49 protein-coding genes (2 of these 49 cut by a window edge) are annotated in these 57097 nt (G+C 59.5%); 27 read left to right on the top strand and 22 right to left on the bottom strand.

Going from position 1 to position 57097, the window contains the following annotated elements; all coding sequences use genetic code 11:
- A protein-coding gene (locus M8N44_RS09425) for a glycosyltransferase family 8 protein (RefSeq protein WP_102728589.1) crosses the window boundary here: on the bottom strand, positions 1-839 show its 5' portion. The gene continues 250 nt to the left of window position 1, outside the view; only the first 839 of its 1089 coding nucleotides appear in the window; the start codon lies at positions 837-839; its stop codon lies off the left edge, out of view.
- A 557-nt stretch (positions 840-1396) separates the two neighbouring features.
- On the opposite strand from M8N44_RS09425, the gene M8N44_RS09420 reads away from it, so the two are divergent.
- From M8N44_RS09420 to M8N44_RS09405, 4 genes are all read left to right on the top strand, one after another.
- Positions 1397-2497 carry a glycosyltransferase gene (locus M8N44_RS09420; RefSeq protein ID WP_102728590.1) on the top strand — a complete coding sequence of 367 codons (1101 nt, stop codon included), beginning with the start codon at positions 1397-1399 and terminating at the stop codon, positions 2495-2497.
- Positions 2498-2503: 6 nt separating this feature from the next.
- Positions 2504-3592: a glycosyltransferase family 2 protein gene (locus tag M8N44_RS09415; protein WP_102728591.1), complete on the top strand. Its 1089-nt coding sequence runs from the start codon at positions 2504-2506 to the stop codon at positions 3590-3592.
- A gap of 108 nt (positions 3593-3700) precedes the next feature.
- The gene (locus M8N44_RS09410; RefSeq protein ID WP_102728592.1) at positions 3701-4840 is read left to right on the top strand and encodes a glycosyltransferase; all 1140 of its coding nucleotides are present in this window, start codon (positions 3701-3703) and stop codon (positions 4838-4840) included.
- Positions 4837-5913 carry a glycosyltransferase gene (locus M8N44_RS09405; protein ID WP_046437702.1) on the top strand — a complete coding sequence of 359 codons (1077 nt, stop codon included), beginning with the start codon at positions 4837-4839 and terminating at the stop codon, positions 5911-5913. Before M8N44_RS09410 ends, M8N44_RS09405 begins: the two co-directional genes overlap by 4 nt.
- 75 nt (positions 5914-5988) lie before the next feature.
- Here the strand turns inward: M8N44_RS09405 and M8N44_RS09400 are convergent, their stop codons facing one another.
- The 7 genes from M8N44_RS09400 to M8N44_RS09370 all read right to left on the bottom strand — a co-directional run bounded on the left by M8N44_RS09400 (position 5989) and on the right by M8N44_RS09370 (position 12814).
- Entirely contained in the window at positions 5989-6552 is a 564-nt protein-coding gene (locus M8N44_RS09400) for a DJ-1 family glyoxalase III (protein WP_046437700.1), read from the bottom strand.
- Positions 6553-6615: 63 nt separating this feature from the next.
- Complete coding sequence (locus M8N44_RS09395; RefSeq protein ID WP_102728593.1) at positions 6616-7656, bottom strand: biotin/lipoyl-containing protein; 1041 nt, start codon at positions 7654-7656, stop codon at positions 6616-6618.
- A gap of 87 nt (positions 7657-7743) precedes the next feature.
- Positions 7744-8892, bottom strand: a complete 1149-nt coding sequence (gene nagA / locus M8N44_RS09390; protein WP_102728594.1) for an N-acetylglucosamine-6-phosphate deacetylase — start codon at positions 8890-8892, stop codon at positions 7744-7746.
- A 60-nt stretch (positions 8893-8952) separates the two neighbouring features.
- On the bottom strand, positions 8953-9201 hold the full coding sequence (locus M8N44_RS09385) for a hypothetical protein (RefSeq protein ID WP_046437698.1): 249 nt from the start codon (positions 9199-9201) through the stop codon (positions 8953-8955).
- 19 nt (positions 9202-9220) lie between these two features.
- Positions 9221-9814 (bottom strand): peptidylprolyl isomerase, encoded by a 594-nt coding sequence (locus M8N44_RS09380; RefSeq protein WP_180972172.1) that lies wholly within the window; start codon positions 9812-9814, stop codon positions 9221-9223.
- 158 nt (positions 9815-9972) lie between these two features.
- Entirely contained in the window at positions 9973-11316 is a 1344-nt protein-coding gene (locus M8N44_RS09375) for an MFS transporter (RefSeq protein ID WP_180975213.1), read from the bottom strand.
- A gap of 4 nt (positions 11317-11320) precedes the next feature.
- Positions 11321-12814, bottom strand: coding sequence for a carbon starvation CstA family protein (locus tag M8N44_RS09370; RefSeq protein ID WP_244060116.1), 1494 nt, complete (start codon positions 12812-12814; stop codon positions 11321-11323).
- Positions 12815-13123: 309 nt separating this feature from the next.
- Here M8N44_RS09370 and M8N44_RS09365 point away from each other — a divergent pair, with 309 nt between their 5' ends.
- Positions 13124-13885: a PEP-CTERM sorting domain-containing protein gene (locus M8N44_RS09365; protein ID WP_022396919.1), complete on the top strand. Its 762-nt coding sequence runs from the start codon at positions 13124-13126 to the stop codon at positions 13883-13885.
- A gap of 396 nt (positions 13886-14281) precedes the next feature.
- Positions 14282-18319 (top strand): sulfatase-like hydrolase/transferase, encoded by a 4038-nt coding sequence (locus M8N44_RS09360; protein WP_180975214.1) that lies wholly within the window; start codon positions 14282-14284, stop codon positions 18317-18319.
- Positions 18320-18552: 233 nt separating this feature from the next.
- Here the strand turns inward: M8N44_RS09360 and rbfA are convergent, their stop codons facing one another.
- The 3 genes from rbfA to nusA all read right to left on the bottom strand — a co-directional run bounded on the left by rbfA (position 18553) and on the right by nusA (position 22470).
- A complete protein-coding gene (rbfA, locus tag M8N44_RS09355) occupies positions 18553-18930 on the bottom strand; it encodes a 30S ribosome-binding factor RbfA (RefSeq protein ID WP_102721122.1) in 378 nt (125 codons plus the stop codon).
- 144 nt (positions 18931-19074) lie between these two features.
- Positions 19075-21132, bottom strand: coding sequence for a translation initiation factor IF-2 (gene infB / locus M8N44_RS09350; protein WP_102728597.1), 2058 nt, complete (start codon positions 21130-21132; stop codon positions 19075-19077).
- Positions 21133-21174: 42 nt separating this feature from the next.
- Positions 21175-22470 (bottom strand): transcription termination factor NusA, encoded by a 1296-nt coding sequence (gene nusA / locus M8N44_RS09345; RefSeq protein WP_022396916.1) that lies wholly within the window; start codon positions 22468-22470, stop codon positions 21175-21177.
- Between the two features lie 254 nt (positions 22471-22724).
- On the opposite strand from nusA, the gene M8N44_RS09340 reads away from it, so the two are divergent.
- Both M8N44_RS09340 and M8N44_RS09335 read left to right on the top strand, forming a co-directional pair.
- Positions 22725-23486 (top strand): exodeoxyribonuclease III, encoded by a 762-nt coding sequence (locus M8N44_RS09340; protein WP_022396915.1) that lies wholly within the window; start codon positions 22725-22727, stop codon positions 23484-23486.
- A gap of 37 nt (positions 23487-23523) precedes the next feature.
- Positions 23524-24144 (top strand): non-canonical purine NTP pyrophosphatase, encoded by a 621-nt coding sequence (locus M8N44_RS09335; protein ID WP_102728598.1) that lies wholly within the window; start codon positions 23524-23526, stop codon positions 24142-24144.
- A 59-nt stretch (positions 24145-24203) separates the two neighbouring features.
- On the opposite strand, the gene mnmM is transcribed toward M8N44_RS09335, so the two are convergent.
- Positions 24204-24779 carry a tRNA 5-(aminomethyl)-2-thiouridylate-methyltransferase MnmM gene (gene mnmM / locus M8N44_RS09330; RefSeq protein ID WP_102728599.1) on the bottom strand — a complete coding sequence of 192 codons (576 nt, stop codon included), beginning with the start codon at positions 24777-24779 and terminating at the stop codon, positions 24204-24206.
- A gap of 164 nt (positions 24780-24943) precedes the next feature.
- Here mnmM and M8N44_RS09325 point away from each other — a divergent pair, with 164 nt between their 5' ends.
- The 3 genes from M8N44_RS09325 to M8N44_RS09315 all read left to right on the top strand — a co-directional run bounded on the left by M8N44_RS09325 (position 24944) and on the right by M8N44_RS09315 (position 28139).
- The gene (locus tag M8N44_RS09325; protein ID WP_022396912.1) at positions 24944-25858 is read left to right on the top strand and encodes a DUF362 domain-containing protein; all 915 of its coding nucleotides are present in this window, start codon (positions 24944-24946) and stop codon (positions 25856-25858) included.
- Positions 25859-25927: 69 nt separating this feature from the next.
- Positions 25928-27685: a 4Fe-4S binding protein gene (locus M8N44_RS09320; protein WP_102728600.1), complete on the top strand. Its 1758-nt coding sequence runs from the start codon at positions 25928-25930 to the stop codon at positions 27683-27685.
- A gap of 217 nt (positions 27686-27902) precedes the next feature.
- Positions 27903-28139, top strand: coding sequence for a hypothetical protein (locus M8N44_RS09315; RefSeq protein WP_146021142.1), 237 nt, complete (start codon positions 27903-27905; stop codon positions 28137-28139).
- Between the two features lie 15 nt (positions 28140-28154).
- Here the strand turns inward: M8N44_RS09315 and M8N44_RS09310 are convergent, their stop codons facing one another.
- Both M8N44_RS09310 and M8N44_RS09305 read right to left on the bottom strand, forming a co-directional pair.
- Positions 28155-28607, bottom strand: coding sequence for a GNAT family N-acetyltransferase (locus tag M8N44_RS09310; RefSeq protein WP_180971116.1), 453 nt, complete (start codon positions 28605-28607; stop codon positions 28155-28157).
- A 52-nt stretch (positions 28608-28659) separates the two neighbouring features.
- On the bottom strand, positions 28660-30321 hold the full coding sequence (locus tag M8N44_RS09305; protein ID WP_102728602.1) for a hypothetical protein: 1662 nt from the start codon (positions 30319-30321) through the stop codon (positions 28660-28662).
- A gap of 132 nt (positions 30322-30453) precedes the next feature.
- On the opposite strand from M8N44_RS09305, the gene M8N44_RS09300 reads away from it, so the two are divergent.
- The 4 genes from M8N44_RS09300 (at position 30454) to M8N44_RS09285 (ending at position 35497) form a co-directional block, all read left to right on the top strand.
- Positions 30454-32283: an ABC transporter ATP-binding protein/permease gene (locus tag M8N44_RS09300; RefSeq protein WP_022396907.1), complete on the top strand. Its 1830-nt coding sequence runs from the start codon at positions 30454-30456 to the stop codon at positions 32281-32283.
- A 53-nt stretch (positions 32284-32336) separates the two neighbouring features.
- The gene (locus tag M8N44_RS09295) at positions 32337-32768 is read left to right on the top strand and encodes a hypothetical protein (protein WP_146018274.1); all 432 of its coding nucleotides are present in this window, start codon (positions 32337-32339) and stop codon (positions 32766-32768) included.
- Positions 32765-34681, top strand: a complete 1917-nt coding sequence (locus tag M8N44_RS09290; protein WP_022396905.1) for a hypothetical protein — start codon at positions 32765-32767, stop codon at positions 34679-34681. Before M8N44_RS09295 ends, M8N44_RS09290 begins: the two co-directional genes overlap by 4 nt.
- Before the next feature lie 81 nt (positions 34682-34762).
- Complete coding sequence (locus tag M8N44_RS09285; RefSeq protein ID WP_180973044.1) at positions 34763-35497, top strand: L,D-transpeptidase family protein; 735 nt, start codon at positions 34763-34765, stop codon at positions 35495-35497.
- A 258-nt stretch (positions 35498-35755) separates the two neighbouring features.
- Here the strand turns inward: M8N44_RS09285 and M8N44_RS09280 are convergent, their stop codons facing one another.
- Positions 35756-36421 (bottom strand): RNA-binding protein, encoded by a 666-nt coding sequence (locus M8N44_RS09280; RefSeq protein ID WP_022396903.1) that lies wholly within the window; start codon positions 36419-36421, stop codon positions 35756-35758.
- A gap of 400 nt (positions 36422-36821) precedes the next feature.
- Between M8N44_RS09280 and M8N44_RS09275 the strand changes: the two genes are divergently transcribed.
- The 4 genes from M8N44_RS09275 (at position 36822) to M8N44_RS09260 (ending at position 43077) form a co-directional block, all read left to right on the top strand.
- Positions 36822-38198, top strand: coding sequence for a sugar transferase (locus tag M8N44_RS09275; protein WP_102728603.1), 1377 nt, complete (start codon positions 36822-36824; stop codon positions 38196-38198).
- A 265-nt stretch (positions 38199-38463) separates the two neighbouring features.
- A complete protein-coding gene (gene galK / locus M8N44_RS09270; RefSeq protein WP_180975215.1) occupies positions 38464-39606 on the top strand; it encodes a galactokinase in 1143 nt (380 codons plus the stop codon).
- Positions 39607-39618: 12 nt separating this feature from the next.
- The gene (locus M8N44_RS09265) at positions 39619-41913 is read left to right on the top strand and encodes a sodium:solute symporter family transporter (RefSeq protein ID WP_218957691.1); all 2295 of its coding nucleotides are present in this window, start codon (positions 39619-39621) and stop codon (positions 41911-41913) included.
- Between the two features lie 444 nt (positions 41914-42357).
- Positions 42358-43077 (top strand): PEP-CTERM sorting domain-containing protein, encoded by a 720-nt coding sequence (locus M8N44_RS09260; protein ID WP_022396898.1) that lies wholly within the window; start codon positions 42358-42360, stop codon positions 43075-43077.
- A gap of 62 nt (positions 43078-43139) precedes the next feature.
- On the opposite strand, the gene M8N44_RS09255 is transcribed toward M8N44_RS09260, so the two are convergent.
- Entirely contained in the window at positions 43140-45146 is a 2007-nt protein-coding gene (locus tag M8N44_RS09255) for an ATP-dependent helicase (RefSeq protein ID WP_022396897.1), read from the bottom strand.
- Positions 45147-46166: a methionyl-tRNA formyltransferase gene (gene fmt, locus M8N44_RS09250; protein ID WP_240454377.1), complete on the bottom strand. Its 1020-nt coding sequence runs from the start codon at positions 46164-46166 to the stop codon at positions 45147-45149.
- A gap of 322 nt (positions 46167-46488) precedes the next feature.
- Between fmt and M8N44_RS09245 the strand changes: the two genes are divergently transcribed.
- From M8N44_RS09245 to dtd, 6 genes are all read left to right on the top strand, one after another.
- Positions 46489-47616 carry an MGDG synthase family glycosyltransferase gene (locus M8N44_RS09245; protein WP_102728606.1) on the top strand — a complete coding sequence of 376 codons (1128 nt, stop codon included), beginning with the start codon at positions 46489-46491 and terminating at the stop codon, positions 47614-47616.
- Positions 47617-47621: 5 nt separating this feature from the next.
- Positions 47622-48350 carry a type III pantothenate kinase gene (locus M8N44_RS09240; protein ID WP_022396894.1) on the top strand — a complete coding sequence of 243 codons (729 nt, stop codon included), beginning with the start codon at positions 47622-47624 and terminating at the stop codon, positions 48348-48350.
- 133 nt (positions 48351-48483) lie between these two features.
- Entirely contained in the window at positions 48484-48726 is a 243-nt protein-coding gene (locus tag M8N44_RS09235; RefSeq protein ID WP_022396893.1) for an acyl carrier protein, read from the top strand.
- A gap of 94 nt (positions 48727-48820) precedes the next feature.
- Positions 48821-49363, top strand: coding sequence for a hypothetical protein (locus M8N44_RS09230; RefSeq protein WP_022396892.1), 543 nt, complete (start codon positions 48821-48823; stop codon positions 49361-49363).
- On the top strand, positions 49335-50096 hold the full coding sequence (locus M8N44_RS09225) for a LysM peptidoglycan-binding domain-containing protein (RefSeq protein ID WP_102721137.1): 762 nt from the start codon (positions 49335-49337) through the stop codon (positions 50094-50096). Before M8N44_RS09230 ends, M8N44_RS09225 begins: the two co-directional genes overlap by 29 nt.
- The gene (gene dtd, locus M8N44_RS09220; protein WP_102728607.1) at positions 50093-50545 is read left to right on the top strand and encodes a D-aminoacyl-tRNA deacylase; all 453 of its coding nucleotides are present in this window, start codon (positions 50093-50095) and stop codon (positions 50543-50545) included. The genes M8N44_RS09225 and dtd overlap by 4 nt, the downstream gene beginning before the upstream one ends.
- Before the next feature lie 557 nt (positions 50546-51102).
- Here dtd and M8N44_RS09215 read toward each other — a convergent pair.
- Genes M8N44_RS09215 through M8N44_RS09205 form a run of 3 tightly spaced genes read right to left on the bottom strand, consistent with a single transcriptional unit; the run spans position 51103 to position 54592 of the window.
- Entirely contained in the window at positions 51103-51870 is a 768-nt protein-coding gene (locus tag M8N44_RS09215) for a succinate dehydrogenase/fumarate reductase iron-sulfur subunit (RefSeq protein ID WP_102721138.1), read from the bottom strand.
- 40 nt (positions 51871-51910) lie between these two features.
- Entirely contained in the window at positions 51911-53869 is a 1959-nt protein-coding gene (locus M8N44_RS09210; protein ID WP_102721139.1) for a fumarate reductase/succinate dehydrogenase flavoprotein subunit, read from the bottom strand.
- Between the two features lie 21 nt (positions 53870-53890).
- Complete coding sequence (locus M8N44_RS09205; RefSeq protein WP_102721140.1) at positions 53891-54592, bottom strand: succinate dehydrogenase cytochrome b subunit; 702 nt, start codon at positions 54590-54592, stop codon at positions 53891-53893.
- A 200-nt stretch (positions 54593-54792) separates the two neighbouring features.
- On the opposite strand from M8N44_RS09205, the gene M8N44_RS09200 reads away from it, so the two are divergent.
- Together M8N44_RS09200 and M8N44_RS09195 are read left to right on the top strand one after the other, a co-directional pair.
- Positions 54793-55065 (top strand): hypothetical protein, encoded by a 273-nt coding sequence (locus M8N44_RS09200; RefSeq protein WP_022395924.1) that lies wholly within the window; start codon positions 54793-54795, stop codon positions 55063-55065.
- A gap of 5 nt (positions 55066-55070) precedes the next feature.
- Positions 55071-55883: a TatD family hydrolase gene (locus M8N44_RS09195; RefSeq protein ID WP_180971107.1), complete on the top strand. Its 813-nt coding sequence runs from the start codon at positions 55071-55073 to the stop codon at positions 55881-55883.
- A 22-nt stretch (positions 55884-55905) separates the two neighbouring features.
- On the opposite strand, the gene M8N44_RS09190 is transcribed toward M8N44_RS09195, so the two are convergent.
- Both M8N44_RS09190 and M8N44_RS09185 read right to left on the bottom strand, forming a co-directional pair.
- Positions 55906-56139 carry a YkvA family protein gene (locus tag M8N44_RS09190; RefSeq protein ID WP_022395926.1) on the bottom strand — a complete coding sequence of 78 codons (234 nt, stop codon included), beginning with the start codon at positions 56137-56139 and terminating at the stop codon, positions 55906-55908.
- Positions 56140-56564: 425 nt separating this feature from the next.
- Positions 56565-57097, bottom strand: partial view of a PEP-CTERM sorting domain-containing protein gene (locus M8N44_RS09185; protein WP_180975216.1) — the 3' portion only. 181 nt of this gene lie beyond the right edge of the window; only the last 533 of its 714 coding nucleotides appear in the window; the start codon falls outside the window, past its right edge; it ends in the stop codon at positions 56565-56567.

The raw sequence follows: 57097 nt of genomic DNA, 5'->3' as shown, positions 1-57097 counted from the left end.
AGCCACGGCTTGTAATCACCCACCAGGTGGAAAAGCTTCCAGGAACGGCTTTCAAACAGGGCCGGAGCTTCTTCAAACTCGGTGCCGGAGATGAGGTCCGCCATTCCCGCATGGTGCAGCTCAAACTGGAAGTGGTAATTCCAGCGGAGGGGCAGCGGAGCAATGCGGCCGTGAAAGACAATGTTGATAATGTCCTGGTCCACGTACGGAAAGGAATCCGGATGGGCCTCAAGCAGCCTCAGCAGCCTGTCTTCCGTTTCCTGCTCCCTCATCTGGACCAGGTCCATGACCATGACCCCGGTATTGCAGTACAGGCGCGGATTCGTTACCCCCATGCCGCTGATGTATTCCAGATGGTCGGGAAGGCGGCCCGTACTGATGCTTTGCAGGACGGCGCAGTCCCGGACGGCGCCTATCGGCGCGCCGTGCAGGTCCGCATCGTAAAGTTCGGCCACGTCTCCATTCAGCAGCACGTCCACGTCCAGGTAAACCACCCTGTCGTGCCGGGGGAACAGGGCGGCGGCCAGCAGGCGTCCATATGTGAGGGGGGAGAACCGTCCGCAATCCCTGTGCTGCAGAATGCGAAGCAGCCTCTCCGGAAGCCTGCAAAACCCCAGCGAGACGCGGGGATAGCTGGAAACGGCTTTTCCCAGTTCCTTCATCTGCTCTTCCTCCAATCCATGATGAACGATATGGAGTTCATAATTCCGCCGCGGATCGGAATGCACGCAAAGGGAGCGTATCGCCACGGCCAGCGGGATGAGCCAGGAGGAAGTGACGGCGAACATGACGGAAACGGGAGGTTCCGCCATGCCGGATAAGGGAGAGATAGTCGGCATAAAAGGAATTCAACAGGTCATGAAGAAGAATGGGAAAAGCTGAAAGCGTTTCCGGTGCCTGCCGGGAATTCCGGTATAAAGGTAGTTGGGAGAAAGGTCTTGTTTTTCATGGCGGAGATGAATACCGGAAGAGCTGTTGAAACAGGGAAAACGGGCATCCCTGTTCCGGCGTTCCGTTATTCTCTGCATGGGACATTCCCGGCGGTGAAAACGCTCATATTTTGTTTGGGCATCATACGAATTTCAAATCCGTCATGGATTAATATGGAATGATTCCCGTACCGTTTGGAGCGCCGTAAACGCTTGCGGCTTCCGGAAGCCAAACCGGGAGGCAGCGAACTCTCTTTCCTGAAAGCCAGTGCGTCCTGACGGAATGCATGCATTTCAACGGCTGAGAGGCTTGCCGCGGTCCAGGTTTCCGTTGCGTAATTCCGGAAGGCTTTTTCCGGGGGAAAACGGTTTCCCCTCGAGGAAGGGCCACGCAACGTAAGCTCCTTGGTATGAAAATCGGCCCTTGACCCCGGATTTGAAATCCGTTTACATAGGGTTTTCTTGGTATGAGCGCGGCTGTTTCCATCATCGTCCCCTGTTATAATGTAGCTCCTTATCTGGATAAATGCATGGAAAGCCTAACTCTCCAGACGCTGGGGGACCTTGAGATCATTAGCGTGAATGACGGTTCCGGGGACGATACCCCAGCCATCCTGCGCGCATGGGCTGAAAGGGATGGCCGCATCCGGGTGGTGGACCGGGAAAACGGCGGCCTTTCTGCGGCGCGCAATACCGGCATGGCCCTGGCTGGCGGGGAATATATCGGCTTTGTGGACCCGGATGATTACGTGGAACACTCCATGTATGGCCGCCTGCTGGAAAAAGCCCGCAGGAGTGATGCGGATGTGACGGCCTGCGGCTATACCGGTTTTTCCGACCGTGACGGTTCCATACTGGAAAAATGGAGCCTGTCACCGGAAGAAGGAGTGGAAGAGAATGTACAGGCATGCGTTTTTCAGGAAAATGCCGTATGGAGAAGGATGGCCGCCGTGGCATGGAACAAGCTTTACAAGAGGGAATTCCTGGAAAGGAACGGCCTCCGCTTTGAGCCCCGCTTCCGGCAGGGGGAGGACGATGCCTTCTGGCTGATGGTGCTGGCCCACGCTACCCGGCTGGCTGTGATTCCGGATCAATTATACTGGTACCGCCGCCAGAGGAAGGGCGCCATCTCCCTGGCATGGGAGGAGAAGGGGTGCCCGTTGCCCCTCGTTGCGGACCGTCTTCTCCATGCCACCGCTTACTGGAAAAAATGCGGCTGGCTGGAATCCGGCCTGGAGCGCGGCTGGGTTCTGCATGCCCTCTGGTACTACCTGCTTGTCCATCTGGTGCCTGCGCACAAGCCGCTCCCACGTCTGACTGCGGGGGAATGGGCGCAGCTGCACGGCCAGTTCCGGGAATGGTTCTCCCTGGTAGAAGGCACGGAGCGGTTGCAGGGTCTTGACAAATGGGAAACAGCTTTTTGCCGCCTGCTGGAACGACCTGCGGAACGTCCCGGCTTGCTGTCCCGCATCTTGTGGAAACGCCTTTCCCTCCGCAAAGGGCGCCGCGGTCGCTATTACGCTCTCCGTCTGCTTCTGGCTTCCTGCGGAGGTAAAACCCATAGCTGATGCACCATGTCCGTTTCCATTATTGTTCCGTGTTACAATGTGGCCCCGTATGTGGAGGCCTGCCTGGACAGCCTGGTGAACCAGAGCTTGCGGAATATTGAAATCATCTGCGTGAATGACGGTTCTACGGACGTGACCCCGGCTCTTTTGGACGCATGGGCGGAAAAGGAGGACCGCATCCGCGTCATTCACCGTGAAAACGGAGGGCAGGCGTTGGCGCGGAACCTCGGAATGGATATGGCCGGAGGTGAATACGTGGGTTTTGTGGATCCGGACGACTATGTGGAACCTTCCATGTTTGCCCGCCTGGTGGAGGAAGCCCGCAGGCATGGCGCTGATGTGACAGCCTGCGGCTACACCAGCTTTTCCGACGGAGACGGCTCCGTGCTGGAGGAACTGAGCTGGTCTCCGGCTCCGGGCGTGGACAAGGGGGTGCAGTCAGACGTGATGCGAACGAACTCCGTCTGGGAGCGGATGGACGTGGTGACATGCAACAAGCTGTACCGGAGAGATTTTCTGGACCGGCACGGTCTCCGTTTTGAAACTTCTTTCAGATCCATGGAGGACGACGTCCTCTGGCTGATGGTGCTGGCCCATGCCACGTGCCTGGCTGTGATACCGGACCGCTTGTATTGGTACCGCCGCCAGAGGCACGGCTCCGTCTCCCAGATGCTGGAAGCGCAGGAACGTCCCCTCCTGCTGGTGGCGGAACGGCTGCTGCATGCTACGGAGTATTGGAAAAAATGCGGCTGGCTGGAATCCGGCCTGGAGCGCGGCTGGGTACTCCGGGCTCTGAGGCATTATCTTCTGGTCCGGCTGCTGAATCCGGGGCAGCCCCTGCCGCAGTTGAGTGAGGAGGAATGGGGGCGCCTGCGCGGCAAATGCCGGGAATGGTTTGCCCTGGCGGGGGAAGCGGAAGCGTTCCGGACTCTCGGCAAATGGGACTTTGAGCTATGCCGGATGCTGGCTTCTCCGCCGGAACATCCCGGCTTCCTGTCCCGTGCGTGGTGGAAGCTTCTCTCCCGCTGCCGCGGACGGCGGGGACGTTACTACAGGCTTAAAGGGAAGCTTTCCTCTTGCGGCGGTGGGAAATAGCTTCCCGGCGGACTGGTTCTTAACATTCTGCGCATCGTTGGGGCTTGCGGGAACGCCTGTGTTGAAGTAAGGTAGCCGTTGCGGGAAAAGGCGCGGGCATCATGAATCATGGTTTCCGCTGGTTTTTCCCATGAAAAACTGAATGATACTCCCGATTTCTCTATGGATGGTACTGTTTCCATTATTTTACCCTGCTACAACGTTGCTCCTTATCTGGATGAATGCCTGGAAAGCCTGGTCCGGCAGACCTGGGAAGACCTGGAAATCATCTGTGTCAACGACGGCTCCACGGACGATACGCCGGCCGTACTGCGCGGATGGGCTGAAAAGGACGCCCGCATCCGGGTGATTCACCAGGAAAACGGGGGCGCCTTTTCCGCGCGCAATGCGGGGCTGGATGCGGCGGCGGGTGAATACATCGGCTTTGTGGATCCGGATGATTACGTGGATACCTCCATGTATGCCCGGCTGGTGGAAACCGCGCAGCGGCATGGTGCGGAGGTGGCGGCTTGCGGATATACCTCCTTTTCCGAAGAAGACGGCACGGTGATGGAAGACGCCGGGCACGCGCCGGAACCCGGATTTGAACCTGATGCCAAAAAATCCTGTTTCAGCGGTGAGTCCGTATGGCTCCGGATGGACGTGGTGGTATGGAACAAGGTGTACAGGCGTTCCTTTTTTGAAGAAAACGGCCTGCGCATGAAACCAGGGTTCCGCGGCGGGGAAGATGACATTTTCTGGCTGACGGCGCTTCCCCACGCGTCACGGCTCGCAGTCATTCCGGATCAACTGTACTTTTACCGCAGGAAAAGGGCCGGATCCCTTTCCGACGTCTGGGACCGGGACGGATGGTTTTACTCCATGAACATGGACCGTCTGGAATATGTGACGGCCTACTGGGAAAAAATCGGCTGGCTGGAATCTGCCGTCAGGCAGGGCTGGCTGGCCCATATCATGAAGCGTTATCTGCTGGCTCACGTCACCTCCGCAGAGGAAATCTTCCGGCGGCTGGATGAAGAGGAACGCAGGGGACTGGCGGCGCGTTACCGCAAATGGTTGAAAGGCGTGGAAATCGGTCCCGGCTTTGCAGGACTGAACAAGTGGGACCGCGCGTTCTGCCGCCTGCTGGGTGCGGAACCGGTAAAGCTCGGTCCCTGCGCGCGTCTTCACAGTACCCTGATGTCGGCATGCAGCGGAAGAAAAGGGCGGTACCACCGTCTTAAGCTCCTGTTATCCGGATTATCATGAAGACCGCCGTTTCCGTCATTGTCCCCTGTTACAACGTAGCGCCCTACGTGGACGAATGCATGTCCGGCCTGGCGGAGCAGACGCTGGGTCCCATGGAAATCATCTGCGTGGATGACGGCTCCACGGACGGGACGCTGGAGCTTCTGTACAGGTGGCGGGAAAAAGACAATCGCCTCCGGGTTATCAGCCAGTCCAACGCCGGAGTGTCCGCGGCCCGGAATGCCGGGCTGGATGCCGCGGAGGGAAAATACGTGGGCTTTGTGGACCCGGATGACCGGGTGGACCGGAGGATGTTCTCGCGCCTGCTTGGCGCCGCTGAAAAGAATGATGCGGACGTCGTGGTGTGCGGTTGCCGGGAATTCGTGGAAAAAGACGGTGTGGTCGTCCATGAGGGCGGCTGGTCCCCGGATGATGAATTTTATCCGGAGGAACGGGTGGAGCAATTCCGCCGCGGTTCCGCCTGGTGCCGGTGCGTGGGTCCCGTATACAACAAACTGGTCCGCAGAAGCCTGGTGGAAGAACATTCCCTCCGTTTTGTGGTGGGCTTGAAGGAAGGGGAGGACCTGGCCTTCCTGCTGATGCTGCTGCCCTTCGCACCCCGGCTCCGGACCCTGTCGGACCGTTTTTACCATTACCGCAGGGAACGTCCCGGCTCCGCCACGTATGGACGGGACTTGCTGCTGGGCGACTTCCGCATGGACCTGCTGGGCATGGACCGGGTGGCCCGTTTCTGGCAGCGGCACGGCCTGCTGGATTCCCCCGCCGTCTTCGGGCTGGTGGACTACTACATGGAATTCATCCGCAGGCACTTCATCATGAAAGAAGGGGCCTTCTTCAAGGCGTCGCCGGAAGACCGGGAAACCCTCCTGTCCGGGTGGAAAAAATGGCTGGAACTGGTGGGCGGGGAGAAAGCCCTCTCCCGGCTGGACCGGTGGGACCAGGCGTTCTGCCGCCTTCTGCTGGACTATCCCCTCCAGGGCAATTTCTTTTCTTCCCTGCGTGCCCGCCTGATGTCATCCCGCAAAGGACGCCGGGGGGCTTATTATACCCTGAAAAGGCACTTGGCGAGGTGAGAGGGAAAACCCTTCTTCCCTCGGTTTTTTGGTGTGGTATGAGACCGTGAAGGAGCCGGAATGCTTTCCGGAATCCTACAGGCCCGTGTAGCACATCTGCTCCTTGAGCTGGGCTACCTGGAGGTCTTCTCCCAGGTATTCCCCGATGCAGTAGCCGAAGAGCGTGGCGGCTCCGGGACCGTTGGCGGTGAGCATATTGCCGTCCAGCACCACGTTTTCATCCTTCACGATGTGGGCTCCCGCCTCATTGAGTTCCCGGTAGACGTCCTGGGCCGGGTAGGCCGTAACGTTCTTGTCCTTGACCAGACCGGCTTTCGCCAGAACGATAGGGGCGGCGCAGATGGCGGCCACCAGCTTGCCCGCGGCATGCATCTTCTTGACCAGGTGGATGACTTCCGGCGTGTCGCGGAGCACCCAGGCGCCTGCGCCGCCGGGCAGGATCAGGGCGTCCAGCTTGTCCGCATGGAGCTTGTCCAGCATGGTGTCCGTGGTGACGGTCACGTCATGGGTGCTGACCACCTTGTCAGACTGCACGCCGGCCAGCTGCACGTCAAAGTTCAGGCGGCGCAGGATGTCCAGCGGAGCCATGAGTTCGATTTCTTCAAATCCGGGGGCGGCGAGGATGGCGGCTTTTTTCATGGTTAATGAGACAAGGGGAGGGAATGGAACGTTCAAGGAAAAGGGGGCAGGATGCCGGCAGCCCTACAGGAGAAGCAGGACCGGATTTTCCAGCAGCGTCTTGAATTCGGCGGCAATTTTGGACGCCTTGCATTCCGGCAGGATGTTGGCGTTCACGTACAGGGTGACGGGCAGGATGAGCTTGGACACGGGGCGTCCCGCTTCTATGCCCGTTTTCGGCGTGGTGCCGCCGATGCTGATGATGCTGTGGGGCATTTCCGGGAGCACGGTGCGCTGGGCTTCCACGTTCACGCCGCTGTCGCAGAGCAGGATGTTGGGCGTGATGCTGCCCGCGGGGGGCGGCCCTGCCGCGGGGGCGGCCAGCCGTTCCATGGCGATGTTGTAAATCGTCTTGCCGGAGGCGTTTTCAATAAAGACGTATTTTTCCCCCTTGTCCAGCACCATGAGCAGTTCTGCGGCGGAGTCTCCCGCCAGCCATTCCGGCTCGCTGATGCACGCTTTCACCGCGGCGCGCACCACGTAGTCAAAGAGGCTGTAGCGGCCGCCGATGAGTTTTTCGCACTGGACGGCGATGGGCGTGCTGATGGCGGCCAGGTAGGCCATGTTCGCCTCCAGGGAGTACAGGTAGAAATTATCCACGCGCGTGGCGTGGCGCGTGTCCCGGGGCGCCAGCGGGGTCTGCACCCGGCGGGCGGGGCCGTCTGCGGGGCGTATGGAGGCGCGCACGTCCGCGGCCATGATCTTGCCGCGTGGTCCGGTGCCGCGCAGGGTTCCGGCGTTCAGCCCGGCTTCCGCGGCCAGCCTGGCGGCCAGCGGGCTGCATTTGACGGGCGGGCACGGAGGGCAGTCGCAGGAGGCGGCGCCGAATTCCGACTGAAGCAGCGCAATGGGAGCGCCCACCGCGGCGGAACCGCCTTCCGGCACCAGGATTTCCATCAGGGTTCCGTCCTCGCATGCCTGGAGTTCCACGTGGGCCTTGTCCGTCTCGATGTCGGCCAGATGGTCGCCGACTTCTACGAAGTCTCCTATCTTTTTGACCCATCTCAGGACGATTCCTTCGTGCATGGAGTCGGACAGGCGGGGCATTTCAATGGTAATAGCCATGGAGGTGAATGTTGAACGTTGGAATACGGTAAGAGGGGGATGGCGCGCCGGAAGGGTTTCCGTCCCGTCCGGCGCGCGGGTGCGCGGTTACGCGCTGTATTTTTCCACGCCGTCGATGAACACCTTGCAGGTGTTGAAGTCATCGTCCAGCAGAACCATGTCTGCCGTGAAGCCGGGGGCGATTTTGCCCAGGCCTTCCAGGCCCAGGGACTGCGCCTGGTTCCAGGAGGTGGATTTCACCAGGTCGCTGAGGGGCTTGCCGGTCAGGCGGTGCACGTTTTTCAGGCCGTGGGCGTATTTGAGGGTGCTGCCGGCCAGCGCGCCGGATTCCTGCAGGCGCGCCACGCCGTCCTTCACGATGATGGGTAGGCCGCCCAGGTCTCCGGGGCCGTCCGGCATCCAGGAGCAGGCCAGGGAATCCGTAATCATCATCATCTGGTCCGTTTCCTTGTTCTTGAACACGGTCTTGAGCATGTCCGCGCAGAGGTGGATGGTGTCGCAGATGATTTCAATCTTGATTTCCCTGTCCAGCAGGCCGGAGCCCACCAGGCCGATTTCACGGTGGTGCAGGGGGGACATCTGGTTGCAGTAGTGGGTCAGGTGCACCAGGCCCGCGGATTTCGCCTTGTTGAAGTCCGCATGGGTGGCCGCGCTGTGCCCGGCGGAGCAACGGATGCCGCTGGCCGTGGCTTTTTCAATGAATTCCACGGCTCCGGGCATTTCCGGCGCCAGGGAGACCAGCAGAACCTTGGCGATGGAGTTCAGGTTGGCTACTTCATCATAGTCCGGCTGGCGGACAAAGGCGGGATTCTGCGCGCCGCAGCACTTGGGATTGATGAACGGCCCTTCCAGATGGATGCCGGGCGTCTTGGCGAATTCCTGGTTCTTCATGTATTCCGCCACAGAGGCGCACACGTCTTCCAGCACCTTGGGAGACAGGGTGAGGGTGGTCGGCAGCCAGGAGGTGACGCCTTCCTTCATCTTGCATTCCGCAATGGTGCGGAGGCTTTCCAGCTTGGCGTCGCAGGTGTCGCAGCCGCCGGCGCCGTGGCTGTGGATGTCAATGAAACCGGGAAGGAGCATGCGGCCTTCCGCATCCACCACCTTGTCTGCGGCGGGGAGTTCGCTCCCGGCGGGATAGACGGCGGTGATGGTCTTGCCTTCGATTTCCACGGCAGCCCCGGGCAGGTCAATGCCGGGGGAGATGATGCGTGCGTTTTTAATGAGTGTTTTCATAAAAATGAATGGTTGGTGGATGGATTTTTAGAGTCGCTTGATGATGAATACGGGGTTGTTTCATGCCGTTTTTCCGGAAATGACGAGCCACGACCATTTGCGGCAGCGGGGACAGCGGGCAAAGTTCCTTTTCCTGCCTGCCGATTTGTAAAGGATGCCGTATTTCCCGAAGGGTTCCTCCAGGCCGCAGCGGTTGCAGCGGATGGTCCATCCGGGCGCTTTTTTTTCCCATTTGGCGACGTTCTCCGGCGTGGCCTCCACTTTCTGCGGAGTGAAGACCTGGTTGATGAACCGCCTGAGAATATTCATGCCGTTGATTGCTCCCGGTTTATTTGGCGGCGTCCAGCGCCTTGTTCCACTGGGCCACGCGGGCGGCTTCCGCCTTCAGCACGGCGGCCGCGGCGTTCTTGTCCAGAATGCGGATGTCCTTGATCTTGTCTCCCCGGACGATGGAGTTGACGATGGCCTGGCCTTTCAGCACCTTCCCGAAAACCGTATGGCGGCCGTCCAGATGAGGCGTGGCAACGTGGGTGATGAAGAATTGGGAGCCGTTGGTGCCGGGTCCCGCGTTCGCCATGGAAAGCACGCCGGGGCCATCATGCTTGAGGTCCGGGGAAAACTCGTCTTCAAAGCTGTAGCCGGGGCCTCCCATGCCCGTGCCGGTGGGGTCGCCGCCCTGGATCATGAAGTCCGGAATCACGCGGTGGAAGGAGATTCCCTTGTAGTAGCCCCTGTTGATGAGGTTCAGGAAATTGGCTACGGTGACGGGCGCCTTGGAGGGGTAAAGGGCCAGTTCAATGTCCCCCTTGGTGGTGGAGATGACGATATTGACGTCCTTGAGGCCAGCAGTGGATGCCGCAGAGGCGGTGAAGCCCGCCAGGGCGCACAGGGAACACAACAGAAGGGTAAGATACTTTTTCATAGCTTCTTGTTTTCCCCCCTATGTTGCCTGAATAAAAGCGGGTTTGCAAGTAAATCGCGCGCCCTGACGGGAGAATGGCGCAGGGTGCGCGGAAGGAGGGAAAGGTTTTTCTTTAAAAGGAGGATTTTTAAAGATTACTGCCTGATTGCCAGTACATTTTATCTTGCGCCCGGCGCCACGCGGGAAAAACGGAAGATCACCCACGCCATGCCGAGGCTCAGGATTCCCATGACGACGAATTGCCAGGAGGGGGGAATCACCAGCATCATGGCGTATTGGAATCCGACGGCCATCAGTCCCAGCACGCAGTCCACCAGGTTGCCGGCGGCAATCATGTCCCCGCGCTTGTCGTTGTCCGCCCGGTCCTGGAAGAAGGCGTTCAGCGGCACCAGGAACAGTGCGGCGGAGATGCCCGCCGCCATCAGCAGAGCATAAAAGACCGTGGAAGTCATGGAGACCGTAGAGAGGGCCACGCAGCTCAGCGCCATCAGCGCGCCTCCCGCCACGGAGACGTTCATCCGGATGTGGCGGCGGCAGATCAGGGAGGCCAGGATGCCCCCCAGCACGGTTCCTCCGCTCATCCAGGCCATCAGCACGGCTCCCACGGAGCTGAAATCGTCGCTGCCGCCGGAGATTTCCTTGGCCATCTGGATGGTCATCAGCATGATCGTGCCGCCGAAGAACCAGAAGTAGCCGATGCCCATCTCGCTGACGCGCAGGTTGCGGTTTTTCCACAGCTTGCCCAGTTGGTGGAAGTGTTCGTAAAACAGGGACCAGGAGAAGGGCCGGAAACCCTCCGGAGCGTACCGGGGCAGGTAGAAGCTGGAAATCGCCACGGGAACGGCCATCAGCAGGAACACCAGGCAGGGGAAGGAGGCGGCATACCAGCCGTCGTTGAGGCCGGAGGGTTTCAGCCAGGCGTCAAACCACTGGAAGAAGCCTTCCCCCAGCCAGTGGTGCCAGACGGTATCCGTGGAAGGCTCCAGCAGGTAGCGGAACCAGACGAAAACGCCGATCTGGCCGATGAGCAGGCTGAGGATGGAAGCCATTTCCACAATGCCGCTGGCGAACCCCATGCGGGAGGTGCCCACGATGTCCTTGACGATGCCCTTCTTGGACGGGCTGAAGATGGTGGCCTGCACGGCAAAGACGCAGAACCACAGGATGGCCCCGTCCAGGTTATGGGTACGCAGGCTCCAGTACATGCCCGCCAGCACGCAGATCTGGAGCAGCGCCATGGACTGGATGATGCGCGCCTTGCAGAAACGGTCCGAGAGCCAGCCGACGAACGGGGAAAACAGGATGAAGGGCAGCACGATGATGGCCCCAAGCGGGTATTCCAGGTCTCCCTGCGTGCCGTACAGCCAGACGCCCAGGGGAATGAGCAGGAATTGCGCCCCCTTTTCATTAAAGGAATTCTGCGCCTGGATCAGCACGAGTCGCCAGAAGGCTCCCCATGGAACCTTGCCGGCGTTTCCGGGCGTATGGGGGCTGGGGTTCATGAAATTACAGGTTGGGCTCCTCCGCTTTTTCCAGTCCGGAGCCGCGGAACAGGCACAGCACGCCGATGACGGCCACGAGCAGGACGCTGCAGACCAGGGAAGCTTCATAACTGAACCCGCACATTTCCGGGCTGGAGAACAGGTACTGGAGCACCACCAGGCTCAGGAAGGCGGCGGGAACGGCGGCCGTCCAGCAGCAGCGGTTTTTGCTGCGCAGGTAAATGGAGACGGCCCAGAGGGTGGCGGCGGCCAGGAGCTGGTTGGCCCAGCCGAAGTACTGCCAGATGATGGCGTAGTCCATGCTGCTTACGGCAATGGCTGCGGCAAAGAGGGGGATGGCGATCATCAGGCGGCGGCTCAGTTGCTCCTGGTTCAGCTTGAAGCAATCCGCAATCATCAGGCGCGTGACCCGCAGGGCGCCGTCCCCCGTGCTGATGGGGAGGATGACCACGCCGACCATGACCAGGATGGAGCCGACGTGGCCCATCCAGGATTCGGAAATCATCTGGATGGCCAGCGCCGGGGCCTTTCCGTTGGCGGTAGCCGCTCCCAGGGCTTCCGGGGTGCCGTAGAAGGTCAGCGCGGCGGCCGCCCATATGAAGGCGATGATTCCTTCCGTAATCATGGCTCCGCCGAAGACGGGCAGTCCTTCCTGCTCCGTTTTCAGGCAGCGCGCCATCAGCGGGGACTGCGTGGCGTGGAAGCCGCTCACCGCTCCGCAGGCGATGGTGATGAACATCACGGGGAAGAGCGGGAAATCCGCCGGGTGGCGGTTATGGAAGAAGTCCAGGTCCGGGAGCACTTCCATAGAAGGAATGTGCATCCAGTACGGCATGAATTCCGCAAAGGGAGCCAGGAGCATCACGCCCAGAATGCCCACGACCATGATGATCAGGGCGACGGAGAAAAGGGGATACACCTTTCCCATGATGGCTTGGATGGGAAGGATGGTCGCCAGAAAGTAGTAGCCGAAGATGATCCACACCCATGCAGAAACGCTCCAGCCAGTCATGGGGGCCAGGATGGCGGCGGGGCCCACGGCGAAGACGACGCCCACCAGCACGCTGAACACGATGCAGACGGCGCGGCTGATCCACTGGGCCTGGCTGCCCAGGTAGCGGCCCAGGATTTCCGGCAGGTTTTCCCCCTTGTGGCGCAGGGAAATCATGCCGGAAAAGTAATCGTGCACCATTCCGCCGAAGATGCAGCCGATGACGATCCACAGGAGCGCGGCCGGCCCGTACAGCACGCCCATGACGGCGCCGAAGATAGGGCCCAGCCCCGCAATGTTCAGCAACTGAATCAGGAACACGCGCCAGCGCGGCATCACCACGTAATCCACGCCGTCCGTGCAGGCCACGGCGGGAGTCTGCCGCGAGGCGTCCGGCCGGAAAATCTTTTCCAGCACCCGCCCGTAGGTGAAATAACCGGCCGCCAGGATCAATATCCCCAGAATGAAGTAGCAGTAACCGTTCATGTTGGAAAAAGGTCCAGCCATCTCATGGACAGGCTGTCCGTTCGGGGAACTTAACTGTTCTCCTCTCTTCTGGCAAGCCGTTAGTGAAAGAGAAAAAAATACGGAACGGATTGCCAATCCGAAAAAGAAATCCGATGTGCCATTTTTATGCATAAAAATCTGGCATTAGGAATTTTACAACGATTTAAAATTCCCAAAAAAGAAACTCTCATCAGAAAACGCCCCTGGGCGTTTATCTTCCTAAACATCTTGTTTTTATCATTTATTGTTGACTTCGGATTGGCAATCCGCTAAGGGATAAAGGTTGCTTTCATCCAACCTCTCCTAGTTATGAAGAAATCATTGATAATCATTGCCTCCCTGACTTTTGGAACAGCAGTTTCCCAGGCTGCGGTGTTGTGTTCCACTACTTTTAACCGGACCGGCACTTCCCTGGATACCGTCACGGTGAACACGACATCCGATGTAGGGCTCACTTCCTCCACCTCGATCAGTTCTGACGATTTCAGCAAGAGCACCTCGGGCAATGACCTCCTGGCCTCAGGTTCCATTCCGGCCTCCGTGTTTTCTCCCAATGCCAATGTGGGAGGCGCCGGAAACAATACATGGAGCGTTTCCTTCACATTCACCAATACCGGTTCCCACGACATGCTGATATCTTCCATTGACTTGTCCATGGTCGGGTTCACGGGTGCGGGGGCTGCCCAGAATGGCGGTGGCGGTATAGCCAATAATGGTTATGTGGGCGGATATGAAGGCAATTTCAACAAACCTGTCGATATGACTCTCTCCATTGACGGGCAGCCGGACCAGACGCTGACCTATAACGGTTCCACCGCCGCCAATGGTTCCACCGGCGCATGGACCGGCATTCATACGGGAAGCCACACGTACGATGATTTTCTGCTGAAAGCCGGGGAATCCCTGACCATCACCATCACGGCTTCCAATAACAGCGCTTATAACAAGGGCTGCTTTGCCGGGCTTTCGGGAATTCAGATTAACGGTGATTTGGTGGTTCCCGAACCTGCCACGGCCTCCCTGGGTCTTCTGGGGCTGGCTGCGCTGATGATGCGCCGCCGCAGACTTTAAGTCCATGCTCCTGAAACATTTGATCAAGCCGTCCGTTTTTTGAAATTGGCGGCTTTTTTATTTTCAGTTAGCAGAATCTAACACTTTTTAATATTTAATATCAGTAATCAACATGATTCCTCAGGCAGTTTGTTCTTTAGCCTGATGCCTCTTGAATCACTTTTCCGCCAGCTTGCCATGTTCCTGTACCGTTTCTTATCTGTTCTTGTTCCTTCTTTATTATTTCTCGCGCCAGCCAGGTCTGCCGCCGATGAATATGTCTGGAAAGGGGCGGCGTCTCCCTGGTCGAACTTGTCAAACTGGGCTCTGAACGGAAGCGCGCCGGCGGCTGCTCCCGGCGCGTCGGCCTCCGCCTACACGCATTGGATGGTCACGAACGGGACAGACTCGGCTGGCATGACCAATATAGGCGGGTTGGGGTCCGGAGGACGGTATTTGAAAGGAATCCGGGTGGCGGGAGTTAACAATCAGCCGGGAGGAAAGGTCCAGCTCTTCGTGTTGAATACTTCTTCCGGCGTATATCTGCGCGTGGAGACGGGCGGCATTACCGTGGAAAACACGAGCACGGGCGGTTATAATGCGGATTTCGGGATTGCGCAGCTGCGCGTAGCCGCCGACCAGGAGTGGAATGTGGCAGAAGGCCGCTGTTTTTATGTGGGGCAGGACGATGGAGCTCCCTCCGGAGGATTGTATTCCCTGACTTCTGAAAATGATGCTCCGCGGCGCGTGACGGTGACGGGAGGGGGAGCCGTGCGCATTGGAGAAGGAATGCTGCTGAATAATATTTCCGGCCTCATCGGTTTTGTAATGAATGCCGGGAAGGGAATGCCCACGCTGGACCTGGCGGACCGGGGCATGAGCAATACGATTACGGTGGAAGACGCCGGGCGGCTGGAGGGCATGTCCCTGTACCAGGGCTCCCTGGTGACGCAGGAGAAGGCCTCCGTGACTTTTTCCGGAACCTCTGCCAAGGCGTCCGGCCAATGGAACATCGGCGCGAACACGGAATTTGCGCTGGAAAATTCCACGCTGGACCTGGCGGAAACTGGAGTGGACGGGAATGTGACGCTTTCCGGCTCATCCGGCATTACCGGTGACAAGGGGACGCTGAAACAGACGATTCTGGATGACGCCCGGGTGACTTATACGGACCGGCACGTCAAGGCGGGGGAAATCCGGAACGTGGGCAGGAATGTAACGATTACGCTGAACAACTCCTCCATCCATTTTGACGGGGAGATTCCGGCGGTGGACCTGGTGGTGCAGGGGAGCTGCACGCTGGGCGGCAGCGGCACGTTTCCGGGGACGATCACTTATGCGCCCGGAGGCGCTCTTTCCGTGGAGGGGGACATTTCCCTGCCCAGCTCTTCCCTGACGCTGGGGCGCGTCCATGTATCCGTGCTGGACGGCGTGCCGCAAAAGTCAGCCGTACAGCCGGAGAGCCCCTCCCTGCAGGCGCGGGAATACGTTGTCCTGTTTGATTCCTCTTTTGAAGATCTCATTGCCGCGTGGCCGGGCAGGCATACGCTGGGCGTGCAGTTCAAGCCGGAAACGACCGCCTCCATCACCGTGAAGGAACTGCCGAAAGGGGCGGTTTCATGGAATTATGATGAGGCGGCCAAATTGCTGACGCTTCAGACGGATGTGGCGGAAAAGCCGGCCATGCCGGGGCATGTTTCCGGGGCCAGGCCCAATATCATCTTCGTGCTGGTGGATGACATGGGCTGGGGCGACCTGGAAGAAAACTGGAACCATCAGGACAAGAACGGAAGAACGGTGACGCGGCGCAACAGCTTCAAGACGCCGCAGCTGAATTCCATGGCGACGGAAGGGATGCAATTGCGGCGCCATTACAGCGCCGCGCCCGTTTGCGCTCCGGCCCGCGCCTCCCTGCTGCTGGGGGTGCACCAGGGCCATTCCCGCGTTATCCGCAACAACAGCTTTGATTATCCCATAGAAAACTCCCACACGCTGGCCACGGTGCTGAAAGGCGCCGGGTACCATACGGCGGCTGTCGGCAAATGGGGCATCGGCGGCTACGGGCAGGGGCCGTCCGGCTTGTATGCCCGCCCCAACGAACGCGGATTCGATTACTTTTACGGGATTATGGAGCACCTGACGGGGCACTACCACTACATCACGGAATCCAAGAACATTTACGAATACAATGACGGCGCCTCTTCCCCCGCCTTCGCCAATGTGACGAACAAGGTTCCGGATACGGCTTATGACACGGACCTGTTCGGCGCGCGCGCCAAGCAGTGGATCGTGGACCACCATGCCAAATCGGCCACCCAGCCCTTCTTCCTGTACCTGGCCTTCCCCGCTCCGCACGGTTCCCTGGCGGTGCCCGCGTGCGCCTATCCCCCCAAACCGGGCCTCAAGGGAGGCTTGCAGTGGGTGGCCGGGAATGAGGACGGGTATGAAGCCTCCAACACGGCTACGGCGCAGCGGGCGGCAGCGGCCGGGGTGGAAGGAACCTTCTCCAAGGATACCTACATCCATCCGGACAATGAGGGAATCAATGACGCCTCCCCCAACCAGACGGAGAAACGCCACGCCACCATGATCAGGCGCGTGGATGATGTGATGGGGGATTTGATTCAAACGCTCAAGGATTTGGGAATTGATGACAACACGATGATCGTCTTTACCTCCGACAACGGACCTCATAATGAAAGCGGTTCGGACGGGCAGCACCAGCGGGGGGCGCAGAATCCCGCCTTCTTCCAAAGCTACGGCATGATGGACGGCATCAAGCGCGACTGCTGGGAGGGCGGCATGCGCGTGCCCACCCTGGTGCGCTGGCCCGGCGTGATTCCTGCCAACGGCATCAGCCTGAATGCCTGCCAGTTCCATGACTGGATGGCTACCTTTGCGGATGCGGCGGGCGTGGCGGTTCCTGCGCGTTGCGACGGCGTTTCCCTGCTGCCGACGCTGGCCGGCGTTCCGGAACGCCAGAAGGAGAGCCTGATTTATTCCGAATATAACTATGGCGGCAATGGCGCCTCCTATCAGGACTTCCTGTCGCACCACAAAAGCTCTCCCCGCGGTTTGCAGCAGGTCGTGTTTGTGGATGGCCTTAAAGGCGTGCGTTTCAACATTTCCGGGACGGATCAGGACTTCCAGATTTATGATACTGAAAAAGACCCGCAGGAAGCTTCCAATCTCGCCTCCTCCCGTCCGGACTTGCAGGCGAAGATGAAGGCCCGGGCCTTGTCTGTGCGGCGCTCCCTGCCTTCCACGAATGGAACTCTGAATGCCGGTGACGTGCCCGCTGCAACGGCTCCGGCCAATCTCCGGCAAGGTCTGAAGATGCGCTACTGGAACCGTGGTTTTGACTGGGTGCCCGACTTCCGCCAGATGGAAGAGGCTCCCTCTGTCACAGGCGCTGTGTCTTCTCTCAGCGTGAATGCCGGTTCCGCCGCTCAAAAGGGGGTGGAACTCACGGGCTACCTTACCGTTCCCGTTACAGGGGAGTACAAATTCTACCTTCAGACGGATTCCAACGCGGGATCCAAAGCCTTCGTACACCTGCACGGCATGCAGCTCATTGATGCCGACTACGCCTATACGCCGGGCACGGAAGCCAACTCCAATGCCCGGCAGGGTTCGGAAGTCACGCCCAATGCGGTACAGGCCGTCCGGCTTGCGGCGGGGGTGCATCCCATCCGCATCGGTTATGTGGGCCACGCCTCCGGCTCTGCCCTCACCATGCAATGGGAGGGGCCGGGAATAAGCAAGCAGGAGATTCCCGCCAGCGCCTTCAGCTATGAATACGTAAACCCCGTCAATATTGACAAAACGGAGGAAACCGTAGGGTTTGCCGCTGCCTCCACCACGCTGACCGTGCAGACGCAGCTTCCATGGACGGCCTCCTGTGACCAGGCCTGCGTCACGATCCGGCCGGCTTCAGGCTCCGGAACTGCCACGCTGGACATTCAAATGGAAGCCAACGCCCAGCAAACGGAACGGGTGGCCGTGGTTACCGTCCAGTGCGGCGGCGAGGAAAGAACGTTCACGCTGACCCAGTCCGCGGCTCCGGCCCCGGCAGGGTACGATAAGTGGAAAAAGGACAACTTCGGGGACGGAACGCCGGAGGACCAGATGGCTCCGGATGCCTGTCCCGCCGGAGACGGGGTCACCAACCTGATGAAGTATGCAACGGGCCTGGACCCCAACAAACCGTGCGGAAGCGTGACGGGGCTGGCGATCCGGGAGGAAGGGGGCAAAAAATACCTCGTGCTTTCCTGGCCGGTAAATCCGGAAGCGGCGGATGTGGCGTTCAGTGTGGAAAGTTCGTCCGACTTGAAGGAATGGTCCGATGAAGGAATAGTCACTCCGGCCGGTGTCCGCGGGGAATTCCGTGATACGGCGGCTCTGGAGGAAAGCGCCCCGGCACGCCGGTTCCTGAGGTTGAAGGTGACGAGGTAAGGAAGAAATAAATTCCACCCCGTTTCCCGGTAACGGTTCCTCTGGGAACAAGGGCCTCCCGGCCCTTGTATCTGTTACAGAATTTCCCCTGAAGAAATCATCCTGCCAATTCCACTTCGCCGTTTTGCCTGTCCGTAAACACGGCACGGCGATTGCCTCCGTGCTTTTAGCCGGAAAAAGAAATCCTTGTCTTGCAAAAAGACAAGGAGGATTTTTTACTGTTCAGCAGGGTTTTATTCCTCGCCGTTTTCCGGATCGGCCGGAGGGGCTTTGGGAAGGTTTTTATCAATGTCTTCCAGGAGGTTGACCAGGTCAACGCCGCGCTGGGCGGAGTCGTCCAGCCGGAACGACAGGCGCGGCGTGTTGCGCAGCACCACGCGCTTGGCTACGGCGGACTGGATGAGGCCATGCCTGGAGTTCAGTTTTTCCAGCACCTGGGCGGGGGACATTTTTCCTACGACGCCTACCCATACTTTTCCTTCTTTCAAGTCGTCCGTCACTTCCACTTCAATAACGGTGACAATCGTTCCGGGGAATTCAAAGTCCCGCTGGATGGTGGTGCCTATTTCACGGCGGAGGAGTTCATTTACCTTGTCAGTGCGTCTGCTCATATGAAGGGATAGAGTGATGGATGGACCGATTGGTTCAATCGGAGAAGGAAGAATGGGGGAGAAAGGACAGGGATGGAGCTTCTTTGAACGCCCGGAGAGGCGTGAAAGGGGCGTCCATCCCTGTTATATGGTTCCTGCTTGGGGTTACAGCGTTTGCTGGATTTTTTCCAGCGTGTAGCATTCGATGATGTCGCCTGCCTCGTATTCGTTGAAGTCGCCCAGGCGGATGCCGCATTCCAGGCCGGCCTTGACTTCTTCCACTTCATCCTGGAAGCGGCGCAGGGTGGACATTTTACCGTCAAAGACGGGAGTCTTGTCGCGGATAACGCGCGCTTCACAGCTGCGGAGGATTTTTCCGTCCTCCACCATGCAGCCCGCCGCGCGGCCCTTGTTGAGTTTGAAGACCTGGAGCACTTTGGCGTGGCCGATGATGGTTTCACGCGTTTCCGGTTCCAGAAGACCCAGCATGGCATCCCTCACCTGGTCGATGAGTTCGTAAACGATGGAGTAAAGCTTCACCTGCACGCCTTCCCGCTTGAGCAGTTTCACGGCGTTGGCTTCCACCTTGACGTTGAAGCCCAGGATGACGGCGTCCGAGGAGGAGGCCAGCAGCACGTCCGATTCCGAGATGGGGCCGGCGGAGGCGTTCAGGAAGACGCATTCCACCTTGTCCGACTGGATGTCCATAATGGCCTTCTTGATGGCTTCCACGGAGCCCTGCACGTCCCCCTTGAGAAGGATCTTGAGCTGGGCTTTCTGGGTGCCGTCGCCCATCATGGCGAGCAGTTCTTCCATGCGGGCCTTGCGGGGCTGGGCCAGGCGCTGCTTGCGCAGTTCCTCCTGGCGTTCTTCGCCCAGCTTCTTGGCGGCGCGTTCGTTTTCCATTTCCACCAGTTCGTCGCCCACGTTCGGGGTTTCGGAAAAGCCGGTAATTTCCACGGGCATGCCGGGCCCCACCTTTTTGACGCGTTCGCCGTGGTCGTTGACCAGGGCGCGCACCTTGCCGGCGTACGGGCCGCAGATGAAGGGCATGCCTACGCGGATGGTGCCGCTTTCCACGATGGCCGTGGCGGAGCTGCCCGTGCCGGGTTCCACGCGGGCCTCAATGATGGAGGCGCGGCAGTTGGCCTTGGGGTTGGCCTGGAGTTCGAGCACTTCCGATTGGAGGACGAGAAGGCCGAGAAGGTCGTCGATGCCGTCGCCGGTCAGGGCGGAGACTTCCACGCATTCCACGTCGCCGCCGAAGTCCGTGGGAACCAGTCCTTCCTCCATCAGGCCGCTCTTGGTCTTGACGGGGTCTGCGGCCGGAAGGTCGCATTTGTTGATGGCCACGATGATGGTTTTGCCGGCCGCCTTGGAGTGGGCGATGGCTTCCCTCGTCTGGGGCATGATGCCGTCATTGGCGGCCACTACCAGTACCACGATGTCCGTCACGTCCGCGCCGCGGGCGCGCATTTCCGTGAAGATGGCGTGTCCCGGGGTATCCAGGAAGGTGAGGGTGCTGCCGTTGTATTCCACCGTATAGGCGCCGATGTGCTGGGTGATGCCCCCGGCTTCCCCCTTGGCTACGCGCGCCTTGCGGATGTAGTCCAGCAGGGAGGTTTTGCCGTGGTCCACATGGCCCATGACGGTGATGATGGGCGTGCGCAGGATGAGGGTGGCCTTGGGTTCTTCCACCACCGGCACGGGTTCCGGTTCCTTGACCGGTTCCTGCTGGGCCTTGACGCCGCCGCCCTTTTCCCGTTTTTCACGGGCGAAGGTGTAGCCGTGCAGGTCGCAGATGGCGCTGACGGCGTCCGCGTCCAGCGGCGTATTCGGGTTGGCGAAGATGCCCATGCCCATCAGGTCCTTGATGATCTGGAAGGGCTTGGCTTGCAGCATGCCTGCCAGCTCGGAGACGGAGACGGGCGGCTTGAGGTTGATGATTTTATCGTCTGCGGAGTCCGTTTCCTGGGGGGCAGGCGCGGCAGATTCTGCGGCGGGTGCGGCCTGGGCAGGGGCGGTAGCCGGCTCGGAGGGAGCGGAGGCGGGCGCTTTTTTCTTGGGGCCGGAAAGCAAGTCGAGAGCTTCTTTCTTGACCGGGGCAGGACGGGATGGCGCCGGTGCGGGTTCCGGCTGGGGTGCGCGTTTCTTTTTGGGAGATCCGCCGATCAGATCCAACACTTCCTTTTTGGGTTCGTTCTCTTCTTGTTTATTAGGCATCTTAATTTAAGTTTGTTAGATATTGAGCGCCGCGCTCAACGGTTATTGGGAGATAAGGTCCCGGGCCTTGTCCAGAATCTGGGCGGCTTCCTCTGCGGGAATGCCCATGCTTTCCGCGATGTCGGAAGCTTCAAATCCGGTGAGGGCCACCAGGTCCGTCCCACCCATGGTCACTAGGCCCATGGCGGTTTCTTCTGGGATTTCCAGTTGTTCGCTGAGGGTCTTTGCGGCGGCCTGGCATTGGCGCATCACTTCCTCGGCCGCGGCCTGGTTCTGGCGTTTTTCCGCTTCCTGGACGTCAAAGACGCGCACCTGGACGTCCCAGCCCATCAGGCGGGAGGTGAGGCGGGCGTTCTGGCCCCTGCGGCCGATGGCCTTGGAGAGGTCCTTGTCGTCCTGGACGATGACGAAGATTTTTTTGGCTTCCTCGTCCACGGTGATTTCCCGCGGTTCCACGGGGCTGAGGGCCTCCCGGACGAAGATGACGGGGTCCTCCGTCCATTCCAGGATGTCCACTTTTTCGTTGTTGAGCTCCCGGACAATGTTTTTGACGCGGGCTCCGCGCATGCCTACGCATGCGCCCACCGGGTCCACCTTGTCGTCATGGCTGATGACGGCCACCTTGGTGCGGTAGCCCGCTTCACGGGCGATGCCGTGGATTTCTACGGTCTGGTCGCCTATTTCCACCACTTCCGATTCAAAGAGGCGGCGCACCAGATTCGGATGGCTGCGGGAGAGGATGACTTCCGGTCCGCGGGCTTCCGTGCGCACTTCCACCACGTAGAAGCGCATGCGGTCGCCGACGCTGTAGTCTTCATTCGGCACGCGTTCGCGGGAGGTCATGACGCCCTCGAATTTGCCGAGGTCCACAAAGATGTCCCCCTTTTCAAAGCGGCGGATGGTGCCCGTCACCAGATCGCCGGCGCGGTCCTTGAACTCGTCGTAAAGCATTTCCTTTTCCGCATCCAGCAGCTTCTGGAGCATGGTCTGGCGGGCAGTCTGTACCGCGATGCGGCCAAAGCCCTTCGGCGTGATGTTGGTGGGCAGCAGGTCGTGCAGGACGGCGTTCCGGTCCAGCTTGACGGCCAGGGAGAGGGGGATTTGGTTGAACTTGTCGGAGTATTCTTCATCCGGCACCACTTCCAGATCCGCAAAGATGCGCACCTTCCCCTTGTCCACGTTGATTTCAGCCCTCAGGTAGTTGATGCTGCCGGAGCCGGGAACCATCTTGCGGTAGGCGGAGAGAAAAGCGGATTCCAGAGCGAGAAGAATTTTTTCACGGGAGAGCCCTTTTTCCCTCTCGTAGTAGTCAATTAAAGCTTTGATATCGTTTGTCATGAGTGTGGAGGAGTGTGATGGATAGACAAAAAAGAGCGGGTCGACAGACCCACTCTCGAGTGTCTCTCGGGGTGTTTGCCTATCTAAGTAAGCATGAGGGGGCGGTCCTGGCAAGAAAAAACGCTTGTTCTATGCGGCATGCAAAAGACTGGGGATGATTCCGGAAGAAGGGTTTTCAGCGGTCCCCTGGAAGGGTGCGGGGCGGGGGTGTTTGAGGGCTTGACGGAGCCGGCAAAAACGGGAAGTATGCGTGCATGAAACTCGTCTCATGGAATGTGAACGGATTGCGGGCGATCCTCGGCAAGGGAATGGGGGACGCCGTGGAGGCGCTGGAGCCGGACGTCCTCTGCCTTCAGGAGATCAAGGCGCGTCCAGAACAGGTGAATGACCTGTGGATTTCCTCCTGGCCGCACCAGCTCTGGAATCCGGCGGAGAAGGCCGGTTATTCCGGCGTGCTGATCCTCAGCCGTGTGCAGCCCCTTTCCACGTCCACCGGAATCGGCTGGCCGGAGCATGACCGGGAGGGGCGCGTGTGCACGATGGAGTTTGAACAGTTTTACCTGGTCAACTGCTATACCCCCAATTCCCAGAACGAGCTGGTGCGCCTCCCGTACCGAGAACAGTGGGATGCTGCGTTCCGCAAGTATGTGGCGGCCTTGGCGGAAACCAAGCCGGTCGTCTTCTGCGGGGATTTGAATGTAGCCCATGAGGAGATCGACATCGCCCGCCCCAGGGAGAACCGTTTTTCCGCCGGGTTCAGCGACCAGGAGCGCGCCGGGTTCACGCTGCTGCTTGAGGCCGGGTTCACGGATACCTTCCGCGCCCTGCATCCGGAGGAACCGGGCTGGTACAGCTGGTGGTCCTACCGCGCAGGCGCCCGCGCCCGGAACGTCGGATGGCGCATTGACTACTTCTGCGTTTCCAATCCGCTGGCTCCCAGGGTGAAGGGCGCCGCCATCCATCCGGACGTGACGGGGTCCGACCATTGCCCCGTCAGCCTGGAAATTGACTGCTGAACGCGGTCTTCCATACGGTTTTCAACTGCAAAAATTCATGATGATGGAACAAGAATTGCCTCTGCTGGTGGTTGCCACGCGCAACGCCCACAAGACCGGGGAAATCCGCGCCATGCTGGCCGGAGAATGGGAAGTGAAGGACCTTTCCGACTACCCCCAGGCTCCGCCCGTGGATGAAACGGGAGTCACGTTTACGGAGAACGCCACGCTCAAGGCGCTTTCCGCCTCCAGGTGCATTCCCGGCGTCCTGCTGGCGGATGATTCCGGGCTGGAGGTGGATGTGCTGGGCGGCCGTCCCGGCGTCTGGTCCTCCTCCTTCGGCGGGGAGGAAGGGAACCACGCGCGGAACAACCTCCGCATGATGGAGGAACTGCGGCGCGCCGGAGTCAAGCCGGGGGACAAGCCCTCCGCACGGTTCCGCTGCGTGATGGTGCTTGCCAGGAATGGCAGCGTGCTGGCGGAGTTTTCCGGTTCCGTGGAAGGCCACATGCTGACGGAACCGGCCGGGGAAGGGGGGTTCGGCTATGATCCGCTGTTTGTCCCGGAAGGCCATGAACTGAGTTTTGCCCAGCTTCCCATGGAGGTGAAGAATTCCATGTCGCACCGCGCCCGGGCTCTGGCGCAGGTGGTGGAATGGATGAAGGAATGCCGGGACTGATGGTTTTTCCGGGCATTTGATGGTGAACTGGCCTTGTTCCCGTATTTTTACGGGGAAGGTCAGTCCAGCCTGAACGCGCAGATCTGGAAGGGGGCCGGAGTTCCGGTATTCAGGAGCTGGTATTTGCCGGTGCGCCAGGAATGGTGCGGCAGGCGGGAAAGGAAATCCTCCACGGCTTCCGCTTCCGCATCCCCGCCTTCGTGGCCGGGATAGCACATGACGCTGAGAAGGCCGTTCGGGGCGATGAGGGCGGCGGCCTGTTCCAGCGCCGCCAGGGTGCAGCCCGTTCTGGTGATCGTTTTTTTATCCCCGCCCGGCAGGTAGCCCAGGTTGAAGACGACGGCCTTCACGGGACCGGTGACCAGTTCCGCCAGGCGGTCATGGCTGGCCAGATGGAGGTGGACGGCGGAGGTGAGCAGCCCTTCTTTCTCCAGACGCTCCCTGGTGGCGCGAATGGCTTCCTCCTGCACGTCAAAGGCGTGCACCTGGCCGGAAGGGCCGGCCAGACGGGCCAGGAAAACCGTGTCGTGTCCGTTGCCTGCCGTAGCGTCCACGACCGTATCCCCGGGCAGGACGACGCGGCTGATCCAGTCATGCGTGCAGGTCATGGGACGGCTGAGCAGGGAACATTTCATGACCGGGTTTTATAGGAGCCGCCCCTGTATGACAATTCGTTTGTAAAAATTCCCGTGCAGGAATGATGACAGGTTGTTTTTCAGCAAGGCGTATGTTAGGAAGAGGCATAAAACCTTGTACATGCCTTTGCATGCGGGGATAAACCACTGACTTTGCAACGAAGATGACTGACAGACGCACTTTTCTAAAAGGGACTGCCGCCGTAGGGGCGCTGGCAGCCATATCGGACATGGATTCCCTGTTCGCCCAGGAGGCCGGAGCTTCGGCAGCTTCCGGCATTCCGGACTTGGTGGCCGTCCGCAACGGAACCCGTGCGGAAATGGTCAGGAAGGCCGTGGATACGCTGGGAGGCATGAAGGCATTCGTCAAGCCGGGCCAGACCGTCGTGATCAAGCCCAACATCGGCTGGAACAAGGCTCCGGAATTCGGCTCCAACACCCATCCTGAAACCGTCGCCACGCTGGTGGAGCTGTGCAAGCAGGCGGGGGCGAAGGAAGTCAGGGTATTCGACCACTGCTGCCACAACGGCGCCTATGAAGGCAGCGGCGTGAAAGAGGCCGTGGAAAAAGCCGGGGGCGTGATGGTGGACGGCGGCAATGAAGGGCAGTACGTGCAGACGGAAAACCCGAAGGCCAAAAAATTCACCTCCGCCAAGGTGCACAAGGCCGTGCTGGAAGCGGACGTTTATATCACCTGCCCCCCGCTCAAGCACCACAGCGGTTCCGAGATGACCGCCTGCATGAAGAACGTGATGGGCACCGTCTGGGACCGTGGAGCCATGCATAAGAACGACCTGCACCAGTGCATCGCGGACGCCGTGTATTTCCGCAAGCCGGACCTGTGCGTGCTGGACGCCTACATGCCCATGGTGCGCAACGGCCCCGTGGGGAAGGACACGAATGACCTGGTGGAGCGCAAAACCCTTCTGGCTTCCCGTGACATCGTAGCCATTGACGCCGCAGGCGCGGCCCTGCTGAACAAGGCCGGAAAGATCCGCCACGTGCAGCTTGGGGAAGAAATGGGGCTGGGCACCGCCGACCTTTCCAAGCTCAATATCCGCCGCATCAGCATGGCCTGACGCGGCGCCCCCTCCTGCGGATGACGCGAAGGGGGCCAACTTTCCGCCTCCGGCGGGTTTAAAATAAATATGTCAGTCATCAAAGCCTTTTTCGTCAGTCCGCTGAAGTGGCTCCGCGTGACGGTGGCCGTCATCTTCTTCCTCGGGATTGCGTACGCTTTCCTGCACCATATCCCCGCGTGGAACGTGCCGAACATGACGGGCGGCGGAGAGGGCATGGAAGACTCCTTTTTCCTGGCTCAGTGGCAATTCATTCCATCCGTGCTCGGGACTCTGGACGGGGTGGCCGTTTCCGCCGTGATTCTGGCGGTTCTGCTGCTGCTTACGCTGCTGTTCGGGAGGGTGTACTGCTCCTTCCTCTGTCCGCTGGGGATTCTCCAGGACATCGTTTTCAGAATCCGCCGCTGGATTGCGCCGAAGCGCTTCTTGAAGTTTGCGCGCCCCGTGCCGTGGGTGCGGTATGTGGTTCTGGTTTTGCTGGCCGCCTGCTGCGTGACGGGACTGGCCGGACTTTCCCTGAACTGGCTGGACCCGTACAGCATTTTCGGGCGCATCATGTATGTGCTGGCGTGGCCTGCCGCCATCTGGAGCAATAACCTGCTGGCGGCTGACAGTTCTTCCGCGGACCTGGTCCGGATGAATTATTTTCCCGTGGCTCTCCCGGCTCTGCTGGCTTCTGCCGGCATGCTCGGCCTGGTGGTCGCCATGAGCGCCTGGAAAGGGCGGTTGTACTGCAATACGGTATGCCCCGTCGGTACTCTGCTGGGGCTGCTTTCCCGCGTTTCCCTCTTCCGGCTGGGCTTTGATCCCGCCTCCTGCAAGAAATGCGGCAAATGCGTCAAATCATGCAAGGCCCAGTGCCTGAACCTCAAGGAATACAAAATAGACGCCTCCCGCTGCGTAGCATGCTATGACTGCGTGCGTTCGTGCAGCGAGGGGGGGATACGCTACCGCTGGTTTGCCAAAACCCGCCGCCTGATTCCCGCCAGGAAGAAAAAAACCGCTCCGGCGCCCGCTCCCGCTTCTTCTGCCGCGGTTCCCTTCATTGCCGGGAGCTCCCGCCGCCAGTTCCTGGGGGCTACGGCGGCCGGCCTGGCTACGGCGGCTCTTTCCGGATGCCGGGGCGACGCCGCCCAGAGGCTGGACCCCACCCAGTGCGTTCTTCCTCCCGGAGCCGGTTCCCTGGAACGTTTTCTGGATGTTTGCACCGGCTGCCAGATGTGCATTGCCAACTGCCCTACCCATGTGCTCCAGCCCGCCTATTTGCAGCTTGGGCTGAAAGGGTTCATGAAGCCCCGGATGGATTTTTCCACCAAGTATTGTCTGTACGACTGCCACCGCTGCGCGGAAGTCTGCCCCACAGGAGCCATTCGCAGGCTGCCCATTACTGCGGAGAGGGATACCGCGGAAATTACGAAGGATACCACGCGCATCGCCGTAGCCCGGTTTTACGTCTGCCGCTGCCTGGTTGCCCGGGAGGACATGGACTGCGGCGCCTGTACGGAGCATTGCCCCACCAAGGCCCTTTATACGGTGCCCTACATCGGGCGGGACGGCCAGGAACACCGCCTGCCCAGGCTGGACCCCTCCCTGTGCATCGGCTGCGGCGCGTGCGAACATGCCTGCCCCGTCACCACGGAACGGCCTGAGGAACGCGCGCGCCTGAATACCTGCAACCTGTGCGAGGAAAAGTGCGAGTTCAAAAAGCGCCGGGAAATGCCGCCCCGCGCGCTCGTCGTCCGCGCCGTGAATCCCCAGCAGAAAGCCGTGAAGAAGTTTGAGGAAAAGGCCGTGGACCCGGTGGGCGATGCGGACTTCCCGTTCTGAATAGGGTCCGTGAAGGCCGGGATGCCTGTTTTGTCCACGCAATGGGCGGCCCCATTCCCCTGTGTTGCCTGATGCTCGCGCTGCCGGGAACAAGGGCCTCCGGGCCCTTGAAAAACCCTTTCATCATGAAAAACTCCGACCATTCTTTTACTTGCATGTGCAGGTAAATCATTGATGGTCAAATTGCGGTAAAAAAGTTAAGTCTATGTGGGAATGGATGGAAAGTGAAATTCTTGAATTCGTGATGGACAGGCTGGCGGATGCCTTCAGCCTATCGCCCCTCTATCCGGAGGAATGGAGCCTGATGCGGTTCATCAATGCTTTTCTATTGGTGTGCGCCGTGGCGTTTCTGCTGGCTGCGGGGGCGCTGGGATGGTCTCCCTTCCTAATTGCGGCGGCTCTTCTGCTGATAGGCTCCATCACCCGGCTGGCTGTGTGGAAGCTGATGGAATGAGGGCTTCCGGCGCCCTCACGCCTTCTTTTCCAGAAACACCGTGGTCATCCCTCCGGCCTCTTTCCGGTACAGTTCCGTATAGCCCAGTTTGAGGTACAGATACAGGGTTTCAGGAGTATCTGCCGAAGTGAACAGAAGGTAGGCGGCTGCCTGTCCGCGGAAGTGTTCTTCCAGGGCAAGCATGAGTTGCTGGCCGATTCCCCTGTTCCGGCGGGCCGGGTCCACAACCAGCTTGCCGACATGGCAGACGTTTTTGCCGTCCAGACAGCCCCTGACGGAGCCGACGATGCGGCTGTTTTCCGTATACTTGAAGAAGACGCTGTTCCGCGCCTCTTCCCGCAAATGTTCCAGGGTTTGTTCCAGAGGCGGGATGCTGGCGAGTCCAAGCCGCTCCGCCACTTCTCCGAAGGCGAGTAATTGAAGCTTCAGGATTGCCGGAAAATCTTCCCGGGACGCTTGCCGGATCATGCCTCCATCATGGTTCCGTAGCAGGACGGAAGCCATGAAAAAAAGCGGAATGTCATTTTTCCGGAGGGTCCGGGACGATGCCTCCCAGCCCGATGCGCATGTTCAGGGGGTGGCGTATGACGGTTGGGCGGCCGATGTATTTTACACAGCAGCTTAAAGTAGCGGGAGAGTGCGGAAAGGAATAGGTGATGAGCTGCGCGGTTTCATCCTCCGGGTCCTTGTTGGACATGATCTGCATGCCCCCTTCCACATGGAAGCCGCTGAAATGCGGATTTCCATGGTGACCCTTCAACTTGAAGGTGGCCCGGAATTCCTTTGCTGAGGGCTTGATGCTGAGGAGGGTGGCCTGAACCTGGAAGGGAGGATAATCTCCGGATGCCCCCGGAACGTCGATCGCCCATTGTTTGCCCGGTTCTGCGGAAATCGTCCGGGCCGGAGTTGTCCGGACCTCTCCGGCCGGCACGCGGAGCTCCCCGGTCAGCAGCCATCCCTTGTCGCCGGGAGGCAGTGAACGGGGAAGAGGGAAAAAAAGCATATTGTAGGTGGAAGTGCCCCATGTGGGGGGATGAACCCGGCAGTGAACGGCTGTTTTTCCGCCGGGGGTGGAAAGGTTGATGTAACTGGCGCCCTGCTGTTCCATATCATTAAGCAGGGCGTGGTTTTTATCCGTATGAATGTAAATGCCGAGGAAGACGGGTTCATGGCCTTCTTTATGGAAAACCCAATTGTATAATTTTACCTGAAGAGCCGGTGACGGTTGTGCGGAGAGGCCGGATTCATGGTTGTTCACCGCTTCCCGGGGAGTGGAAGGCGGAGAGAGGGAAGGGTTCACGGCCAGGTCAATGGGAACATCCAGTGAATGTTTGCGGGGAAGGTAAACGACGCCGAGATTCAATTCACGGGGAAGGGAAGGGGATGGTTTTCCCGCTCCTTCTTCCATTTCATGCAGGCAGGAAATGCTGGTTTTACCATCTTTATGTTCTGTGATTTCCGGCGTATGGGCGCGCCGCAGGCCCGGTATGGGGAGTCCGGAGGAATCCAGAATGGCAAAGCCTTGAATGGAAGCGGAAGAGGGGAATTCCGCCTCGCAGGAGAGGGTGGTCCGCTCTTCGTTGGTTTTCAGCTGAATGGAAGCAGTGTTGCTGGCGGAATCGGCCCGGGCGATGTCGCTGTCCTCCCGGACGTTCGGTTCCGGAAGGTCCAGATAAAAAGTCTGGGGTTCTTCCGCCGGTTTGACCGTTTGCTTCAGCATCAGCCGCTGCGGTTCCGGGCAGAACTGGACGGTCCAGGTCCCGCGGATGCGCAGCCATTCCGATTGAGGGGCCGGAAGCTCCCTGAATCCGCAGGAGAATTGCAGGGTTTTGTAGGGTGAACCGGGAGAGGATGATGAGTGGGACCCGGTGACATGGGAAGGATTGAGCTTGCCGGGCGTTCCCCATGGCTGATAGGGATTGCAGGGTATTTCTTTTCCGGTGGAATCCTGCATGGCCAGGCGCGTGAGCTGCCCTTCCCTGGAAGAAGGAATGACGAAGGTTCCTTTGCCTTGCAGCATGATGGAGATTCCGAGATGGACATGGCCGGGTTCGTCCATATAGGAAATGCGCCAATCATCCAGGACGGCGGTAAAACGGGGTTGGTCCGCGGATGGAGGCCGGGCGGCGGCCGCCAGGGGGGCCAGCAAGGCGGCTAAAGCAAGAATGCGGGGGAAAACCATTTGATTTTAATTGGGGAAATGCCTTAAAGGGAAAGTTTTTGAATAACATATTCTTCGTTTACGGCAAGATAAAACACTGATGCCCGATTTTCCTTGATGATGCGGAAGTTGATACGCTAGAGTAAAAGAACCATGTTGCAGGCGGACGGCATTACATATGAAATAGAAACACCGGATGGTCCTTTGAAATTATTGGACAATGTTAGTTTTAATGTGCCTCGCGGGCATTTTATGGCTGTTGTTGGCCCTTCCGGTTGTGGAAAGACCACCTTGTTAAAGGCGATTGCGGGCATGATTGCGGAAACGGACGGACGTTTTTTCTGGAACGGCCATGATTTGGCGGAAGAGGACTTCGAGCCGTCGGAAATCGGGTTCGTTCCCCAGTTCAGCATTGCCTATGACCAGTTGAGCGTGGATGAGAACGTGGAGAGCGCCGCCAGGCTCCGCTGCCGGTTCGATTCCGTGGACGATTTGGACGACAGCATTGACAATGCCCTGGAGGTAACGGGGATGGAGGGGATTGCGGACCGGGATGTGAAGATTCTTTCCGGCGGCCAGAAGCGCCGCCTGGCGCTGGCCATGGAGCTGGTGTCCAATCCGCGCCTGCTGATTTGCGATGAGGTGACGTCCGGCCTGGACCCGAGGTCCGAGCACGATATTGTGGACCTCCTGCATGAAATCTCCCGTTCGGAAGGCCGCATCGTCATTTCCGTCACGCACAGCCTTTCCCACCTGGACATGTATGATTCCATCCTGGTCATGCACCAGGGCTGCGTGGCCTATCACGGTTCTCCGAAGACGATGCTGCATTACTTCGGCGTTTCCTCGCTGGAAGAGATTTATCCGAAGCTCCAGGACCGTGAAGGCCCCTCCTGGTGCCGTTCGTGGGGCAAGCACCGGGATTCCTATTATTCCCGCCTGGAACAGGAAAGGGAGAAGAAGATTCTTTCCGGAGAATTGCCGGACCCTGATGCCGTCCGCAGCAACGTGGAGGCGGAGAAGGCTCCCGAGGAACCCGGAACGGAAAAGGGGGACGCCGTGCGGAGCGATTCCGGGGAAACTGCGCCTGCGGAAGGGAACGGGAATTCCCCGGAGGCCGCGGCGGAAGCCATTCCGGAGGTTCCGGGATTCTTCACGCAGTTCTTCTGCCTGCTGGGACGGCGCTGGCGCATCTTTTTCCGCGACCGTTCCCAGTTGGTTCTTCAACTGGTGATGGTGCTGCTGTTCCCGGTGCTGGTAGCCATGTTCACGGACAAGGGGACCGGGCAGATCGTGGGCCTTTCCGCCACGCAGGACGTCCAGACCATCCAGAAGGACATGGAAGCCCAGCAGTTGAACATGAAGACGGGTTCCGCCGTCTCCGGCATCATCATGTTCGAGGTGATTCTGCTGGGCCTGATGGGTTCCAACAACGCCGCCCGGGAGGTGGCCGGAGAACGGGCCATCATGGAAAAGGAGAAATACGCGGGAATGAGGCCCTCCGCGTACCTGGGGAGCAAGCTGGCCTACTTGAGCGTTCTGGTGCTGGTGCAGTCCGTCTGGATGTTCGCCTTTGTGGACTTCTTCTGGGACCGCGGCGGGGGCCTGACGCACCTGCTGTTCCTGATTCTGGCGGATGCCGCCATGACCTTTGTATGCCTGGGCATTTCCTCCCTGGCCCGGAGTGCGGACCAGGCCTCCCTCCTGAGCATTTACCTGGTGGGCTTCCAGCTTCCCCTTTCCGGAGCGGTGCTGGCCCTTCCGGAACAGGTGGAGGGCTTCATACGGCCCTTCATTTCCGCATACTGGGCGTGGTCCGGCAGCATCTCCGCCCTGAAATCTGACGTGTACAACGCCGTCAAGAATGTGCTGGATACGGACCTGACGCCCGCGCTGACCTGTTACATTGTTCTGGGCGTGCATGTTGCATGCGGCATTGCGGCTTCCTACGCGGGAATCCGCCGCTCGCGCTGGGAGCTGTAATTTAATGCGTGCACTTGCACGGAGTTCGTTATATACTTTTTCCATCAAAAGTTATGGCGAGACGACGTGCAGCAAAAAAGAAGAGTTCCTCATCATCCACGCCGATGCTGATGGCCGGCGCGGCTGTTCTTGTGCTGGCCGTCATCGTGGGGTTTGTCGTGTTCCGTGCCAGGGAGAAGCCGCAGGCGGGGTCGGATATTCCGCTGGATATCCTGGCGGCGAACGCCTCCCAGCTTTCCAATAACAACTATGCGCTGGACGGAACGGTGATCGACCGTTTTCCGCGCGGCGAGTCCGAGCTGATTTCCTTTTTGTACAGGGACGCTTCCGGTCGTGAGTACATTATTCCCGTCTGTGTTTCTGCGGAAGCCAGGAACGGACTGAACATCAACCGGGACCAGCAATACAGAATAGAGTTCCGGGTGGAAGACGTCAATCCGAAGGTGCGCGGCGTATGCGTAGCCACATCCATTCAGCCTAAATGAACAACCTTCCCCGCCCCATGAAAAGCTGCTTTCTCCTGACCCTGGCCTGCGCGGTTCCCGCATTGGGGCAGATGATGTACAATCCCCCCGCTTCCGGCGGCGGTGCGCCTGCCGCGCCCCCTTCCTCCCCGCCTGCCGCGCAGCCGAATGCCTACCAGCCTTCCCGGCAGGGAGATGCCAAGTCCCTGTACGGCAATGAAATTCCTTTCCTGAATCCCCAGGACGGCACCGTGACCATCAACGGAACAACGCTGAACATGGGCAGTTTCCGGGAAATTGAGGCGCGCTTCAATAAGTACCTGAGCCAGCCGGAGGAAAGCACGGAGGATGCGAAGGAGTACCAGAAGATTTTTGAAAAGCTTCATGAGACGCTTTCCATGCGCAAGGAAAAGCTGATGGCGGACAACGTGGTGCGGCAGGTGGTGGACCTGCTGACCGCCGCTTCCAGCAATCCGCTGGACGGTGGCGTTTCCGATGCCCTCTGCCAGGCTATCTACACCGCATGGCAGGCCAAGAGCAATGGAAAGAACAAGGGGAAGATGCTTGAAGCGATGGAGAGGGAAATACGCAGCAATGCCCAGAAAATGAGCCTCATGGAGAGCGGCGTGACCACCAGCTCCGGCTCTCCCTCCAACCAGAAGGGCGGGAAAAAGGGCACTTCTGCCAATAATCCGGCCAAGAACAACCCACGCTACAAGTACCTGGAAAAGCGCATGGTGGAAATGGAGGCCCGCAAGCTGAAGCTGGAGAGTGAACAGGTGCTGACGGTGACGGAAGCGAAGATCGTTTTCCAGTCCACGCTGGTTCAGTTGTTCGCGCAGCGGCGCTTCGACCATGTTTCCATAGGCTGCGGCATTTACAGCCGCCTGTTCAATGACGGGGATACCAAGCTGCGGCTGGACAAGAATTCGGACGCCGCCAAGATGTTCAGCGGAACGCTGGGCACCCCGCCCACCGTCGCCATTCTGGACAACCTTTCCCGGGAGCTGGCCCGTGATTCCGACCGCCACATGAAGGCCGTGAACAACCTGGTTGATTCCCATCATTACGTGGATGCCCTGGAACGGTTGAATGAGGCGCTGCTGATCGGGGAGTTCATGCCCGCCGTGAACACGTTCCCGTATGAAAAGAAGCAGAAGCTGTACGCCTTCAAGCGGGACGTGGAAAAGCTGTTTGAGCTGATGAACGGCAAGGATTACGAGGAAGCCCTCACCCTGGTGGAAAACCTCAAGAAGACCTCCCGGGATTTCAGCACGGGCCGTGCGGAATCCGCCATCAGCGCTGCCGTGTTCGCCAGTGACGCCTATATCGCCCAGGGCCAGGAAGCCCTCGCCAGAGGTGACCGGGCCAAGCTGGAGGAATGCCTGAAGAGCGCCATTGAAATCTGGCCCAAGAACCCCCGCCTTCTTCCGCTGCGGAACGCCATGATGGCCGCCGGTCAGCAGTCCCACGCGCTGGAGGACTTCAAGCGCTTCCACAAGAATAAGAATTACCGCCGCATCTTTGACAACCAGCATGAATTCGCCGTTCTGGTGAAGGATGATCCGGAACTCCAGAAGCAGTTTGTGGAGGACCTTGGCAAGATGGCCGTTATTGAACGGGCTCTGGGCGCGGCGCGCCAGCGCGAAGCCATGCAGGACGTGTACGGCGCCTGGGAGGAACTCCAGCAGCTCCGTTCCAAGGACCAGGAGCTGTTCATCAATGACCAGGAATTGAACGCCCAGTATCTGGACCTGACGACGAAGGCGAGTACCCTGGTGAACCTGCTGAATGATGCGGAAAAGTGCAGGAACGCGGGAGAAGTGGGTTCCGCCCTGGGCAAGTACATGGAGGCCAAGAAGCTGTACCTGTATTCCCGCTTTGCCAAGGAAGGCATCGAATCCCTGTTGAACGAGGTTCTTCCGCTGAACTAGGGAAGTTTTCCGTTCAGCGGTGCGGCTGCGGAGACGGAGTATTTGCTTTTTTTCCGGAGCGGCGCCGTTATGCTACGGCCCATGAAGGCAGTATACCTGTGTTTGTGCATGCTGGCGGCGTTCTGTTTTTCGGCCGCGGCTCTTCCCGCGGATTGCAGCCAGGTGATTGTGGGTTCCGCGGACGGCTGGAACAGCTCCCATGTGCAATTGAGCCTTCTGGAGAAGGGGCCGCGCGGCTGGGTGATGGTGAAAGGTCCGTTTCCGGCGCGTCTGGGAAAGGCCGGTCTGGTGTGGGGCAGGGGCGTCAGCATGCCTCCCTCCGGCGGTCCGGTGAAGAAGGAGGGGGACTTGCGCTCTCCCGCCGGCATCTTTGAGCTGGGGGGCGTGTATGGCACCGTTCCCGTTCCGCAGAAGAAGCGTTCCATGCCGTACCGCCGCATCACGCCGCGGGACATGTGGGTGGATGATCCCGCTTCTCCGCTGTACAACCAGCACTTCGTGCTGAAGCATGACCCCGTCACGCCGTGGGAGTTCAAGCAGCAGATGAAGCTGAACGATTACGCCCACAGCCTGAAACTGTTCATCCGGCATAATGCCGCATCCGGACGGGAAAAACCCGTGCCGGGGGCCGGTTCCTCCATCTTCTTCCATATCTGGCGCAGGGATGGGGGAGCTCCCACGGCGGGGTGCACCGCCATGAGCGAGGAAAATTTGAGAGCCATGATCGCATGGCTGGACCCCTCCCGGCATCCCCTTTACATCCTGTTGCCCGCCAAGGAATACCTGCGCCTGCGCGGAGCCTGGGGATTGCCGTGACGGTCATGGTCCTTTTCTCATTCCGTCGCCGGGAAGGGGGACACGGGGCTTCAAGTTTTTCCAGTCCGTGGCGGCATAGGCGCAAGCGTGTGGGCTGCATGGTTTTGCACGTTTTTGACCGGGGCGAGGCCGAAGGTTTTCCGGAAAGAGAAGGCGGAGGGCGAAAGAGGATTTTGTGAAAGAGGGATAAAACGCGTCGTCCTGTAAACGCAAGAAGCCGGCCTTTTTCCAAAGGCCGGCTTCTGCATGATAAAACGGTTATTGTTCCTGGGCCTGGGGAGCGGAAGCTTCCGGCTGGAGCAGGGGAGTGGAGGTTTCCTTCACTTCCTCCATGGAAACTTGTTCTTCCTGGGGCTCGCGGGTTTCGCGGGGCTGCCGGGACTGTTCCTGGCGTTCATTGGCGCCGCTGACCAGCAGGTTCCTGCCCATGAAGGGCTGGTTGTGGAGGATGTCCACGGAACGGACGGCATCTTCCATCTTCTTCATTTCCACAAAGGCATAGCCCTTGGACTTGTGGGTGCGGGGGTTGTAAATGATTTCCACGGAGCTGACTTCCCCGATGCCCTTGAATACGTCTTCAAGGTCGCTTTCCGTCGCTTCATAGGAAAGGTTGCCCACGTAAAGCCTGCGGTTGGAGACGGGCTGCTTGGGAGCGGAAACGCGCTCCTGCCTGTTGCGGGCCACGCGGGTATTGGTTTTGGCGGCGGCTTTATCCCTGGCGGCGGGTTTGTTGTTCTTGGCCGGGCGGATGCCGAAGAGGCCCAGGAAACGCTGCCACAAGGAGAGTTTGGCAGGTGCTTCTTTTTTATACTTGGGACGGTAGCCGCTGGAATCCCGGCGGTCATTGCCATAGGAGCGTCCGCCCTTGTTATAGCGGCGACGGGCTCCCTGGCCCTGTCTTCCCTGTGTGTTGTGCTGTGACATACTTATATTCTAAGTTGATGATTATGTTGGTGTCATGCCGGATTTATCGCTGTACGCAGTAAGTTCCATCCGGAAAATCGCCGGGACGTTCCGCTACCATGAGAAAAGCCAGGAGTAAGGATGCCCCGTGCCCCGATCAACGGTCCATGCGTGGTCTGATAGGGGGGCGATCAGGCTAGGTGCGGTACCAGTCCGGTCGATTGACGCGTATACCAATGCACAGGGAGCCGGATTCTTGCAAGCCGGTATACCGTCATTTTGGGCTTTCCGCCCGTCCGGAGACAGGAAGACCGTCCGGAAGGGCGCATTATTCCGGGCGGAAAGCGGCAGGGTGAGCATGCAACTTGACAAAAAGACCGGGACAGCGCACTTTAAGTGCCGACTAACTTACACTCTCTCGATGCTGATTCAAAATGCAGACCGTACTACCTACGGGATCAATAAAATTGTCGTTTCCATCCTCGCATTCGTCATCTTCTTCGTTGTCGGGTTCGTTTCGTGGCAATGGATGGGGGTGGCTCCGGAACCGTGGCGGCTGCGCACGCTGGTGCTGACGCCGCTGACGATGTCCCTGCTGCTGTATGTCTGCTGTGACCAGCTGGGCGTTTACTACCGGTGCATGACGCTGGGCGGAAGCATCCGGCGGTTTGTCATGGCGTACGCCTGTTTTGTGGTGTTGAGCATAGTGACGTGGAAGTACTTTGTTCCCTTTTCCGCGAACATTATTGTCCAGACCCTGGCCTATCTGCTCACGTTCCTGGGCGCCCTCTGGCTGCGCATCAGCCGGTTCCGGGCGGAAAAGAGGCTGGTGGAGGAGGCCCCCACGCTGGTGGTGGGCATTCCGGACCATGTGAAGGAGTTCCGCAAGATGCTGGAAAGCGACCATGTGGACTTCAAGGATGAACTGCTGGTGATGGCTCCGGAAGAGGTGGACCGCGCGGAAGTCAGGAATTTGCTGATCAAGGGCTGCATCAGCAAGGTGGTGTTTCTTCCGGAGGAGGTGGACTCCGCCGTGGCGCGGTGCCTGGTGGAGCTGTGCGGCAAGATGGGAGTGGATTTTTACGCGAGCATGGTAGTGAGCATGCCCGACGTGCATAAAACCTATTTTGGCGTGCTGGGAGGAACCAGAATGCTGGTGTACAAGTCCACCCCCATTCCCTACACCACCTCCTGGCAGTTGAAAAAGATACTGGACTGGGTGGGCGCGCTCCTGCTTCTGGTGGGCACGTTCCCCCTGTGGGTGCTGGCGGCCGTAGGCATCAAGCTGTCTGACCGCGGTCCCGTCTTCTACCGCCAGAAGCGTTCCGGCCTGTATGGCCGGGAATTCGGCATGTGGAAATTCCGCACCATGTACCGGGATGCGGACAAGAGGCTGGATGAGGTGAAGGCCAGTTACGGCAACGACATGAACGGCCCCATCTTCAAGCTGGAGCATGACCCTCGCATCTTCCCCTTCGGCCGCTTCCTGCGCAAATTCAGCATAGACGAACTTCCCCAGCTCATCAACGTGCTGAAAGGGGAAATGAGCCTGGTGGGGCCGCGGCCGCTCCCTGTTTATGAGACGGAGGCCTTTACCAGTGACGCCCACCGCCGCAGGCTGAGCGTTTTGCCCGGGGTGACGGGGTACTGGCAGATAGCCGGGCGCAGCAACATCCGGGAATTTGAAAAACTGGTGGAGCTGGACATGGAGTACATTGACAACTGGTCCCTGTGGCTGGATGTCAAACTGCTCCTGAAAACTGTCCCGGCGGTACTGTTCGCCCGCGGGGCGAAGTGACGCTCCGCCTTTCCCCGCATCCCTGAAATGCAGGCCGGAGGCCGTCGTTTGCAACGGGATTTGGAGGGGCTGGCGCCTCGTGGCCGGCCGGTGCAGGCCCGTTTTTGAAAGGAATGCGGGCGGCTGGCAACGGGTGCTTGGAATATTTGGTTGAAAATGAAGAAAATTGTTGCGGGGCGGAGACTTTAACCTTGAGGTGCGGAAAGGGATGGGGCAGAATCAGCCCACTATGGATTTAGTTCAGCGAGAAATCTCTAAAGAAACGGTGACTCCGTATTTCATCGAGTATTTCGGTCAGGAGCCGACTCACGTGGCTGCGGCGCCGGGGCGTGTGAACCTCATCGGTGAGCACACGGATTATAATAATGGCTTTGTGATGCCCATGGCTCTTGATAACCACTGTGTTGTGGCTGTGGCTCCCTCCCCCGTGGGCAAGCACCGCTTCTGCGGCTCCCTGGGCGACCAGATCCATGAAATTGCGGTGGAGGACGCCCTGGTTCCCGGCGATCCGTTCTGGTCCAACTACGTCCGCGGCGTTCTGGCCAACCTGCACAGGCGCGGCGTAGAAATCGGTCCGGTGGACATGCTGATTGACAGCAACGTGCCCCGCGGCGGCGGCCTTTCCTCCAGCGCCGCTCTTGAAGTTTCCGTCTGCACGGCGCTTGCCGCTTTCGCCGGGGTTGAAATTGATCCCAAGGAAGTGGCCTTGATCGGCCAGGCCGTGGAACATGAATTCGTGAACGTTCCCTGCGGCATCATGGACCAGTTTATTTCCGCCAACGGAAAGAAGGGCATGGCCCTCAAGCTGGACTGCGCCACGCTGGAATATGAACTGGTGCCGATGAACAACGAGTCCGTCTCCGTGCTGGTGCTGGACAGCGCCGTGAAACACTCCCTGGCGGACGGAGCCTACGGCCAGCGCCGCAAGCAGTGCGAGGAAGCCTCCGCCATCATGGGCGTGCCCTCCCTGCGGGAAGCCACGCTGGAGCTGCTGGAATCCTTCAAGGAACAGCTTGGCGACGTGCGCTACCGCCGCGCCCGCCACGTCATTGGTGAAAACGCCCGCGTAAACGCCTTTGCGAACGCCCTTGCCCGCGGCGACTGGGATGAAGCCGGCGTAGCCATGCGCGGCAGCCACGCCTCCCTGCGTGACGATTATGAAGTTTCCTGCGCGGAAGTGGATACCCTGGTTTCCCTCTGCGACCGCATTCCTTCCGCATCCTCCATTTACGGCGCGCGCATGACGGGCGGCGGCTTCGGCGGGTGCATCGTGGCCCTGGTGAAGACGGAAGACGTGGACAAGGTGGCCCGCGAGCTTCTGGACGGCTACTGCCAGGAAACGGGCATTGAAACCACTTACCTTGTGACCTGTGCCGGAGAAGGCGCCCGTGTCCTGTACCAAGCTTAATCCATACTGATTATGAGAACACTAGCAACCATATTCGGGGCTCTGGCCCTGATGACGTGGGGCGTTTCCGCCCAGGAGGGCTCCGTGCCCGCACCGGCGGCTGATGCGCAGCCCGCCCTGGCCGCTCCGGCCGTGACCCCCGCTGCGGAAGCACAGCCGGCTGCGGAACTTCAGCCGGCGGCCTCCGCCGCCGTTGCCTCCCAGGCAGCTCCGGAAGCCTCCGCTGAACCCAAGACAGCCCCCCTTTCCATAACGGAAGTCATCCTGTTCTGTGTGGTTGTGGTGGGCGTAATCGCCCTGGGCATCTGGAAAAGCCGTGATCCTGAGGAAACGGAGGAAGAAAAGAAGACCAAAGGCGCTTCAGACTACTTCCTGGCCGGCCGCGGCCTGACCTGGTGGCTGGTGGGTTTCTCCCTGATCGCCGCCAACATTTCCACGGAACAGTTTGTGGGGATGTCCGGCAAGGCCGCCAACTGGGTTGGCATGGCGATCGCCGGGTATGAATGGCTGGCCGCCATCACGCTGGTAGTCGTGGCCTTCTGCTTCCTTCCCAAGCTGCTGAAGGGCGGTGTATACACCATTCCCGAATTCCTGGAATACCGCTATAATACGCTGGCGCGTTCCCTGATGGCCATTGCTACGCTGCTGATTCTGGTGGGCGTGCCGACTGCGGGCGTGATTTACGCCGGCGCCAAGGTTATCTCCGTGTTCTTTACGGGGTACACTGCCATGGGCATTGACTTCGGCAACATCACCGTGGGCTGCATCATCATTGCCTTCTGTGCTACGGTATACGTGTTCGTGGGCGGTTTGAAAGCCTGCGCCTGGACGGACCTGTTCTGGGGCGCCGCCCTGATTGTAGGCGGCGGCGTGGTGGCATATTTTGCCCTGATGGCGCTGAGCGGTGCGGACCCGAACCATCTGGTGCAGTCTGCCGCCGCCAATTCCGGCGCAACGGTCGCTTCCCTGGGAAATCCCTCGGACAGCCTCTGGCACGGGGTGACGCGCTTCTTTGAACTCAACTCCGGCGATGCGGCCAGCGGCGTGAATACCGTGGGCGGCAAGCTCCACATGATCCGCCCTGCTGACGATGCGGAAATCCCGTGGACGGCCCTTTGCCTGGGTCTCTGGATTCCCAACTTCTTCTACTGGGGCCTGAACCAGTACATCATGCAGCGTACGCTGGCTTCCAAGTCCCTGGCGGAAGGCCAGATGGGCATCGTGTTCGCCGCGTTCCTCAAGCTCATCATTCCGTTTGTGGTGGTAGTGCCTGGCATTCTGGCCTACAACCTGTACCGCAATGACCTGAAGGAACAGGCCGAAGTGAAGTACGCGGCGGAAATCCGCAACGCGGAAGACCCCGCCAAGGTCCAGGGCCGTCCCGTCATCTACAAGCTTACGGACAGCTTCCTGGTGGAAAACGTGGAAGAAGGCTGCGCCCACGCCCTGCATAACGCGGAGGTGATGAAGGTTGGCGGCGAGGTCATGGCCGAATTGAAACAGGCCTGCGCCGATCTGAAGGCGGATGCCGCCAATGACCAGACTACTCTGGCGGAACGCGCTCCGTTCGTGGAAAAGATCGCCTCGCTTAACAGCAAGATCATCAAGCCGGCCGTAGACAACTCGGACAACTATTATCTGACGGATACCCTGGTGGGCTTTGACTATGACTCCGCCTTCGGCACGCTGATCAGGAAGCTGCTGCCCGGCACGGGCTGGACGTGGTTTGTGCTTGCCGCACTCTTCGGCGCGGTGGTGTCTTCCCTGGCGTCCATGCTGAACTCCGCCTCCACCATCTTTACGATGGACATTTACAACAAGCTTCGCAGGAACGCGAAGCCCACGGAGCTTGTTACTGTTGGCAAGATCGGCCTGCTGGTGTGCGCCGTGATTGCGCTGTGCATTGCGCCGTTCCTGGACAGCCCTGCTTTCGGAGGAATCTTCAACTTCATCCAGGAATTCCAGGGCTTCCTGAGTCCTGGTGCCCTGTGCGTGTTCCTCTTCGGCTTCTTCGTGCCCAAGTGCCCGCGCATCTTCGGCTGGCTGGGTATTGTCATCAATGCCCTCCTGTACGGAGCCTTGAAGATATGGCAGCCGGAAATGGCCTTCCTGAACCGCATGGCCGTGTGCTTTATTACGGTGGTGATCATCGGCTTCATCTTCACGGCAGTGAACGTCGCCCGCGGCGGACAGTCCATCGTGCTGCCCGATAGAGGCGTGGTGGCCCTCCAGTCCTCTTCACGCGCCAAGATATTCGGCTGGTTCGTGATTGCCGCGACGGTTGCCCTGTACATCATCTTCTGGTGACGGACAGGGGCGTTAAGCCTGTGTTTTTCAATCCCTCCGGTCCAGGCCGGGGGGATTTTTTGTGCCCGGAAAGGAGGATGAACCTGCCCTGAAGCCCTTGGAGCGGAAAAGGATGTCAAAACGGATGACAAATGCTTTCTTGTTGTATCTAAACGAATTGCGTGTGAAATTGAAAAAATGGGACTTTTTTTTCATCTATCGTGTGAACCTGGGAGGCGGGTTCGAGTCAAATCCCTTGTTGATCGTCAATCAAAGGAAAGACGTCAACAGGATATAAGCAAACGGAAAAACTCCATCTCTGTTGATGATATGAAAATGCGTTTATGTATAATGTCGCTCCTTGCTCTCCTGTGCTCCGCACCGGGATGGGGGAAAACGACAATGGTTTCGTTCGGCGAAAGTTCGAACACCTATTCCGCTCCGTGGAATTTGGCAAGCGGTACAATGACAAGTGGCAACCGCACGACCGGCAATTCCATGAAAGCTACGGACGGTACGGCGTCCGCGATTCAGGTTACGTATAACATCTCCGGCGGTCTGCTCGGAGGAGTGCAGGCTACCAACAGCAACATGTACGGTACGCACACGATCGGGACCGGCGGCCTGAACATGTGGAAGCAGGCTTACGGCTATGACCTGGATGCCGCCAAGACCACCCGCGGGTGGAATGAGACCCTGGTTCTTGGGGTGGGAGGCCTCGTCGCCCCCGGTGACGTTAGCGTCACCGGATTTCAGGCCAATAGTTCCTATACGATGTCTTCCGTGTTCACCATAAGCGGCTTGGCAAATGTGGCCACGTGGGGAACGAACAGCCCCGTGAACCTGACCGGTACTGGTATCAACGTCAAGAATATCTATCTGGCCGGCTCCAACGGGCAGGTAGTGGATCTGCTTCACATCAGCGGCGGTAGCCTGGCTACCCTGCTTTCCAGCGGTACGTTCATGCTGACCTGGCAGTTTGAAACCAATTCTTCTTTCAATCCCAGCTCTTCGGTCACGATGGACTTCTCCGACAGCCTGCTTTCCCTGGCCGGCGACTACGGAATGTCCGCCCTGGCAGTCAGGGACGGAATGCCGAGCCTGGCTGTTCCGGAACCGGCCACGGCTTCCCTCAGCCTTTTTGGACTGGCGGCCCTGCTGATGCGCCGCCGCCGTTCCCGCTAAACCTGTCCCGGTAAAAAATAACTCATGGTTTAAAGGCAGCCGGTGAAGCACCCGGCTGCCTTTTATTCATCTTCCAGAAGCATGCTGCGGAGGGAGTCGAAAAAGTTTCCGGACTCCTCTTCCGTCGCTTCCGCATTCATGAGATCCTCCCATTTGGAATAATCCATCAGGTGGGGAGGAATTTCACTCAGGAAAGAGGAACGCTGGCAGGGCATGCGGTCCCCGTAGCGCAGGCGCGTGGCGCAATAGGTCAGCATGAGTTTTTCCTGGGCGCGCGTGATGCCCACGTAAAGCAGGCGGCGTTCTTCGTCACAGTTGCCGTCTTCCAGGGAACGCTTGTGGGGCAGGATGCCTTCTTCCAGTCCCACGAGGTACACCACCGGGAATTCCAGCCCCTTGGCGGCGTGCATGGTAATCAGGCACACGCCGGGCTTGTTCTCCACGTCGTCGTCATTGTCCTCCTTGTCCAGAGTGACCTGGGCCAGATAGTCCCGGAGGGTTTTTCCGGGCTGCCAGAAGTTGCGGAGGGAGGCTTTCACGTCCCCGATGGATACCAGCCGCTTCTGGATTTCTGCCTCCGTCTTGCACAGGCGCGTGACGTACTCGCTGAATCCGGTTTCTTCAATGAGCTGTTCCAGGGCGTCTCCAAAATCGGTCTCCTTATCCTGGAAAAGGTCGATGTATCTGGCAATCAGGTCGTTGAACTCCAGCACGCTGTTGCGGGCGCGGGTGGAGAGTGTGGCCAGGAATTCGTCGTCCTGCAGGGCGGCCCATACGCTGTTGCCGTGTTCCCGGCTCCAGTCGATGGCCAGGTGACTGGTCAGCTCGCTGATGCCGCGCGGGGGCGTATTGAGGATGCGCAGCAGGTATTCGTCAGCCTGCGGGTTTTCAATGGTCGCCAGGTAGGAAATGAGGTCCTTCACCTCCTTGCGGTCAAAGAAGCTCTGCGCCCCCACCATGCGGTAGGGAATCTTGTGCTCCCGGAGCGTCTGTTCAATAATGCGGCTCTGGGTGTTGGCCCGGAACAGGATGGCGAAATCCTCCCAGGGGCGCTCCTCCTGCCTGCGGACGTTTTCAATGTCCGTGATGATGAACTCCGCTTCCTCCGCGTCTCCGGGCATGGAAATCAGCCTCACTGCTTCTCCGCCGCCCTTGTGGGCGCGCAGCGTCTTGTCCCTCCGGCCCAGGTTGTGGCGGATCAGGGCGTTGGCCGCGTCCAGGATGGGGGCGGTGCAGCGGTAATTCTCCTCCAGCTTGATGACGGCGGGGTTCGGGAAAAAGCGTTCGAACTCCAGGATGTTGCTGATCTGGGCGCCGCGCCAGCCGTAGATGGACTGGTCGTCGTCGCCCACCACGCAGACGTTGTGCGCGGGACCCACCAAGTGTCCCAGCAGGCTCATCTGGAGGCTGTTGGTATCCTGGAACTCATCCACGGTGATATAGCGGAAGCGCTGCTGCCACGCCTCCCTGACGTCCCGGTGCTCCTTCAGCAGCTTGTCCGCCAGAATCAGCAGGTCGTCAAAATCCACGGAATTCTGCGCCTGAAGCTCCCGCTGGTAGGAGGCGGCGATGTTGGCCGTCAGGTTGTCTTCAATGGAATCCAGGCCCAGGCCGCTATTCTTCATCCGGCTCATGGCGGACAGCACGTCCTTGGGGGTGATTTTTTCCGTGATGCCGCCGTGGCGTACGATCAGGCGCCGGATCAGTCCGCTCTGCTCGGAACCGCTGTAAATGGTGAAATTGGTCTTGTACCCCAGCCGGCCTATGTCCTCCCGCAGGATGCGCACGCAGAGGGAGTGGAAGGTGCTCACCATGATCTGGCGGGCCGCCTTCCGTTCCACCATCTGGCCTACGCGCTCCCTCATTTCCAGGGCGGCCTTGTTCGTGAACGTCACGGCCAGGATGCTTTTGGGGCTGATGCCGCGGTCCACCATGTGGGCGATGCGGCAGGTGACGGTGCGCGTCTTGCCCGTTCCGGCCCCGGCCAGGATCAGCACGGGCCCCTGCAGGGTCTGTACGGCCTTCCTCTGGGCCGCGTTCAGGCTCTCCATGGAAAAGGACTTGGCCATTTACACGTCAAAATGGATGTCTTTCAAATTCGGGTGGCCGGCGATGAGCTGGGAGATGTTCATGCGCGTACTTCCTTCAAGCTGGACGTTCGTCACCAGCAGGCCGCCGCTTCCGCAGGCGATCAGCAGCCCCTGTTCTCCGGCGGAAAGCACCTGGCCCGGTTTCCCTTCCGCCTCCGGAACGATGGAGAAGCCGGGGAAGATTTTCATGTTGCGGATACGCTTCTTGCGGTTCCAGTAATTGGTGAAGGTGCCGGGCCACGGGTCATACGCCCGGATCATGCGTCCGATTTCCTCTGCGGGGCGCGTCCAGTCAATCTTTCCGTCCGCACGCAGGAGCTTGGGAGCGTACGTCGCCAGGAATTCCTTCTGAGGGACGCGTGTGGCGGTTCCCTTTTCAATGGCGTGGATGGCTGGGAGCAATACGTCCGGCGTCATCTGGGCCAGCTTGTCGTGCAGGGAGCCGCCGGTTTCCGTGCCTTCCAGCGGGGTGCTGATCTGGGCGATGATGTCCCCGGCGTCCAGCTTTTTGACGATGTGCATGATGGTGATTCCCGTCTCGGAATCGCCGGACTTGATGGCGGACTGGATGCAGGCCGCTCCGCGGTGGCGCGGCAGCAGGGAGGCATGGGCGTTGATGCAGCCCATGGGCGCCATGTCAATCACTTCCTGGCTCAGAATCTGCCCGTACGCCATGACCGCGATCAGGTCCGGATTCAGCCTTTTAAGGTTGATCAGCGCATCCGGAGTCCGCAGGGAGTGCGGCTGGAGCACGGGAATGCCCGCTTCTCTGGCAATGTTCTTGATAGCGGGAGCCGTAAGCACCTGGTGCCTGCCGACGGGGCGGTCAGGCTGCGTGACCAGGCCTACCAGGTCCGAGTTACGGACCAGGCTGCGGAAGGCGGGAATGGCAATGTCGCCTGTGCCCATGAAGACGATGCGCATGGCTGAAAGCTTGCCCTGACGGCCTGCGCAGGTCAATGTTAAATCCGGATTCGGGAGGGGAATAATGGTGTGCAAATGCTGTTTTGCGGTCCTTTTCCGTCCGCGGGCCGCAGGGGCCTTTCGGCCCTTGCAGACAAAACCTCTTCGATTCATTCCGGATTGGATCCAATGATGAAGGCCGGGAGGCCTTCATTCCCGGCAGGGCGTTTTCACGCAGTCCGCGGGAAGGTGTTTTTCCGTGTTTCCCGCTGGCTGCCCCGCCGGGAACAAGGCTCTTCCGGCCCCTGCCGTCAAGGCAGGCGCTGCGCCGGATCTGCCGGAAGAAGCTCTGCGGGCGTGCCCGTCTTCCTGCAAGAAGTTCTTTCCGATTGACTGGAATACTGGTATATCCTGTCCCATGGAGAAGAGAAGGCTGCCGCGAATTCTGATCGTGACTGCGGGATACGGGGAAGGGCACAATTCCGCCGCCAGGGGTGTGCGGGATGCCCTCGCAGGGCGCGCGGAAGTCCGCGTGACGGACCTGTGCGCGGAGGCGATGCCCCGGATGTTCCGCCTGACGCGCGCCGCCTACCTGTGGATTATTTCCCGCCTGCCCCGCCTCTGGAAGCTGATGTACGAGGTGAGCGACAAGCGCAACCTGGCGGAAAAACCCGTCAAGGGGCTCGCTCCCGTGGAGCGTTTTCTGGAACGGCTGCTGCGGGATTGGAAGCCGGACGCCGTGGTCTGCACGTACATGGTGTATCCCTACATGCTGGATTCCCTGGCGGCCCGCACGGGGAACGCGGTGCCGTACTTGACCGTTGTGACGGATTCCTTCGTCATCAATAAGTCCTGGCTGTGTTCGGAGTCCCCCCTGTGGGCCGTGACGGACCCCTGGACGCGGGAAATCATGGTGGAGAAGGGGCTTCCTCCGGACAGGGTGCGCGTCACGGGATTCCCCGTCAATCCCGGCCTGGGGGCGCTGGCGCGGGAGCGCCCCGTTTCCTGGAAGGCGGGCGAGCCGTTCCGGGTGCTTTATTTTGCCCAGCGTTCCGCACGGCATGCGCGCGCGGAGCTGGAGGCCATGCTGGAGGCGGACCCCTCCATACGCGTCACCTGCATCCTGGGCCGCCGGTTCAGGCGCATTTACCCCCATATCCGGGATTTGCGCGCCAGATACGGGCATAGGCTGGCCGTGCGCGGCTGGACGCGCCGCGTGCCCTTCTATCTCGCCGCCAGCCATGTGGTGGTTGGGAAAGCGGGAGGGGCCACCGTGCACGAGGTGCTGGCGTCTGCACGGCCCATGCTGGTAAACTTTCTTCTTCCGGGCCAGGAGGAGGGCAACGCCCGCCTGCTGGAAAAACTGGGCGGCGGCCGCCATGTGCCGGACGCCCGTGCCCTGGCTGCCGCCTTGCGGGAGATGGTTGAGGAAGGCGGTGCGCCGTGGAGGCGCATGCATGAAAATTTGGTGAAGGCGGAGATGACCGGGGGAAGCGGCAAGATAGCGGATTTGGTCTTGAAACTGGCGGAGGAACGTACTAACTGATTTCCGTGACTTATCTGCTGATCGACAATTCCAATACGCGCACCAAGTTCGTGCTTTCCACGCCGGACGCCCTGCTGCCGGAACGGTACATGATTCCCACCCGGGAGGTGAGCGAGGAACGGCTGGATGAAGTGCTGGCCGGCGTCCATTACGATGCCGCCGTGGTGTGCTCCGTAGTGCCGCGCGTGGGGGAGGTGCTGAAAAACTGGATAGGCAAGCCGTGCCATTTCCTTTCCTGCGATTCCCGGCTGGGCGTGGGCATCGACTACCCCCACCCGCGCCAGATAGGAGCCGACAGGCTGGCGAACGCCGTGGGCGCCGCGGCCTATTACGGCTGCCCGTGCGTCGTGGTGGACTTCGGCACTGCGGTGACCTTTGACGTGATCGGCCCCCAATGCACCTATCTGGGCGGCGTCATTGCTCCAGGGCTTGCCAGCATGGGGGATTACCTGGAGCGCAATACCGCCCTTCTTCCCGCCATCGACCCGCAGGAGCCCGCCCATGCCATTGGAACCAGCACGGTGGAGGCCATGCAGTCCGGCGCCGTGTACGGCTACCGGGGGCTGGTGAAGGAAATCCTGGCCCGGCTGGAGGAGGAGCTGGGCACGCGCCCGGCCGTGGTGGCTACGGGCGGGGACGCCGCGCTGATCGCCAGGGGCGTGGAGCGCATCGACCATGTGGACCCGGATATTACGCTGAACGGTTTGCGGATAGCTGCCGTGCTTAATCTTTGAAGAACGGGCAACGGCCTGGCCGGGAGCTTGTTACTTCCGGCGAGGGGGCCGGATGACACGTAAAAACTCATAAATAGGTGTTGCAAATTGCGTATACCCCATGTAGTATCCATGAACCTTAACAATAAATATCATGTCTGACAACAGCATCGAAGAAAAAGTAAGAAGTATCATCGTTGAGCAACTTGGCGTTGAATCCGATAAAGTGACTGCTGATGCGAAATTCATCGAGGATCTCGGTGCTGATTCGCTGGATACCGTTGAACTCGTGATGGCTTTCGAAGAAAACTTTGACATCGAAGTACCCGACGAAGAAGCTGAAAAGCTTCAGTCCGTTGCCGATGTCGTTGCTTACATCGAAAAGGTTCAGGGTTAAGTTGAACTGCTAAAAATCCTTTATTACAAAAGCGGCTTCCCTGTCCAAGGCAAGGAAGCCGCTTTTTCATGGAAAGCTCCCGGCTTCTTCTTCCATGAGTGATCTGCCCTCCTTCTCCCGTGACGATATCCGCTATGCGGCGGAAATGACCCGGGTGGTTTATGAACCGGACCGCCGCATTGATACCTTTGGCGATACCAGGTTCAATTTCCTTCTCCTCAGCGAGCTGATGGATGAAGCGGGCGTGGTGCGCGTGCGCAGCGGCTGGGTGGAGGCGGAAAAGCCGAAGATCATACGCCCTTCCGTTTACAATGAAGTCAGTACGGAGGGCTTTTCCGGAGAGGCCAAGCGCTTCTTTGACTGGCTTTCCAAGAACGGACCGGGCTTTTTGACGCTGCTGGAATACGGCTTCAGGTTCAAGAGGTCGGAAGTGAATGAGGAAATTCTGCATGAACCCCTTGATGCCGTGCGCGGCCGTCTGCTGGACCAGGTGCGCAACGGAGAGGATACGTTCATGGCCCTCATTGAAGGGGTGGATGACGCATGGGAGGTCTCCCTCTTGAAATTCACCGTGGAAATGATACAAAAATCCCATGAGATCAATATCTTTGACTTCAAGCGCAAGGGTCTTCTTTAGCCTTCTGGCGGCGGCCTGCTGCGCCCAGGGAGTTTTTGCGGACGGGGAGAACTATTCCCTCTGGCCGCGCCGTCCGGAAGCCCTGGCGGAAGCCCGGCGCCTGATGGACCGGGGGAGCCTGCCGCAGGCTCTGGAGCTGTTGCAGCCCCTGGTGGAGCAGGGCGGCGTGGTGGGGAGGGAAGCGAAGGATCTCATCGGCAGCCTGCGCATCCGGCAATTGCTGGACCCCAACGGGCCGGATGTGAAGAAATACACCGTACGGAGAGGGGATTCCTGGATACGCATGGTCAGGAAGCTGGACTGCTCCCAGGCCATGGTGATGCACCTCAACGGCCTGATGGACATTCCCGTTCTGCATGCGGGGGATGTGCTCAAGTACCGTCCCCTGGATTTTCATGTAGTGGTGAACGTGCCGGAGAAGGAAGTCTGCCTGTACGACGGGACGAATTTTGTGAAGGGCTATCCCATTCTCTCCATGAAGGACGGAGGAAAAAAGAATTTGGAGACGTCCGTCAAGGACGAGCAGGCCCCTGTTTCCATTTACAGCAAGCAGTTTCCCTCTGCGGACAAAACGCTGGTGCTGGCGGCGGGGGGCTATGTCATTGACGTTTCCCGCGGAGCTCCCCGTTCACCGGGCTTTTATTTGAGCCGGCAGGACTGCAATGAGCTGGCCATGCTGACCCGTGCGGGCACGAAGGTGACCATTCTGAGGGAGAAGGGAGCGGCGCAGTGAGGCTGGTCATTCAACGCGTCACGGAGGCTGCCGTGCACATCGGCGGCGTCTGTGCGGGAAGCACGGGTCCGGGACTGATGATTCTGGCGGGCATTGAAGAGGCGGATACGGAAGAGGATGTGCGCTGGCTTGCCAAAAAGGCGGCGGACATGCGTATTTTTTCCGATGCGGAGGGGAAGATGAATCTTTCCGTGAAGGAAATGGGGGGGAGTGCCCTGGTGGTGAGCCAGTTTACGCTGCACGCCTCCACCAGGAAGGGCAACAGGCCCTCCTTCATCCGCGCCGCAAGGCCGGAGCAGGCCGTTCCCCTGTATGAACTGTTCAAGAGGGAACTGGCGTCCTTGCTGGAAGGCAGGGTGGAAAGCGGCGAATTCGGCGCGGATATGCAGGTTTCCCTGGTCAACGACGGTCCGGTGACCATTTTCATGGATTCCCGTAACAGGGAGTGACGGGAGGGGTGAGAGTGGAGAGTGGAGAGTGGAGAGTGGAGAGTGGAGAGTGGAGAGTGGAGAGTGGAGCGGCCTTGCGGAATGGGGACTGCCTCCATTCGGAAGTGACAGGGCCAATAAAGGGAAGCCGTACCGCTTTTGCGTTTGGCGCGTATAAGGCGCGCTGTGACCAGCCATGAATACTTGAAAAGGGTTGAAATTGGTTGAGGAAGCTTGAAAATACAGGCTTCCGCTCCGGAATGGAAGGGCCACGGGGCAATTGAAGAAATAAATGCCTGAAAGGGGCCGTCTTGAATAATTGAAAGGGGCATTTGTCCCATTGGGGACACTTCACCCTTTTCTTTCCCCTTCCTGATCTTTTCAGCCATTTAAGGGCCTATTCTTCCGTCCATTTATGGTTGGTTGCAGCGCCGTCTTGCGGAAAGCGGGAATGCTTCACTTGCCCCGGTTTCTGTCTGTTGCGCAGGTTTGCGGCGTTTCCCGGAGCAATAAAAAACTCCCGGCGGGCACGAGCGCCGCCGGGAGTTCTGATTAACGTTTTGAAAAGGGGGCCCGCCTTAGTAGGCGAGGCCTTCCTTGGTGTTGGCCACGATAAAGTCGCGGTTGAGGCGGGCAATGTTGTCCACGCTGATGCCCTTCGGGCAGGCGGCTTCACATTCATACTGGTTCGTACAGTTGCCGAAGCCTTCCGCTTCCATCTGCTTCATCATGGCCAGGACGCGCTTGGTGCGTTCCGGCTGGCCCTGCGGGAGCAGATTGAGGTGGGCGATCTTGGCGGACGTGAACAGCATGGCAGAGGCGTTTTTGCAGGAGGCCACGCAGGCGCCGCAGCCGATGCAGGCGGCGGCATCAAAGGCGGCTTCCGCCTTCACTTTTTCCACGGCGATGTTGTTGGCATTCGGCGCGGAGCCGGTGCGCACGTCGATGTAGCCGCCGGAGGCGATAATGCGGTCCAGGGCGGAGCGGTCCACCATCAGGTCCCGCAGGATCGGGAAGGCTTTCGCGCGGAAGGGTTCGATCCAGACGGTATCGCCGTCCTTGAACTTGCGCATGTGAAGCTGGCAGGTGGTTACCTGGCGTTCCGGGCCGTGGGGAATGCCGTTGATGGTCAGGGAGCACATGCCGCAGATGCCTTCCCGGCAGTCGTGGTCAAAGTGGATGGGTTCCTTGCCTTCCTTGACCAGGCCTTCATTGACGATGTCCAGCATTTCCAGGAAGGAGGCGTCCACCGGAATGTCCTTGGCGGCATAGGTCTCAATGCGGCCCTTGGCTTCCCGGTTTTCCTGGCGCCAGACCTTGAGAGTGAGATTGAGTGTTTTAGCCATGTTATAATCTTTCTTTTAAGTGTTAATGTATTGGCTATCTTTACTTGTAGCTGCGGATGGCAAGGTGCACGTTCTCGAAGGTCAGCGGTTCCTTGTGAAGAATGGGCAGGCTGTCCACGCCGGTGTATTCCCAGGCGGCCACGTAGGCGTATTCTTCGTCGTTGCGCTTGGCTTCGCCGTCCGGCAGCTGGTATTCCACGCGGAAGTGGGCGCCGCAGGATTCCTGGCGGTTCAGGGCGTCATAGCAGAGCAGCTGGGCGAATTCCAGGAAGTCCGCCACGCGGCAGGCTTTTTCCAGTTCCGCATTGATGCCGTCCGCCGTTCCGGTCACACGCACGTTTTCCCAGAATTCCTTGCGGAGCTGGGGAATGCGTTCGATGGCGTTCATGAGGCTTTCTTCCGTACGGGCCATGCCGCAGTCTTCCCACATGATGAGGCCCAGTTCCCGGTGGAAGGAGTCCACCGTCTTGGTGCCCTTCACGTTCAGGAGCTTGTTGATGCGTTCCTTCACTTCGTCTTCCGCGGCCTTGAATTCCGGGGAGGCGGTGGTGACGGAGCCGGGCTTGATGGTCGTGAGGTAGGCGGGCAGCGTGGCGGGAATGACGAAGTAGCCGTCGGACAGGCCCTGCATCAGGGCGGAAGCGCCCAGGCGGTTGGCGCCGTGGTCGGAGAAGTTGGCTTCACCGAGGACGTGCAGCCCCTTCACGTTGGACATGAGGTTGTAGTCCACCCACAGGCCGCCCATCGTGTAGTGGGAGGCGGGATAGATCATCATGGGCGTTTCATGGGGATCGTCGTCTGTGATTTCCTCGTACATGTCGAACAGGTTGCCGTACTGGCCGTCAATCCATTCGCGGCCCATGCGCTTGATTTCATCCGCAAAGTCCAGGAAGACGCCCTTGCCGGTGATGGCTACGCCGCGGCCGTCGTCGCAGGCTTCCTTGGCGGCGCGGGAGGAGATGTCGCGCGGAGCCAGGTTGCCGAAGGAGGGGTACTTGCGTTCCAGGTAGTAATCGCGTTCTTCTTCGGGAACGTCGGAAGGCTTGATTTCCTTCTTGCGGATTTTTTCCGCGGTTTCACGGGACTTGGGCACCCAGATGCGGCCGCTGTTGCGGAGGGATTCCGACATCAGCGTCAGCTTGGACTGGTAGTCGCCCTTGACCGGAATGCAGGTGGGGTGAATCTGCGTGAAGCAGGGGTTGGCGAAGAAGGCGCCGCGCTTGTAGGCCTTGTAGGCGGCGGTGACGTTGCAGCCCATCGCGTTGGTGGACAGGAAGAAGACGTTGCCGTAGCCGCCCGTGCAGAGCAGGACGGTGTCCCCTGCGTAGGACTGGATTTCACCGGTGATCAGGTTGCGGGTGACGATGCCCCTGGCTTCGCCGTCCACCAGCACCAGGTCCATCATTTCATGGCGGGAGAACATTTCAATGTGTCCCTTGGCCACTTCCTTTTCCAGGGCCTGGTAGGCGCCCAGCAGGAGCTGCTGGCCCGTCTGGCCGCGTGCGTAGAAGGTGCGCTTGAGCTGGGCGCCGCCGAAGGAGCGGTTGTCCAGCAGGCCGCCGTATTCACGGCCGAAGGGAACGCCCTGGGCCACGCACTGGTCAATGATGTTGGAGGAAACTTCCGCCAGGCGGTAGACGTTGGCTTCACGGGCGCGGAAGTCGCCGCCCTTCACGGTGTCATAGAACAGGCGGTAGACGGAGTCGCCGTCGTTCTGGTAGTTCTTGGCCGCGTTGATGCCGCCCTGGGCCGCAATGGAGTGGGCGCGGCGGGGGCTGTCCTGGTAGCAGAAGCACTTGACGTTGTAGCCAAGCTCGGCAAGCGTGGCGGCGGCGGAGGCGCCGGCCAGGCCGGACCCTACCACGAGCACGGTGTACTTGCGCTTGTTGTTCGGGTTGATCAGTTTGGACTCAAGCTTGTACTTGGACCATTTGTCCTGAATCGGGCCGGAAGGAATCTTGGCATCCGGCATCCAGTCGCTTACGGGAAAATTAATCATGACTTTGAGAGGAGTTGATGGTTATTTGATGATACCCAGAAGAACCGAGACCGGCACGGAAATGAAGCCCAGGCAGATCACTGCGCCGTAGGCGATGGCGACAAAGTTGTAGAAGGGCCGGATTTTGCGGGAATCAGCGCCCACCGTCTGGAAGATGGACTGCACGCCGTGGCGCAGGTGGCTGAACAGCATCAGGATGGCCAGGATGTAGAAGGCGGAGCACCATACGTTGGAGAATCCGGCCACGATCATCTTGTACACGTCAAAGGTTTCCACCTTGCCGTCGGAAATGAAGGCGGTGTACTGGGCGGGATCGTAACCCACGCGCAGGGTGTACTGGTACAGATGGTAGATCAGGAACACCAGGATAGTCAGGCCGGTGTAGATCATGTAGCGGGAGGAGAGCGTTGCCTTGATCGTGTTCTTGAACACGTAGGGTTCGCGGGCGGCGTGGTTTTCCAGCTTCAGCTGGATGGTCAGCCAGATGTGGATGATGAAGATCACCGCAAGCCCCGCGCGGATGCCCCAGAGGGCTGCTTCCGGCATGGAGTGCAGGCCGTGGGCGTAGGTGTTGATCCATTCAGGGCCTCCGAAGATAAGAAGGTTGCCTGCCAGGTGTCCCGCGAGGAACAAGACCAAACATAACCCCGTCAGAGCCACAATGATTTTGCGGCCGATGGAGGATGTCACGAATGTACATATGGTTTTTACTAGTGCATTCATAGGCGCTCTAATGAAATAAATGCGTCTCCACAGGATGCCCGGTTCAAACCCGGATGGCAAGCCTCTTCTTGAATTCCCGGCGCTTTTTGGATTTTTGAAAAGACGTGAAAAGACGTTGCAGTTCACTAGTTTGGAATAGTTATAATTTTGTTACCTGTTCCGGCTTGACGAGGCTTTCCGCATGGGCGTATCGTCTGCGTATGAAAAGGAGTAAAAAAGAGGTATTGGACGCCGATTTTGCGGCGGCGCGCGCCGGGGTGCTGGATATAGCCGCGTTTCTGGACCGGGTGGACCGGGGGGAAGGGGAGGCGGATTTCCGCTACCGCGCCCTGATGGAAGCGCTCCCCCTCCTGTCCGCCTCCGGCGCCGGGCGCGTCCGGGCCATTCTGGAAGCCCTTTCCTACCGGGATGACGCCGTGCCGGAAACCGCCGCCGCCAAGGCGGCCTGCGGAGCCCCGAACTTCAGCAAATAAGAATCATGGCTTTCATAGAACCTCATATACACATGGTGTGCCGCACCACGGACGAATACCGGGCCATGGCGCAGGCAGGCTGCCTGGCGGTAGGAGAACCGGCGTTCTGGGCCGGCTATGACCGTTCCTCCGCGGACGGTTTCCGGGATTACTTCGTGCAGCTTACGGAATGCGAACCGGCCAGGGCGGCCAAGTTCGGCATGGACCATTACACGTGGCTGTGCATCAACCCTAAGGAGGCGCAGGATGTGGCCTTTGCCCGGGAAGTGATGAAGCTCATCCCGGAATTTATTGACCGTCCGAATGTCCTCGGCATCGGGGAGATCGGGCTGAACCGGAATACCTCCCATGAAATGACTATTTTTGAAGAGCATCTGGACATGGCAATACGCCTGAACCAGCTTGTCCTGATTCACACCCCCCATCTGGAAGACAAGCTGAAAGGGACCAGAATGATTCTTTCCGCCCTGAAAAACCGTCCGGAGCTGGACCCCGGCCGGGTGCTGGTGGACCATTGCGAGGAGCACACCTTCCCGCTGGTGAAGGAGGCCGGCTACTGGGCCGGGCTGACCCTTTACCCCACCAGCAAGCTGAACCCCAAGCGGGCGGCGGATATTCTGGAGCTGTACGGAATGGATCGCGTCTGGGCCAATTCCGCGGCGGACTGGGGAGATTCCGACCCCCTGGCGCTTACGGCCCTGGCCTGCGAGCTTTACAAGCGCGGTTTTTCCCGGCAGGAGGCGGAGAAGCTTCTTTTAGGCAATCCGGAGGCGTTCATGGGACAGTCCCCGAAGTTCCGGAAGGTATCGTCCGTCTAGCCGCATCCCTGGCCGCGGGCCGCTAGTCCCCGTCCGGAAAAAAGACGGTGAAGACGGCTCCCAGGATGACTGCGGCGTCATCCAGGAGACCCAGCTTGCCGATTCCGTCAAACAGGAATTCGTCAGGAGTCAGGATGTAGGCGGCGGCAATGGCGAGCAGCCATATATTCCGCTTGTTGAAAAACCGCGGTTCTCCTTTTTTGCTTTTGAAATACCGGAAAAGGCGCAGGAGCAATTGCTGTTTCTGGAGATTCATGATCAGGATGTGGGGTATGCAGGTTAAAAACGTTTCCCCCTTTCAGGCGGAAGGAGCAGCTTGAAACAGGCGCCCTTCCCGGAACGTGGGGGTGTGCTGCTCCCGGCAGAGCCTGAATGGCCGCTCTGCGCAGGGGTAGGACGGCTGCAAGGATGAGGCGCGCCGCCCGCAGAGGGAAGACGGTTTTTTCCGTATCCGGTTCCGGCTGTTCCGGCGTGGGGGAAAAGGATTTGTGCGGAAGGTGGGGTGACACGGACGCCCCGTGAAGCGTTTCAGCCGGAGGCTGCCTTGAACATCGTTTTTCAGGGGAGGAAAGGAAGAAGTATCTGCCTCCGGTAGGGTAGGCGCGTTGTGCGGATGCAGAAAGGGCCGCCTCACGGAGTCGCGAGGCAGCCCTGAAAGAAAAACGGAGAACCGGTGCGGTTTTATGCCCTGCGGCGGCGCATCATCAGCGCGGCCAGTCCCAGCAGGCCCAGGGTTGCCGTTGCGGGTTCCGGAACGCTGGCGATTTCACTCATCAACTGGCCGATCTGCTCCTGGGAAAGAGCGGAGTCATGAACGTAGAGCTGTTCAACAGCGTCAGCCAGTCCCGCGTCAATCAGAATCTGGGTGATATCCACGCCGCCGAATTTCAGGCCGCTGGCAGTATGGTACGTGGCACTGTCGCCCAGGTAGATGCGGGTGCCGAATTCCCCGGTGACCACGGAAATGGTCAGGGTGCCTTCCGTGCCCAGAGCGGAGGTGGTAGGGCCGCCGCTGTATGCGGCATTGTTCCATAATCCCTGGAGAGTACGGTCCGTATTCAGGCCCGCACCCCAGCTGGTACTTCCTCCCTTGGCGTTAAACAGGGCGGTATAGGCTTCCGGAGTGTTGATTTTGGACAGATCCAGAACCATGGTCACGGTCATGTTGTTGCGCGTGCTTCCCCCGGAAACGGGCTGGCTAAAGGTCGTGCCGG

Source organism: Akkermansia massiliensis (assembly GCF_023516715.1).
In the GTDB taxonomy this organism is placed as follows: Bacteria; Verrucomicrobiota; Verrucomicrobiia; order Verrucomicrobiales; family Akkermansiaceae; genus Akkermansia; species Akkermansia massiliensis.
Note: the sequence above shows the minus strand (reverse complement) of the source record. Positions and strands in the feature narration are given on the sequence as shown.

Bases quoted from the DNA above. Each gene is read 5' to 3' on its own strand.
- M8N44_RS09420 (WP_102728590.1), top strand. From the start codon at position 1,397: ATGAGCGCGGCTGTTTCCATCATCGTCCCCTGTTATAATGTAGCTCCT.
- M8N44_RS09415 (WP_102728591.1), top strand. From the start codon at position 2,504: ATGTCCGTTTCCATTATTGTTCCGTGTTACAATGTGGCCCCGTATGTG.
- M8N44_RS09410 (WP_102728592.1), top strand. From the start codon at position 3,701: ATGGTTTCCGCTGGTTTTTCCCATGAAAAACTGAATGATACTCCCGAT.
- M8N44_RS09405 (WP_046437702.1), top strand. From the start codon at position 4,837: ATGAAGACCGCCGTTTCCGTCATTGTCCCCTGTTACAACGTAGCGCCC.
- M8N44_RS09400 (WP_046437700.1), bottom strand. From the start codon at position 6,552: ATGAAAAAAGCCGCCATCCTCGCCGCCCCCGGATTTGAAGAAATCGAA.
- M8N44_RS09395 (WP_102728593.1), bottom strand. From the start codon at position 7,656: ATGGCTATTACCATTGAAATGCCCCGCCTGTCCGACTCCATGCACGAA.
- nagA (WP_102728594.1), bottom strand. From the start codon at position 8,892: ATGAAAACACTCATTAAAAACGCACGCATCATCTCCCCCGGCATTGAC.
- M8N44_RS09385 (WP_046437698.1), bottom strand. From the start codon at position 9,201: ATGAATATTCTCAGGCGGTTCATCAACCAGGTCTTCACTCCGCAGAAA.
- M8N44_RS09380 (WP_180972172.1), bottom strand. From the start codon at position 9,814: ATGAAAAAGTATCTTACCCTTCTGTTGTGTTCCCTGTGCGCCCTGGCG.
- M8N44_RS09375 (WP_180975213.1), bottom strand. From the start codon at position 11,316: ATGAACCCCAGCCCCCATACGCCCGGAAACGCCGGCAAGGTTCCATGG.
- M8N44_RS09370 (WP_244060116.1), bottom strand. From the start codon at position 12,814: ATGGCTGGACCTTTTTCCAACATGAACGGTTACTGCTACTTCATTCTG.
- M8N44_RS09365 (WP_022396919.1), top strand. From the start codon at position 13,124: ATGAAGAAATCATTGATAATCATTGCCTCCCTGACTTTTGGAACAGCA.
- M8N44_RS09360 (WP_180975214.1), top strand. From the start codon at position 14,282: ATGACCAATATAGGCGGGTTGGGGTCCGGAGGACGGTATTTGAAAGGA.
- rbfA (WP_102721122.1), bottom strand. From the start codon at position 18,930: ATGAGCAGACGCACTGACAAGGTAAATGAACTCCTCCGCCGTGAAATA.
- infB (WP_102728597.1), bottom strand. From the start codon at position 21,132: ATGCCTAATAAACAAGAAGAGAACGAACCCAAAAAGGAAGTGTTGGAT.
- nusA (WP_022396916.1), bottom strand. From the start codon at position 22,470: ATGACAAACGATATCAAAGCTTTAATTGACTACTACGAGAGGGAAAAA.
- M8N44_RS09340 (WP_022396915.1), top strand. From the start codon at position 22,725: ATGAAACTCGTCTCATGGAATGTGAACGGATTGCGGGCGATCCTCGGC.
- M8N44_RS09335 (WP_102728598.1), top strand. From the start codon at position 23,524: ATGATGATGGAACAAGAATTGCCTCTGCTGGTGGTTGCCACGCGCAAC.
- mnmM (WP_102728599.1), bottom strand. From the start codon at position 24,779: ATGAAATGTTCCCTGCTCAGCCGTCCCATGACCTGCACGCATGACTGG.
- M8N44_RS09325 (WP_022396912.1), top strand. From the start codon at position 24,944: ATGACTGACAGACGCACTTTTCTAAAAGGGACTGCCGCCGTAGGGGCG.
- M8N44_RS09320 (WP_102728600.1), top strand. From the start codon at position 25,928: ATGTCAGTCATCAAAGCCTTTTTCGTCAGTCCGCTGAAGTGGCTCCGC.
- M8N44_RS09315 (WP_146021142.1), top strand. From the start codon at position 27,903: ATGGAAAGTGAAATTCTTGAATTCGTGATGGACAGGCTGGCGGATGCC.
- M8N44_RS09310 (WP_180971116.1), bottom strand. From the start codon at position 28,607: ATGATCCGGCAAGCGTCCCGGGAAGATTTTCCGGCAATCCTGAAGCTT.
- M8N44_RS09305 (WP_102728602.1), bottom strand. From the start codon at position 30,321: ATGGTTTTCCCCCGCATTCTTGCTTTAGCCGCCTTGCTGGCCCCCCTG.
- M8N44_RS09300 (WP_022396907.1), top strand. From the start codon at position 30,454: ATGTTGCAGGCGGACGGCATTACATATGAAATAGAAACACCGGATGGT.
- M8N44_RS09295 (WP_146018274.1), top strand. From the start codon at position 32,337: ATGGCGAGACGACGTGCAGCAAAAAAGAAGAGTTCCTCATCATCCACG.
- M8N44_RS09290 (WP_022396905.1), top strand. From the start codon at position 32,765: ATGAACAACCTTCCCCGCCCCATGAAAAGCTGCTTTCTCCTGACCCTG.
- M8N44_RS09285 (WP_180973044.1), top strand. From the start codon at position 34,763: ATGAAGGCAGTATACCTGTGTTTGTGCATGCTGGCGGCGTTCTGTTTT.
- M8N44_RS09280 (WP_022396903.1), bottom strand. From the start codon at position 36,421: ATGTCACAGCACAACACACAGGGAAGACAGGGCCAGGGAGCCCGTCGC.
- M8N44_RS09275 (WP_102728603.1), top strand. From the start codon at position 36,822: ATGCTGATTCAAAATGCAGACCGTACTACCTACGGGATCAATAAAATT.
- M8N44_RS09265 (WP_218957691.1), top strand. From the start codon at position 39,619: ATGAGAACACTAGCAACCATATTCGGGGCTCTGGCCCTGATGACGTGG.
- M8N44_RS09260 (WP_022396898.1), top strand. From the start codon at position 42,358: ATGACAAGTGGCAACCGCACGACCGGCAATTCCATGAAAGCTACGGAC.
- M8N44_RS09255 (WP_022396897.1), bottom strand. From the start codon at position 45,146: ATGGCCAAGTCCTTTTCCATGGAGAGCCTGAACGCGGCCCAGAGGAAG.
- M8N44_RS09245 (WP_102728606.1), top strand. From the start codon at position 46,489: ATGGAGAAGAGAAGGCTGCCGCGAATTCTGATCGTGACTGCGGGATAC.
- M8N44_RS09235 (WP_022396893.1), top strand. From the start codon at position 48,484: ATGTCTGACAACAGCATCGAAGAAAAAGTAAGAAGTATCATCGTTGAG.
- M8N44_RS09230 (WP_022396892.1), top strand. From the start codon at position 48,821: ATGAGTGATCTGCCCTCCTTCTCCCGTGACGATATCCGCTATGCGGCG.
- M8N44_RS09215 (WP_102721138.1), bottom strand. From the start codon at position 51,870: ATGGCTAAAACACTCAATCTCACTCTCAAGGTCTGGCGCCAGGAAAAC.
- M8N44_RS09210 (WP_102721139.1), bottom strand. From the start codon at position 53,869: ATGATTAATTTTCCCGTAAGCGACTGGATGCCGGATGCCAAGATTCCT.
- M8N44_RS09205 (WP_102721140.1), bottom strand. From the start codon at position 54,592: ATGAATGCACTAGTAAAAACCATATGTACATTCGTGACATCCTCCATC.
- M8N44_RS09200 (WP_022395924.1), top strand. From the start codon at position 54,793: ATGAAAAGGAGTAAAAAAGAGGTATTGGACGCCGATTTTGCGGCGGCG.
- M8N44_RS09195 (WP_180971107.1), top strand. From the start codon at position 55,071: ATGGCTTTCATAGAACCTCATATACACATGGTGTGCCGCACCACGGAC.
- M8N44_RS09190 (WP_022395926.1), bottom strand. From the start codon at position 56,139: ATGAATCTCCAGAAACAGCAATTGCTCCTGCGCCTTTTCCGGTATTTC.